The 57464-nt window shown below is 47.7% G+C and carries 50 protein-coding genes, 1 tRNA gene and 1 pseudogene; 27 read left to right on the top strand and 25 right to left on the bottom strand.

Going from position 1 to position 57464, the window contains the following annotated elements:
• The 7 genes and pseudogenes from K2G43_RS05340 to K2G43_RS05370 all read left to right on the top strand — a co-directional run.
• Positions 1 to 90 (top strand): annotated as a pseudogene (locus K2G43_RS05340) (MBL fold metallo-hydrolase); the annotation flags it as partial.
• Positions 91 to 179: 89 nt separating this feature from the next.
• Positions 180 to 252: transfer RNA gene (locus K2G43_RS05345), tRNA-Lys, on the top strand.
• A 101-nt stretch (positions 253 to 353) separates the two neighbouring features.
• On the top strand, positions 354 to 911 hold the full coding sequence (locus K2G43_RS05350) for an NAD(P)H-dependent oxidoreductase (protein WP_300153367.1): 558 nt from the start codon (positions 354 to 356) through the stop codon (positions 909 to 911).
• A 55-nt stretch (positions 912 to 966) separates the two neighbouring features.
• On the top strand, positions 967 to 2466 hold the full coding sequence (locus K2G43_RS05355; protein WP_300153369.1) for a 4Fe-4S binding protein: 1500 nt from the start codon (positions 967 to 969) through the stop codon (positions 2464 to 2466).
• 61 nt (positions 2467 to 2527) lie between these two features.
• Positions 2528 to 3928, top strand: a complete 1401-nt coding sequence (locus tag K2G43_RS05360) for an aldo/keto reductase (RefSeq protein WP_297643029.1) — start codon at positions 2528 to 2530, stop codon at positions 3926 to 3928.
• A gap of 1 nt (position 3929) precedes the next feature.
• Complete coding sequence (locus K2G43_RS05365) at positions 3930 to 4349, top strand: DUF1893 domain-containing protein (RefSeq protein ID WP_297643031.1); 420 nt, start codon at positions 3930 to 3932, stop codon at positions 4347 to 4349.
• A gap of 104 nt (positions 4350 to 4453) precedes the next feature.
• Positions 4454 to 5011 carry a DUF3332 domain-containing protein gene (locus K2G43_RS05370; RefSeq protein ID WP_297643033.1) on the top strand — a complete coding sequence of 186 codons (558 nt, stop codon included), beginning with the start codon at positions 4454 to 4456 and terminating at the stop codon, positions 5009 to 5011.
• Positions 5012 to 5094: 83 nt separating this feature from the next.
• On the opposite strand, the gene K2G43_RS05375 is transcribed toward K2G43_RS05370, so the two are convergent.
• The gene (locus K2G43_RS05375) at positions 5095 to 7410 is read right to left on the bottom strand and encodes a BamA/TamA family outer membrane protein (protein WP_297643034.1); all 2316 of its coding nucleotides are present in this window, start codon (positions 7408 to 7410) and stop codon (positions 5095 to 5097) included.
• Between the two features lie 374 nt (positions 7411 to 7784).
• Between K2G43_RS05375 and K2G43_RS05380 the strand changes: the two genes are divergently transcribed.
• Positions 7785 to 8546, top strand: a complete 762-nt coding sequence (locus K2G43_RS05380; RefSeq protein ID WP_297643035.1) for an RNA methyltransferase — start codon at positions 7785 to 7787, stop codon at positions 8544 to 8546.
• On the opposite strand, the gene K2G43_RS05385 is transcribed toward K2G43_RS05380, so the two are convergent.
• The 9 genes from K2G43_RS05385 to K2G43_RS05425 form a co-directional block, all read right to left on the bottom strand.
• Complete coding sequence (locus K2G43_RS05385; RefSeq protein ID WP_297643036.1) at positions 8497 to 8823, bottom strand: hypothetical protein; 327 nt, start codon at positions 8821 to 8823, stop codon at positions 8497 to 8499. The two genes, K2G43_RS05380 and K2G43_RS05385, sit on opposite strands and share 50 nt — an antisense overlap.
• Positions 8820 to 9797, bottom strand: coding sequence for a DUF4296 domain-containing protein (locus K2G43_RS05390; RefSeq protein WP_300153374.1), 978 nt, complete (start codon positions 9795 to 9797; stop codon positions 8820 to 8822). Before K2G43_RS05390 ends, K2G43_RS05385 begins: the two co-directional genes overlap by 4 nt.
• Positions 9794 to 10426 (bottom strand): lipoprotein signal peptidase, encoded by a 633-nt coding sequence (locus K2G43_RS05395; RefSeq protein WP_300153376.1) that lies wholly within the window; start codon positions 10424 to 10426, stop codon positions 9794 to 9796. The genes K2G43_RS05390 and K2G43_RS05395 overlap by 4 nt, the downstream gene beginning before the upstream one ends.
• A 2-nt stretch (positions 10427 to 10428) precedes the next feature.
• Positions 10429 to 10809 (bottom strand): TraR/DksA C4-type zinc finger protein, encoded by a 381-nt coding sequence (locus K2G43_RS05400; RefSeq protein ID WP_297643039.1) that lies wholly within the window; start codon positions 10807 to 10809, stop codon positions 10429 to 10431.
• 46 nt (positions 10810 to 10855) lie between these two features.
• Positions 10856 to 14344 (bottom strand): isoleucine--tRNA ligase, encoded by a 3489-nt coding sequence (ileS, locus tag K2G43_RS05405; RefSeq protein ID WP_300153378.1) that lies wholly within the window; start codon positions 14342 to 14344, stop codon positions 10856 to 10858.
• A 341-nt stretch (positions 14345 to 14685) separates the two neighbouring features.
• Positions 14686 to 16167 (bottom strand): D-xylose transporter XylE, encoded by a 1482-nt coding sequence (gene xylE / locus K2G43_RS05410; protein ID WP_297644818.1) that lies wholly within the window; start codon positions 16165 to 16167, stop codon positions 14686 to 14688.
• A gap of 99 nt (positions 16168 to 16266) precedes the next feature.
• Entirely contained in the window at positions 16267 to 17583 is a 1317-nt protein-coding gene (xylA, locus tag K2G43_RS05415; RefSeq protein WP_300153380.1) for a xylose isomerase, read from the bottom strand.
• Between the two features lie 149 nt (positions 17584 to 17732).
• Positions 17733 to 19226: an FGGY-family carbohydrate kinase gene (locus tag K2G43_RS05420; protein ID WP_300153382.1), complete on the bottom strand. Its 1494-nt coding sequence runs from the start codon at positions 19224 to 19226 to the stop codon at positions 17733 to 17735.
• Positions 19227 to 19337: 111 nt separating this feature from the next.
• Complete coding sequence (locus K2G43_RS05425) at positions 19338 to 20069, bottom strand: NUDIX domain-containing protein (RefSeq protein ID WP_300153384.1); 732 nt, start codon at positions 20067 to 20069, stop codon at positions 19338 to 19340.
• A gap of 928 nt (positions 20070 to 20997) precedes the next feature.
• On the opposite strand from K2G43_RS05425, the gene fabD reads away from it, so the two are divergent.
• From fabD to K2G43_RS05450, 5 genes are all read left to right on the top strand, one after another.
• The gene (fabD, locus tag K2G43_RS05430; protein WP_300153386.1) at positions 20998 to 21885 is read left to right on the top strand and encodes an ACP S-malonyltransferase; all 888 of its coding nucleotides are present in this window, start codon (positions 20998 to 21000) and stop codon (positions 21883 to 21885) included.
• A 269-nt stretch (positions 21886 to 22154) separates the two neighbouring features.
• Complete coding sequence (locus tag K2G43_RS05435; RefSeq protein ID WP_300153426.1) at positions 22155 to 22292, top strand: bifunctional hydroxymethylpyrimidine kinase/phosphomethylpyrimidine kinase; 138 nt, start codon at positions 22155 to 22157, stop codon at positions 22290 to 22292.
• 72 nt (positions 22293 to 22364) lie between these two features.
• Positions 22365 to 23486 carry a DUF362 domain-containing protein gene (locus K2G43_RS05440; protein ID WP_300153388.1) on the top strand — a complete coding sequence of 374 codons (1122 nt, stop codon included), beginning with the start codon at positions 22365 to 22367 and terminating at the stop codon, positions 23484 to 23486.
• A complete protein-coding gene (locus tag K2G43_RS05445) occupies positions 23483 to 24292 on the top strand; it encodes a patatin-like phospholipase family protein (RefSeq protein ID WP_300153390.1) in 810 nt (269 codons plus the stop codon). The genes K2G43_RS05440 and K2G43_RS05445 overlap by 4 nt, the downstream gene beginning before the upstream one ends.
• Before the next feature lie 33 nt (positions 24293 to 24325).
• Positions 24326 to 26023, top strand: a complete 1698-nt coding sequence (locus tag K2G43_RS05450) for an alpha-amylase family protein (RefSeq protein ID WP_300153392.1) — start codon at positions 24326 to 24328, stop codon at positions 26021 to 26023.
• Between the two features lie 232 nt (positions 26024 to 26255).
• Here the strand turns inward: K2G43_RS05450 and K2G43_RS05455 are convergent, their stop codons facing one another.
• Positions 26256 to 26480, bottom strand: a complete 225-nt coding sequence (locus K2G43_RS05455; RefSeq protein ID WP_297643438.1) for a hypothetical protein — start codon at positions 26478 to 26480, stop codon at positions 26256 to 26258.
• Between the two features lie 247 nt (positions 26481 to 26727).
• On the opposite strand from K2G43_RS05455, the gene K2G43_RS05460 reads away from it, so the two are divergent.
• From K2G43_RS05460 to K2G43_RS05505, 10 genes are all read left to right on the top strand, one after another.
• Positions 26728 to 27177, top strand: coding sequence for a nucleoside deaminase (locus K2G43_RS05460; protein ID WP_297643437.1), 450 nt, complete (start codon positions 26728 to 26730; stop codon positions 27175 to 27177).
• A gap of 198 nt (positions 27178 to 27375) precedes the next feature.
• Complete coding sequence (locus K2G43_RS05465; RefSeq protein WP_300153395.1) at positions 27376 to 28041, top strand: DUF2461 domain-containing protein; 666 nt, start codon at positions 27376 to 27378, stop codon at positions 28039 to 28041.
• A 61-nt stretch (positions 28042 to 28102) separates the two neighbouring features.
• Positions 28103 to 30112, top strand: a complete 2010-nt coding sequence (locus K2G43_RS05470) for an alpha amylase C-terminal domain-containing protein (protein WP_300153397.1) — start codon at positions 28103 to 28105, stop codon at positions 30110 to 30112.
• 152 nt (positions 30113 to 30264) lie between these two features.
• The gene (locus K2G43_RS05475; RefSeq protein WP_297643432.1) at positions 30265 to 31521 is read left to right on the top strand and encodes a nucleoside permease; all 1257 of its coding nucleotides are present in this window, start codon (positions 30265 to 30267) and stop codon (positions 31519 to 31521) included.
• 112 nt (positions 31522 to 31633) lie between these two features.
• Positions 31634 to 32218 carry a bifunctional nuclease domain-containing protein gene (locus K2G43_RS05480; protein ID WP_297643430.1) on the top strand — a complete coding sequence of 195 codons (585 nt, stop codon included), beginning with the start codon at positions 31634 to 31636 and terminating at the stop codon, positions 32216 to 32218.
• 1 nt (position 32219) lies between these two features.
• Complete coding sequence (locus K2G43_RS05485) at positions 32220 to 32918, top strand: 16S rRNA (uracil(1498)-N(3))-methyltransferase (RefSeq protein ID WP_297643428.1); 699 nt, start codon at positions 32220 to 32222, stop codon at positions 32916 to 32918.
• A 24-nt stretch (positions 32919 to 32942) separates the two neighbouring features.
• Positions 32943 to 34496 (top strand): DUF4836 family protein, encoded by a 1554-nt coding sequence (locus K2G43_RS05490; RefSeq protein WP_300153400.1) that lies wholly within the window; start codon positions 32943 to 32945, stop codon positions 34494 to 34496.
• Between the two features lie 176 nt (positions 34497 to 34672).
• Positions 34673 to 35317: an ATP-binding cassette domain-containing protein gene (locus tag K2G43_RS05495; protein WP_300153402.1), complete on the top strand. Its 645-nt coding sequence runs from the start codon at positions 34673 to 34675 to the stop codon at positions 35315 to 35317.
• Positions 35318 to 35365: 48 nt separating this feature from the next.
• Positions 35366 to 36565: an ABC transporter permease gene (locus tag K2G43_RS05500; RefSeq protein ID WP_300153404.1), complete on the top strand. Its 1200-nt coding sequence runs from the start codon at positions 35366 to 35368 to the stop codon at positions 36563 to 36565.
• Between the two features lie 301 nt (positions 36566 to 36866).
• Positions 36867 to 37679 (top strand): alpha/beta hydrolase family protein, encoded by an 813-nt coding sequence (locus K2G43_RS05505; RefSeq protein WP_300153406.1) that lies wholly within the window; start codon positions 36867 to 36869, stop codon positions 37677 to 37679.
• Positions 37680 to 37681: 2 nt separating this feature from the next.
• On the opposite strand, the gene K2G43_RS05510 is transcribed toward K2G43_RS05505, so the two are convergent.
• Together K2G43_RS05510 and K2G43_RS05515 are read right to left on the bottom strand one after the other, a co-directional pair.
• Positions 37682 to 39061, bottom strand: coding sequence for a S41 family peptidase (locus K2G43_RS05510; RefSeq protein WP_297644516.1), 1380 nt, complete (start codon positions 39059 to 39061; stop codon positions 37682 to 37684).
• Between the two features lie 67 nt (positions 39062 to 39128).
• Entirely contained in the window at positions 39129 to 40649 is a 1521-nt protein-coding gene (locus K2G43_RS05515; protein WP_300153408.1) for a Na+/H+ antiporter NhaC family protein, read from the bottom strand.
• 459 nt (positions 40650 to 41108) lie between these two features.
• Between K2G43_RS05515 and K2G43_RS05520 the strand changes: the two genes are divergently transcribed.
• The 4 genes from K2G43_RS05520 (at position 41109) to K2G43_RS05535 (ending at position 44511) form a co-directional block, all read left to right on the top strand.
• Positions 41109 to 41657, top strand: a complete 549-nt coding sequence (locus tag K2G43_RS05520) for a sigma-70 family RNA polymerase sigma factor (protein ID WP_297644513.1) — start codon at positions 41109 to 41111, stop codon at positions 41655 to 41657.
• 12 nt (positions 41658 to 41669) lie between these two features.
• A complete protein-coding gene (locus K2G43_RS05525) occupies positions 41670 to 42983 on the top strand; it encodes an outer membrane beta-barrel protein (RefSeq protein WP_300153410.1) in 1314 nt (437 codons plus the stop codon).
• 510 nt (positions 42984 to 43493) lie between these two features.
• The gene (locus tag K2G43_RS05530; RefSeq protein WP_300153412.1) at positions 43494 to 43928 is read left to right on the top strand and encodes a transcriptional repressor; all 435 of its coding nucleotides are present in this window, start codon (positions 43494 to 43496) and stop codon (positions 43926 to 43928) included.
• 25 nt (positions 43929 to 43953) lie between these two features.
• On the top strand, positions 43954 to 44511 hold the full coding sequence (locus tag K2G43_RS05535) for an NADH peroxidase (RefSeq protein WP_300153414.1): 558 nt from the start codon (positions 43954 to 43956) through the stop codon (positions 44509 to 44511).
• 71 nt (positions 44512 to 44582) lie between these two features.
• Here K2G43_RS05535 and K2G43_RS05540 read toward each other — a convergent pair whose 3' ends face one another.
• The 12 genes from K2G43_RS05540 to K2G43_RS05595 all read right to left on the bottom strand — a co-directional run bounded on the left by K2G43_RS05540 (position 44583) and on the right by K2G43_RS05595 (position 57230).
• On the bottom strand, positions 44583 to 46277 hold the full coding sequence (locus tag K2G43_RS05540) for a M56 family metallopeptidase (RefSeq protein ID WP_297645568.1): 1695 nt from the start codon (positions 46275 to 46277) through the stop codon (positions 44583 to 44585).
• Positions 46278 to 46285: 8 nt separating this feature from the next.
• Positions 46286 to 46654, bottom strand: coding sequence for a BlaI/MecI/CopY family transcriptional regulator (locus tag K2G43_RS05545; protein WP_300153416.1), 369 nt, complete (start codon positions 46652 to 46654; stop codon positions 46286 to 46288).
• A 256-nt stretch (positions 46655 to 46910) separates the two neighbouring features.
• A complete protein-coding gene (gene nhaA, locus K2G43_RS05550; RefSeq protein WP_300153428.1) occupies positions 46911 to 48227 on the bottom strand; it encodes a Na+/H+ antiporter NhaA in 1317 nt (438 codons plus the stop codon).
• A gap of 35 nt (positions 48228 to 48262) precedes the next feature.
• On the bottom strand, positions 48263 to 50044 hold the full coding sequence (lepA, locus tag K2G43_RS05555; protein ID WP_297645462.1) for a translation elongation factor 4: 1782 nt from the start codon (positions 50042 to 50044) through the stop codon (positions 48263 to 48265).
• 124 nt (positions 50045 to 50168) lie between these two features.
• Positions 50169 to 50369 carry a winged helix-turn-helix domain-containing protein gene (locus K2G43_RS05560; protein WP_297645464.1) on the bottom strand — a complete coding sequence of 67 codons (201 nt, stop codon included), beginning with the start codon at positions 50367 to 50369 and terminating at the stop codon, positions 50169 to 50171.
• A 151-nt stretch (positions 50370 to 50520) separates the two neighbouring features.
• Entirely contained in the window at positions 50521 to 50985 is a 465-nt protein-coding gene (locus K2G43_RS05565) for a C-GCAxxG-C-C family protein (protein ID WP_297645467.1), read from the bottom strand.
• A 466-nt stretch (positions 50986 to 51451) separates the two neighbouring features.
• Positions 51452 to 52711: an Nramp family divalent metal transporter gene (locus K2G43_RS05570; protein ID WP_297645620.1), complete on the bottom strand. Its 1260-nt coding sequence runs from the start codon at positions 52709 to 52711 to the stop codon at positions 51452 to 51454.
• 175 nt (positions 52712 to 52886) lie between these two features.
• Entirely contained in the window at positions 52887 to 53132 is a 246-nt protein-coding gene (locus K2G43_RS05575) for a TIGR03905 family TSCPD domain-containing protein (RefSeq protein WP_297645617.1), read from the bottom strand.
• Positions 53132 to 53869, bottom strand: coding sequence for a YebC/PmpR family DNA-binding transcriptional regulator (locus tag K2G43_RS05580; RefSeq protein ID WP_300153420.1), 738 nt, complete (start codon positions 53867 to 53869; stop codon positions 53132 to 53134). The genes K2G43_RS05575 and K2G43_RS05580 overlap by 1 nt, the downstream gene beginning before the upstream one ends.
• 129 nt (positions 53870 to 53998) lie before the next feature.
• Positions 53999 to 56461: a phenylalanine--tRNA ligase subunit beta gene (pheT, locus tag K2G43_RS05585; protein ID WP_300153422.1), complete on the bottom strand. Its 2463-nt coding sequence runs from the start codon at positions 56459 to 56461 to the stop codon at positions 53999 to 54001.
• Positions 56462 to 56593: 132 nt separating this feature from the next.
• The gene (locus K2G43_RS05590; RefSeq protein WP_300153424.1) at positions 56594 to 56695 is read right to left on the bottom strand and encodes a smalltalk protein; all 102 of its coding nucleotides are present in this window, start codon (positions 56693 to 56695) and stop codon (positions 56594 to 56596) included.
• Positions 56696 to 56729: 34 nt separating this feature from the next.
• Complete coding sequence (locus K2G43_RS05595) at positions 56730 to 57230, bottom strand: HU family DNA-binding protein (RefSeq protein ID WP_297645518.1); 501 nt, start codon at positions 57228 to 57230, stop codon at positions 56730 to 56732.
• Between the last annotated feature and the right edge of the window lie 234 nt (positions 57231 to 57464).

Consider the following 57464-nt stretch of genomic DNA (forward strand, 5'->3'; position numbering starts at 1 on the left):
TTAAAGAACAAAGGTATTATTGTAGGCAAAGATGTGCAACTGCTTGCTTTAAAGCGAAATACGCCTTCCGAGCTTTATGTGTTCGAATAAAGACGAAAAAAAGATAGTAAAAAAGCTGCATAATTGTTTGGTCAAATAAAATAAAAGACCTACTTTTGCAACCGCAAACGAGGAATTAAGCACTCTTAGCTCAGTTGGTAGAGCAACTGACTCTTAATCAGTGGGTCCAGGGTTCGAATCCCTGAGGGTGTACAAACAAAAAGGAGCAACAAATGTTGTTCCTTTTTTGTTATATACCTATATTTCACTACATTTGTGCGCAATCAATGATTTCAATTAAAAAGAATAATAATATGAACAAAAATTTAAGGCAGGTAGTAGTTCTTCTGGCGCATCCCCATATAAAAGAATCACAAGCCAACAAAGCATTGATGGAAGCCATTGACGATATGGAGGAGGTAGCCGTTTACAACCTATACGAAATGCGTGAGGAAGAAGCTTTCGACGTGGAGGCATGGAGCAACATCATTTCACACGCATCGGCACTTGTGTACCAGTTCCCCTTTTATTGGGCATCTGCCCCCTCTTTGTTGAAAAGATGGCAGGATGAAGTGTTCATTTCACTGGCTAAGACTCCTGCCGTAGCAGGCAAAACATTGCTGGTGGCCACCACCACCGGTTCTGAACACGACGCTTACCGAAGCGGCGGACGAAACGGCTTCACCATGGACGAATTGTTAAGGCCCTATCAGGCAGGTGCGATGCATGCCGGGATGAAGTGGCAAACACCCTTCATTGTCTATGGCATAGGAACCGCGGAAGCAAACAAAAACATAGCCGAAGGGACCAACGGCTATAAAAGAAGAATCGAAGCGTTGATTAAAAAAGAGGGATGCAGGAATGACTGGTGAAAACAACTCCTGCAATTCTATTTGACTATAAAAACACTAAATAAAAAGAACTATTATGTTACGTAAAATCAGATTGGCTTTTGCTACAATCTTCTTTGTGCTCATCACCCTGCTGTTCCTCGACTTCACGGGGACACTACACGGATGGTTCGGTTGGATGGCTAAAATCCAGTTCCTGCCGGCACTGTTGGCGTTGAACGTAGGGGTAATTTTGTTCCTGGTTCTCCTTACACTGGTGTTCGGACGTGTCTATTGTTCCGTAATCTGCCCGTTGGGCGTATTTCAGGATATACTGGCTTGGTTGGGACGGAGACCTAAGAAACGGCGGAAACTCCCCTACTCTTATTCTCCCGCAATCTCTTGGCTCCGCTACGGTGTATTGGGAGTGTTTGTCATTGTTCTGGTTGCCGGAGCAGGTTCTTTGGCTGCCTTGCTCGCACCTTATAGCGCCTACGGACGTATTGCCGGCAACCTGTTCCAACCGTTGTGGCAATGGGGAAACAACCTGTTGGCATCTATGGCTGAACGGGCGGACAGCTATGCTTTCTACGAAACGGAAGTATGGCTGAAAAGCCTGCCGACTTTTATAATAGCCGTCGTCACGTTCGTGATGCTTGCCATTCTTGCCGGGCGCAACGGGCGCACCTATTGCAACACGATTTGTCCGGTGGGCACAGTATTGGGATTTCTTTCGCGCTACTCGCTTTTCCGCATCGTGATAGATACGGAGAAGTGCAACAATTGTAGCGTATGCGCCAGAAATTGCAAAGCTGCCTGCATCAATTCCAAAGAGCATCAGATTGACGCGAGCCGCTGCGTAGCCTGCATGAGCTGCATCGACAAGTGCAAACATGGAGCCATTTCCTATCAATATCATCCCTTCCGGAAAAAGGCAGACGCTCCCCAAAGCAGTTCGGAACCGGTGAACGAATCCCGTCGCAGTTTCTTTACGGCAACCGCTTTGGTAGCTGCCGCTTCTGCCGCAAAGGCACAGAAGAAGAAAGTGGACGGTGGGCTTGCCGCCATCGAAGACAAACAAATACCGAAACGTAGCACTCCGCTCACCCCTCCGGGCTCGTTGAGCGCACGCAACATGGCGCAACATTGCACGGCTTGCCAACTCTGTGTATCGGTGTGTCCCAATCAGGTGCTTCGCCCTTCCACCGATTTGATGAAACTGATGCAGCCGGAAATGTCTTACGAACGCGGTTATTGCCGTCCGGAATGTACCAAATGTTCGGAAGTATGCCCCGCAGGAGCCATCAAGCCGATAACCAAAGAGGACAAATCGTCCATTCAGATAGGACACGCCGTATGGGTGAAAAAGAACTGCATCCCATTGACGGACGGTGTGGAGTGTGGCAACTGCGCACGTCATTGTCCCGCAGGAGCCATACAGATGGTATTGAGCAATCCCGAAGATGAGAATGCCGTCAAGATTCCGGTAGTCAACGTGGAACGTTGCATCGGATGCGGCGCATGCGAGAATCTTTGTCCGGCCCGTCCGTTCAGCGCTATCTACGTGGAAGGGCACGAAAGACATCGGATAATTTAATGTTAATGATTTATTGGGAAGTAATTCTCAATCTTCAATTCTCAATTTTCAATTAAAAAAAATGGAAGAGCAACATCAGAACAATATGAACCGCCGCGATTTCCTGAAGATTGCAGGTATTGCGGCAGCCACCTCTACCGCCGCCCTTTATGGCTGCGGTTCGAAAGAAAGCGGCAGCGCAGAAAACAAGACAGCAGGTCCTGTTCTTACAGACAAGATGACCTATCGCAGTTTCCCGGAATTGGGAGATGACAAAGTCTCCATCTTAGGATATGGATGCATGCGCTGGCCCACAATTCCCGCCAAAGACGGCGAAGGAGAAATGATAGACCAGGATGCTGTCAACGAACTGGTGGACTATGCCATTGCCCACGGCGTGAACTACTTCGACACCTCCCCGGTGTATGTGCAAGGCTGGAGCGAGAAATCCACCGGAATAGCCTTGAAGCGTCATCCGCGCCAATCGTTCTACATAGCGACCAAACTTTCCAATTTTCATCCTGATACGTGGAGCCGGGAAAACTCCATTGCGATGTACCGCAAGTCGCTTGAAGACCTGCAGGTGGACTATATCGACTACTACCTGCTGCACATGATTGGTGGCGGCGGAATGAGCCAATTCCGCAAGCGCTATATAGACAACGGCATGATTGATTTTCTGGTCAAGGAACGTGAAGCAGGCCGCATCCGCCATTTGGGATGGTCGTTCCACGGAGACATCGAAGTATATGATTATGCGTTGCAGATGCACGACCGGAACGAAGTGCATTGGGATTTCGTACAGATTCAGTTGAACTATGTGGACTGGAAGCACGCTTCCGGCGGCAACTTCAAGGCAGAATACCTCTATCATGAACTGGCGAAACGGAACATTCCCGCTGTCATCATGGAACCGCTGCTTGGCGGCCGTCTTTCCAAAGTCCCCGACCACGTGGTGGCACGTCTGAAACAACGCGAACCGGAGAACAGTGTGGCGTCTTGGGCATTCCGCTATGCAGGTTCGCCGCAAGGGGTGCTTACCGTATTGAGCGGCATGACGTATATGGAACACCTGCAAGACAACGTGCGCACCTACTCACCGCTCGTCCCGCTGACAGAGGAGGAAACGCAATTTTTGTATGGCACGGCGGATTTGATGCAAGAGTACCCCACAATTCCCTGCACACAATGCAAGTATTGTATGCCGTGCCCGTATGGCATTGACATCCCTGCCATTCTGACGCACTATAACAAATGTGTCAACGAAGGCAATGTATCCGAAAGCAGCCAGGATGAGAATTACCGGAAAGCACGCCGGGCATTTTTGGTAGGTTATGACAGAAGTGTGCCCAAACTGAGGCAGGCCGATCACTGCATCGGATGCAACCAATGCACTTCCCATTGCCCGCAAAAGATTAAAATTCCCAAAGAGTTGCAGCGCATCGACCGGTTTGTGGAACAACTGAAACAGGGAACTCTTTAATATGGAAACCATCATCGACCTGCTTCACAAGGGAGGGTTCTCCTGCGTGATGAAGAACCGGGAGGAAATTCGCACCTTCAGCCAACGCGGAATTGCCGACTTATACGACTTGTATCAGACAGACCCCGGCTTCATGAAAGGAGCTTCCATTGCCGACAAGGTGATAGGAAAAGGGGCGGCAGCCATGATGGTGCTGGGAGGATTCAAGGCTGTTTATGCCGATGTCATCAGCGTTCCGGCAGCGAATCTGCTGCATGAAGCCGGTGTGGAAGTTACCTTCTCTCAAGAAGTGCCCCACATCATCAACCGTGACAAAAGCGGCCGGTGTCCGCTGGAAACGGCATGCCACGATTTGAAGTCTGCGGAAGAGATGTATCCGGTTATCCAAGATTTCGTAATTAAAATGCGATTGAGGAAATAGATTTTTAAGCATAAAATAGAGACCTTTTGATAAAAAGGTTTATATTTGCCATTGTTTAACAAGCGTGTCTTGTGTAAACCATTGAACACATAAAAAAAGTAATTATGAGAAGATTTAATTTGCAGATGGCTGCAACCGTTATGATTTGCGGCGCATTTCTTTTCAGCTCTTGCATCGGCTCCTTCGGATTGCATGGCAAATTGGTAAGCTGGAATCAAAATGTTGGAAATAAATTTGTCAACGAACTCGTCTATTTAGCACTCAACATTATTCCTGTATATGGAGTTTGCTATTTGGCAGACGCATTGGTTATCAACTCTATTGAATTTTGGAGCGGTTCCAATCCGCTGGCAAGCATCGGCGATGTGAAGACAGTGAAAGGCGAAAACGGCAATTATCTGGTGAAAACACTCGAAAACGGCTATTCCATTACCAAAGAAGGCGAAACCGCTTCTATGGAGCTGATTTACGACCGGGAACTGAACACTTGGAATGTAGTGGCAGACGGAACCAGCGCCGAATTGTTGCAACTGAACAACAACGGCACCGCTCAACTGACGCTTCCCAACGGCGAAGACATGACCGTTGCACTAGACGCACAAGGTGTAGCTGCCGCACGTCAGGCAACAGGGGTTGATTGCTACTACGCCTTCATCAATTGAAAATTGAAAATTGAAAATTGAGAATTGAGAATTGGGAGTTGAGATTTTTTTTATTTCTCAATTTTTAATTCTCAATTCTCATTTTAGAACGGATATCCCACTGCAAAGTGGAAAGCAAAGTCACGGCCGAAATCCGGATGAATAATCGGATATCGGCCTTTTCCTTTTTCATAGACGGGATTGACGGCCTTCATACCTCCATCAAAACGAAGCACAAAGAAGTCCAAATCCAGACGAAGTCCCAAACCGTATGCCACCGCAATCTGCTTGTAGAATTTGCCGAACTCGAACTTGCCTCCCGGTTGGTCCTTGTAGTTCCGTATGGTCCAAATGTTTCCCGCATCTACAAACAGAGCGCCTCTGAACTTCCAGAACAGACGAGTGCGGTACTCAAGGTTGGCGTCCAGTTTGATATCTCCGGTCTTGTTCAGAAAAATCTTTCCGTCTCCATCGTAAGAGCCCGGTCCCAAATTGCGGACAGACCAGCCGCGGACACTGTTGGCCCCACCGGAAAAGTAACGCTTCTCAAAAGGGATGATGGAAGCATTGCCGTATGGCACAGCAACGCCTGCACCGAAATGGAAGACAATCGCATTGCGATTGTCAATCATCCAGTTCTTGGCAAAGTCGAAATCCCCTTTGAGGTACTGCGCAAAAGGGATATTAAGCAGAGTGTATTCTCCGTTATCGTTCTTTTTGCCTATCCCGCCCATCCTGGCCAACGCATATAGCAGATTGCCTGCCGACTCAAAGTTCAGGCGGACGGTATAAGAATTTCCCATCAATGAGTTGTTCATAAGCGCCCTTCCGGCACTGTTGTAAACGTAGCTATATCCCGTGCGGACAATGAAACGGTCTTCGTAGTTATAGCGGAGGATATAGTTCTCGTCCTTATTCAAGTAATCTTCCTTAAAGCCGGAATCTATCCAAGGCATATATAGATAGTTGACATCTATTAAATCGATGCGATGTTGCGAGCGCTGCTGATGCACTCCCCACTTATAGCTCCACCCGGCAGATGCCACAATGCGTGTGAACTCCGGACGCATCTGGTAGTTGTACTGCAATCCGAATTCCGTGGTCGCTCTGATCTTTTGTTTGAAATCGTTGGAGAGGAAAGGGAACAGGAAACGCGGGAAGTTAATGGTAGCTTCCGCTCCCAACTCCGTATAGTTCTGATTCAGGTTGTTGCTTAGTCCCGATACGGACTCATACGCCCCACGCAACTTGAACATGAATGCCTCTGAGCCTCTGAACAGATTGCGGTTGTGGAACGAAACGGCCGCCGCCGCACCTAAGTCACCGGCTGAGTTCGTCCCTTCCACTTCAAAAGAGACGGCTTGATGCTTGCCTTTTGTCAGCATAACGTAGGCATTCAGCTTGGCACTGTCGTTCTGCTGCACTTCAAAGAAACGGATATTGGTATATTTCAGTACCTGCAGACGGCCAAAACCGGAGTAGGTGCGCTGCACGGCCTGCTCGTTGTACAGGCTACCGGGAGTGATGCGCAGGTTGCTCGTCAGAACTTTGGGGCGCAGGTACAGCTTGTCTTTGTAGTAGATAGGGAAACCTTTGTAATGCAGGGAATCATTCACCTCGATACTATTTAAGGCAGATGATTGCAGCATGTTATAGTCGGTAATGAAGTTCACCTTGTTGATGGTGTACTGACGATGTCGTTGCAACTCGTCTCCGTTGTGCAGCCTGTATGGCGACAAATGCAACGTCAAGTCAACCCAATAAGTATTCCGCACGGTGTCTGCCGTATAGGAAATGTACTCCTTGTTGAACTTGTAATACCCGTTCTGCAAAAGATGGTTCGTAATCCGTTGGCGTTCCGCATCCAGCACATTGACATCAAAGGGCATACCTTCTGTCAGCAGGGTAGCTGCGGAATCTTGTCGCATATACTCCTTTATCTTGTCGTCAGGAATGTCGTATTTCAAGGTACGCACCTTGTAGGCTTTTCCGGTAGTGACCTCATAAGTCAGCTTCAGTTTCTTCTTCCTGACTTTCCGTACGGGGGTCACCCTTGCTCCCATATACCCCATATTCTGCACAGCCTTGGCTATTTCCTCACCGGTACGTTCGGTATCCTCCTCATTGTAAATGACAGGAGCATCTCCCATTCTGCGCAGCGTGCGGTTTATCCAACGCGTAGAGTCGCGTCCCGACCAGTTATATACATAGAGTTGCGTCTTTATCAGACTGAACCATTTGGAATTGGGATTTTGACGGACGTAGATGGAAAGGTTGGAAGGTTTCACCTCTTTGTTGTCCGTATGTATGCGCACCTCATCCAGCAAATACGAACCGTCCGGCACGTATTTGGTAGAAGAGCAGGAAGTCAATAGAAGCACGATGACGGCAAGTGCCGCACAGCTGAAACCTTTATTCATACCGAATTATTGATTGCGCATAAACTTGCCACAAATATAGTCCTATTTTTTCGTTTGCGAAACGGTTTACGTACATTTCCGCAGGAAAAGAGAGGGCATTATCCTCCTACCTGACAGACACAAGCGTCTGTCATCTCAAACACTTGTGTTTGTCACGTTGAACACAAGTGTCTGTCATGTTGGACACAAGTGTCTGTCAACAGGCTTATTTGCGTCTTGACAAATACTCCTACAACTGCATGTTGTAGTGCATTGGCTTTAGCTCCTTCCTGCGAAAGAAGCCATTCTTGAAACAAACAAACTCCCGCCGAACTTGCGTAATCCGGAAATAAAAGAGTACTTTTGTCAGAGAATAACATTTACTCTATCACATTATGGCATTAAGCAAGAACCGCATCAAATACATTCGTTCGCTGGAACTGAAAAAGAACCGGAAATCCGATAAAGTGTTTTTGGCCGAAGGCCCTAAACTGGTCGGCGATTTGTTGGGGCATTTCCCTTGTAACTTTCTGTTGGCAACCTCCGAATGGCTTTCCCGAAACAACCACCTTCCCGTGGAGGATGTGACCGAAGTTTCGGAAGAGGAGTTGTCACGTGCCAGCCTGCAGAAAACCCCTCAACAAGTATTGGCGGTGTTCAGACAGCCGGACGATGAATGGGACGCCTCCGTCATCAGCCGTTCTCTTTGCCTGGCTTTAGATGATGTGCAGGATCCCGGCAACTTGGGAACCATTATCCGTCTGGCCGATTGGTTCGGGATAGAGCACATCTTCTGTTCTCCCAACACCGTGGATGTCTATAATCCGAAAACGATTCAAGCCACTATGGGTGGAATAGCACGGGTGAAGTTGCACTACACCCCCCTGCCCGCCTTGATTCAGTCGTTAGGAGATGTTCCCGTTTATGGCACTTTCCTGGATGGAGAAAATATGTATGGGCAACCTTTGTCCGCACACGGACTGATTGTGATGGGCAACGAAGGAAATGGCATCGGAAAAGAGGTGGAACAACTGATAAACCGCAAACTCTATATTCCGAACTATCCCGCCGACCGCGAGACCTCCGAATCCTTGAACGTAGCCATCGCTACCGCAGTGGTCTGCGCTGAGTTCCGGCGACAGGCCGCATTGTTGTAAAATCAAATGGGAAAAGAATGACCGGAGTGAAAGAGGAAAGTTTTTCTTCTACCTCCGGCGGCATCGCCTCCAGCAAGCTTTGCTGTCTGCCGAACTCCGGCATATCGGCATCTGCTGCGGGAAGCAGGAGTATGACACCCGGCAGCCATTCGGTATTTTCCACCTCTTCCGTAAGTGGGAAAATGCGGACAATCGTCCCCTCTTCCGTCTCTACGACCTGCCGTCGCAGATAACCATATTCCGGAAGAAAAAGGAAATGGGAGGCATAACGTTTCATCTCTTCTGAAGGGGTTGGGAAGAGATTTTGTCAAGCTTCTCCAGTCGCGGACGAGGCCGTGCACCTTCACGTCCGGGAGCAACAGGAGTTACGACTTCCTTTATTTCCATCGGTTTCTGTTCTATCGGCTGCTTCGCCTTTTCCTGTTTGGGAAGAGAATCATCGGCTCGCCCAAGTGTATCTTTCGGAGCAACCGCCAGACTATCCGTGGCATGGTAGCGCATCAGAGAGATGGAGTCCACCACCAACGAGCGTAAAGAGGGCTGCATCGGATAATAGATGAATCCACGCACTTCTTTGATTTTGCCCAACGTATCGGCATTCAGACCGATTGTCTCAATACCTGCACTTGACACCCTTTTGCAGGCACCGATTACAGTATCATTTTTCTCATACTGAATCTGCATCGCCATCAACGGAGCGTGGATGCTATCCGGCGTTCCGCTATTGAAACGGAAGCGCACACTCCAATGCAAGATGTCACGGTCGTGGAAGTTCGTGTCGGAAGGTAGTTTGAAAGTGATTCTATTGTTCAAAGGCATACCCGTCAAACGATAGATGTGTTGCCATATCCATACGTCAATGCTGTCGCCGGGAAGCGATTCGTCGGGCTTGTTGTCACGCAAGGCAATCAGGTGGTTGATGCCGTCCCGTTCCACTTTCAACCTCTGGTTTACCTTTTCATACACTTTGGCGAGCACCTCCGGGTTGCGGGCGTACCAAGCCATCGTGGTGTCAAAGTCGGCTTGCGTGATGCCATGTTTCTTGAAAACCGATTCAACGTACAGCACCCGCTTATAGCTTTCGTTATACGGCACTTCCTCTCCCATCGCTTTTGCAATGTGGTAATCATAGAGCACATTTTCCATTTTGGCATCCGGCAAGACGACCTTCGGTCTTTTCACCTGACAGGCAGTCAAGCAGAATGCCAAAAGGAAAGTGCCATATCGTTGAATAAGTCTTCTTCCTTTCATGATTTCTTTATAGCGGCATAATAGGCTTCGTTGAAGTCTTTGCTGTAGAACAGAAACAAAGCGATGATGCCACAACTGATTGCCGCATCGGCAAAGTTGAATATCGGGCTGAAAAAGATGAAATGCTCTCCGCCGACAAACGGCATCCATGTAGGCCAGTTCGTGTCAATGATGGGAAAATAAAACATATCCACCACCTTGCCGTAGAACCACGGGGCATATCCTCCCCCTTCGGGCATGAATGTCGCTATCTGCGAATAAGTGCTTTCGTTGAACACAACCCCGTAGAACACACAATCGATGATGTTTCCCAAAGCACCGGTCAGCACCAATGAGACACATGCGATGAATCCAGTCCGCATATTCTGCTTCACAAACTTATGCAGGAACCATCCTATCACCACCACCGCTATGATGCGGAACAGGGTCAGAAACAACTTGGAGAATATCTCCATGCCGAAAGCCATACCGCTATTCTCGGTAAAGAAAATGTAGAACCAATCCGTAATGTGAATGCGGTCGTGGTAATACATATTTGTCTTAATCCAAATCTTGATGACCTGGTCTATAATCAACACCGAAAAGATAATCAGCAAGGCTATCCGGCCTTTCGTGAAATATTTCTTCATGCTTACCTTTTGCCATTATTTTTGGCTTCGATGCTCAACGTGGCGTGAGGCACCGCACGCAGACGTTCGGCAGGAATCAGCTTACCGGTTTCGCGGCAGATGCCATACGTTTTGTTCTCAATACGAACCAAAGCGGCCTGCAATCCCTGGATAAACTTCAACTGACGTTGCGCCAAACGAGTCGTTTCCTCTTTCGACAGCGTATTCGCCCCCTCTTCCAAAACTTTATAAGTGGGCGATGTATCGTCCGTATCGTTACCGTCCGCACCTGTCAGACTGGCTTTTAACAAATCATAATCGCGTTGCGCCAATTCTAACTTTTCCATAATAATAGCACGAAACTCTTCCAGTTCAGCATCTGAATATCTTGTTTTCTCTGCCATAATTCTACGTGTTTTTAACCAACTGGTATTATATAATAAAAATAATTTATTCTCTCACGACACTTACGTTCAGCGTGAAATCGTCAAACTCCAATGGAGTACCGTCTTCCACATTGTCGGCAAGCGTCAGGGATGTTCCCAAAACTTGGTTACAAATATACTCTTTATATTCATTCACCGCATCATCTGTTTGAGGATTTTTCGATAACGTAATGTTTATTTTGTCTGTTATCTCAAAACCGCTTGATTTGCGGATGTTTTGAATACGGTTCACCAGTTCACGGGCGATGCCTTCACGACGCAACTCTTCCGTTACCGTAACTTCCAACGCTACCGTCAGTTTGCCTTCATTAGCAACCAGCCATCCCGGAATGTCCTCGCTGAAGATTTCCACATCGGCGGTCTCAATCACGGCTTCCGCACTTTCCAACTGCAAAGCGTAGGAACCGTTCTTTTCCAATTCGGCGATAGCCTCCTGCGACATACCCGCTACGGCAGCGGCCACAGCCTTCATCTGTTTGCCAAACTTCGGGCCCAGTTTCTTGAAGTCACACTTCACCTTCTTCACCAGTACGCCGGCAGCACCATCCACAAATTTGATTTCTTTGACGTTCACCTCGTTCATGATGAGTGCCTTCACCGCCTCGATGTGGGCACGTTGTTCTTCATCCACTACCGGAATCATGATGCACTGAAGCGGTTGACGCACTTTGATATTCACCTTGCGACGCAATGCCAACACCATGGAAGTGACATCTTGTGCCATCTGCATACGGGCTTCCAGCTTCTTGTCTATCACCTCTTCCTTATATTCGGGGAACTTGGCAAGATGTACAGACACCACGTTGTCGCGTCCGGTTGCCGCAATCAAATCGGAATAGAGCATATCGGCATAGAACGGAGCAATGGGTGCCATCAGTTTGGCTACGGTTTCCAGACAGGTATAAAGCGTTTGGAATGCAGACAGTTTGTCTTGCGTCATGCCGCCACCCCAGAAACGTTTGCGGTTCAGGCGAACATACCAATTGGAAAGATTATCGTTCACAAAACCGGAAATCAGACGGCCGGCTTTGGTCGGTTCATATTCGTTATAGCAAGTATCCACGTCTTTTACCAATGTGTTCAGCACAGAGAGAATCCAACGGTCTATCTCCGGACGTTCCGCCATCGGCACATCGACTTCCTTGTATTCAAAGCCATCCACATTGGCATAAAGGGCAAAGAATGAATAGGTGTTATAGAGCGTTCCGAAGAACTTGCGGCGCACCTCTTCCACCCCGTCCACATCGAACTTCAGATTGTCCCACGGAGAGGAGTTGGTTATCATATACCAACGCAGGGGGTCGGAACCATACTTCTCGATGGTAGAGAAGGGATCCACCGCATTGCCCAATCGCTTGGACATTTTGTTGCCGTTCTTGTCAAGCACCAATCCATTGGAGATGACAGCCTTGTACGATACACTGTCGAACACCATCGTAGCGATGGCATGCAACGTAAAGAACCAACCGCGGGTCTGGTCCACACCTTCGGCAATGAAGTCGGCAGGATATACCTGATGGCTGTCCAGCAACTCCTTGTTCTCAAACGGATAGTGAATCTGGGCGTAAGGCATAGAACCCGAATCGAACCAAACGTCAATCAGGTCGCTTTCACGCTTCATCGGCTGGCCGTCCTTGGCAACAAGGATGATATCGTCCACATACGGACGGTGCAAATCTATTTTATCGTAATTCTCTTGCGTATAGACTCCCGGTTGGAAACCTTTCTCCTTATAAGGATTGGACTGCATCAGTCCGGCGACAACCGACTTCTCCACTTCATTGTAAAGCTCTTCCACCGATTCGATGCACTTCTCTTCGCTACCGTCTTCGGTACGCCAGATGGGAAGCGGAGTACCCCAATAGCGCGAACGGCTCAGGTTCCAGTCGTTCAGGTTCTCCAGCCATTTGCCGAAACGTCCCGTACCGGTACTTTCCGGTTTCCAGTTGATGGTCTTGTTCAGTTCCATCATGCGCTCCTTGCAGGCGGTACTGCGGATAAACCAGCTGTCGAGCGGATAGTACAACACCGGTTTGTCCGTACGCCAGCAGTGCGGATAGTTGTGTACATGCTTCTCTATCTTGAACGCCTGATTGCCGGCCTTCATCATCATGCAGATTTCAATATCCAGCGATTCGGCGGTCTGTGCGGCTTTTTCATCATATTTGCCATCAACGGTAAATTGCGGATCGTAGGCATTCTTCACCCACTTGCCTTGATATTCCTTGTACAAATCGACATCAACACATGCCTTCACAAACTCTTCATTCAGTTCGTCCAGCAGATAGAACTTACCGGTGAGGTCCACCATCGGACGTGTTTCGCCCCTTTTGTTTATCATGAACAGAGACGGGATGCCGGCAGCACGGGCCACCTGCGCATCGTCCGCACCGAACGTAGGAGCGATATGTACGATACCCGTACCGTCTTCGGTCGTTACATAATCGCCGGGAATGACGCGGAACCCTTTGGTGCTGACGCTCCAATTGCCATCGTTGTCCACATCGACCGGTTTCACCCACGGGATGAGCTGTTCATACTCCATGCCCACCAAATCGGGACCTTTGTACTCACCCACCACCTTAAATGGAATCAGTTTATCTCCGGGTTTGTAGTCCTCTAACGCAATATCTTCCGCTTTCTTATTGAAATGGGTATAAAGCAATGCCTTAGCCAAGACAACGGTCATTTTTTCTCCGGTATATCCGTTGTAGGTCTGTACGGCCACATAATCAATCTTCGGGCCTACACAGAGTGCGGTGTTACTGGGCAGCGTCCACGGAGTAGTGGTCCAGGCAAGGAAGTACGGTGTACCCCACTCTGCCATTTCAGGCTTCGGGTTCTTCATCTTGAATTGCCCTACCACGGTGGTGTCTTTGACATCACGGTAGCAACCCGGCTGGTTCAGCTCGTGCGAGCTAAGTCCCGTACCGGCTGCGGGAGAATAGGGTTGAATGGTATATCCTTTGTAGAGGAGTCCTTTCTTATGAAGTTGCTTCAACAGCCACCACAAAGTTTCGATGTAACGATTGTCGTAAGTGATATAGGGGTCTTTCATATCTACCCAATATCCCATCTTGTGCGTCAGATCTTCCCACTCTTTGGTGAACTTCATGACATCCTTGCGGCAGGCGGCATTGTAATCAGCCACAGAGATAGTCTTGCCTATGTCTTCCTTGGTGATGCCGAGCGCTTTTTCCACACCCAGTTCCACCGGAAGTCCATGTGTATCCCATCCGGCTTTGCGATTCACCCGGAAGCCTTTCATCGTTTTGTAGCGGCAAAATATATCCTTGATGGAACGAGCCAGTACGTGATGAATACCCGGCATACCATTGGCCGAGGGAGGTCCTTCAAAAAACACGAAAGAAGGACAACCTTCACGTTCTGTCATACTCTTGGCGAAAACTTGGTTTTCGTCCCACTTCTCCAACACTTTCTTGTTTACTTCCGAAAGGTCAAATTTTGAATATTCGGCAAACTTCTTACCCATCTTGCTATTTAGATTTTAACTACTTACATTATTTATAAAAGAGAGGTTCCGAAAAAGGTTTCAACATCTTTTGGAGACACTCCTTCCATTTTAAGGGTGCAAATTTACAAAAAACTTATAAGTTGCTTGTTTTTATCACAGATTTTTTTTATATAAAGCCACACGGATTCATTCATTTAAGGGAGTTGTAAGAGTTAATAGGAGTTATTCTACTATCTGCAAACGATTTGTTTGTACAATTTAAGAGATGCAGAAAAAGAAATGCCACACTTCGCAAAGCCGGAAGTGTGGCATTTCGGGCAGTGAAGCGCAGCTATTCAACCTGCCTTCAACTCCCCCAATTACTTATTGCCCCTCTCTTTCCAAAGTTTCGTCATATCTTCCAACGTCTTTCCTTTGGTTTCGGGAACGAGTTTCCAAACGAAAAGAGCCGCAATCACACAGATAACACCGTAGAGGGCGTATGCGAACATGTGACCGAACTTATCCCCCATTTCGCCCAGACGCATATTATACATCGGCACGAAAGTGGACGACACAATGAAATTGAAAATCCACTGGAAGGCCACTGCAATGGCCACAGCCGCACCACGGATGGTGTTCGGAAAGATTTCAGCAATCAGCACCCAGCATATCGGTCCCCAGCTGAACATGAACGAAGCACTATATACCATGATGCTGACAACCGCCATGATAGGTGGAAGCCCGGGCACCAGGTTGCAAAGGGCCACTCCGAACGCTCCTATCGCCATGCCGACGGAACCGGATATAAGCAGAGGCTTACGTCCCCATTTCTCCACCGTAAATACCGCCAACAGCGTAAAGAGGATGTTGATGACACCCATAATGACAGTCTGCACCATCGGATTGCCCATACCCATCGTATGGAAGATGCGCGGAGCGAAATAGAGCACCGCATTGATGCCCACCGCCTGCTGGAACACACTCAGCATGATGCCGATGAAGATGACCATCCAGCCGTAAGTGAAGAGCTTCTCCTTCTTCTCCTCGGAGGTCGCCTTGATTTCGGACAAGATAACCCTGGCCTTGGCAAATCCGTTGATACGGCTCAACACTTCCAACGCTTTCTCGTCCTTACCACACATGGCAAGGTAGCGCGGTGTCTCGGGAACGCACAACACCAGCAGGGCGAACAATCCCGCAGGAACCGCCTCGCTGACGAACATCAAACGCCAACCGGTCTCAATGGTCCATGAAGCGGCGTCGGGATTCATAATCTGATTGACCCCATTCACCAAATCGATAACAGGGTTGACATGGCTACCCAAAATAAGGAAGTTGACAAAATAAACCACCAATTGGCCGAAGATAATGGCAAACTGGTTCCACGATACCAGTGTTCCGCGAATGTTGCTTGGTGCTATTTCCGCAATATACATCGGACAGATGGCCGATGCCAGCCCGACACCAATACCGCCCAATATGCGATAAAGATTGAACACAACCAACAACGAATAGGAAGGTACCCCATGCTCAAAAAACAAGAACTCGGGATTGTATGAGCCAAGAGCCGACAAGAAGAACAACAACCCGGCCACAAAAAGAGACTTTTTACGACCGAGGTTGGAGGCGAAGAAACCGGAAAGCGCACTACCCAATATGCACCCAATCAAGGCACTGGACGAGGTGATTCCGTGCATTGTATCCGTATAGTCAAAACCGGCTCCCATAAAAAACGCCTGGAGTCCCTTCTCGGCACCGGAAATGACCGCAGTGTCATAACCGAACAACAAACCGCCAATGACGGCAATCAGTACAATGGAGAAAAGATAGGCTTTGCTGCCTTTTTCTGTATAATTCATGATATGAATGGAAATTTGAAAATGAGAAATGGGAAGTTGAGAAATGGAAAGGGCGTGTGTCTGAAAAATCAGCTCCGCCACGCCCTCATTCCACAACAATTAACAATACATGTTTACGATTGCCTCATACAGCTCCTGCTTGCCACTGGTCTGTTTGGGCTCACCGTTGGCCTTGGCGTATGCAACCACCTCTTCCAACGTCAGCTTGCCTTCTTCAAATTCCTTGCCTTTACCGGAATCGAAAGAGGCATAGCGGTCGGCAAGCATCTTCTTGTATGGAGACTCTTCGAGCAGTCTGGCAGCACTTTCAAGGGCACGTGCCATGGCATCCATACCGGCGATGTGGGCAATGAAGATATCCTCCAGATCGGTGGAATTACGACGGGTCTTGGCATCGAAATTCGTGCCGCCGTTGCCGAAACCGCCGTTACGGATGATTTGCATCATGGCTTGTGTCAGCTCGTAGTTGTCGATAGGAAACTGGTCGGTATCCCAGCCGTTCTGGTAGTCACCACGATTGGCATCGATAGAACCCAGCATGCCGTTGTCAACGGCTACAGCCAGTTCGTGTTCAAACGTATGGCCTGCCAAAGTGGCGTGGTTCACCTCGATGTTCACCTTGAAATCCTTCTCCAATCCATGCGCTTTCAGGAAGCCGATGACGGTTTCGGTATCCACGTCATATTGGTGTTTGGTAGGCTCCATCGGCTTCGGTTCAATCAGGAAGGTACCCGTAAAACCTTTGGCGCGGGCATAGTCGCGTGCCATCGTCAGCATCTGCGCCAGGTGTTCCTTCTCACGCTTCTGGTCGGTGTTCAGCAAAGACATATAGCCTTCACGCCCGCCCCAGAACACATAGTTCTGACCTCCCAATTCGATGGTCGCGTCAATGGCGTTCTTAATTTGTACGGCGGCACGGGCTACGACATCAAAGTCGGGATTGGTAGCGGCACCGTTCATATAGCGTGCATGGCTGAATACATTGGCAGTGCCCCACAACAATTTGATACCGGTCTCCGCCTGTTTCTGCTTGGCGTAGGCAACGATTTCCTTCAGGTTGGCTTCATATTCTTCGATTGCATCCGCCTCGGTGCAAAGGTCCACGTCGTGGAAACAGTAGTATTCAATGCCCATCTTCTGCATGAACTCAAAGCCGGCATCCATCTTGTTCTTGGCCGCCTGAACCTTGTCGGCATCACCGTTCCACGGGAAGTTCTTAGTGCCTCCACCGAATTGGTCGCCACCTTCCGCACAGAGTGTATGCCACCATGCCATAGCGAATTTCAACCAATCTTTCATCTTCTTACCCATAATCACCTTCTCCGCATCGTAATAACGGAATGCCATCGGGTTCTTGCTTTCTTTTCCTTCAAATGCAATTTTTCCTATTCCGGGAAAATACTCTTTTGTTGCCATAATTTTTTTTAATGTATTAATGTGAGAGATGCGTCAACTGGCTAATGTGCCAATATGCAAATTAGACGGACACATTTCTCACAGGGGTTAATTAATTATCTTATTATTACATTCAATTATCATATCTCATGCCGCAGGCAATTAGCACATTAGATATTGGCGCATTGGCACATCAACCTCTCCTTCCAACGTGCATACGCGTCGATATACGCCTGACGGTCTGATGCTTTCGGCTCTATCACCTCCAGTTTCTCGAGCGTGGCGAAAGCTTCGTTGTTGTCTTTGTATATACCCGCGCCGATTCCGGCACCCTTGGCGGCTCCGACAGAGCCATCGGTATCGTATAACTCGATGACAGCTCCCGTCACACCTGCCAGTGTCTCGCGGAACAGCGGACTAAGGAACATATTAGCCCTGCCCGCATGGATTTTCTGCACGGGAATGCCCATCTGCTCCATAATATCGATGCCATATTTGAAGGAAAAGACAATGCCTTCCTGTGCGGCACGAATGATATGCTGCTTGCCGTGCTGGTTGAAGTTAACGCCGTGGATGGAACAGCCTATCTCACGGTTCTCCAACATACGCTCGGCACCGTTGCCGAAAGGCAGGATGCTGATACCCGCACTGCCAATGGGGGCCTGTGCGGCCAGCAGGTTCATATCGTTGTACGAAATGCCTTCGGGAGCCACCGTACGTTTCACCCACGAATTAAGGATGCCTGTGCCGTTGATGCACAGCAGAACGCCCAAACGGGTCTGTTCCGCCGTATAATTGACGTGCGCAAAGGTGTTGACGCGCGACTTCAAGTCGTAGTTTTCCTCTCCATTCACGCCATACACCACACCCGATGTACCCGCCGTGGAAGCTATCTCACCGGGATTGAACACATTCAAGGAAAGGGCATTGTTGGGCTGATCGCCAGCACGGTAGGTAATGGGAGTCCCTTCTTTCAGTCCCAATTCCCGGGCAGCGGCGGCATTGACGCACCCCTGTTCGGAGAAGGTGGGCTTGATATCGGCTATCAGCGTAGAGTCAAACCCGTAGTGTTGCATCAGGAAGTCGGCAACACATTTGTTCTTGAAGTCCCAGAACATGCCTTCCGACAAACCGGAAACAGTGGTGCAGATAGTTCCGCTGAGCTTCATCGCAATGTAGTCGCCCGGCAGCATAATCTTGTCTATCTTCTCGTAAACATCCGGTTCATTTTCCTTTATCCAAGCCAGCTTGGAAGCCGTGAAGTTACCCGGTGAGTTCAACAAATGGGAAAGGCACCTTTCCTCTCCCAGCGTTTCAAACGCTTTTTGACCGTAAGGAACGGCACGCGAGTCACACCAAATAATGGCAGGACGCAATACTTGCTGCCGCTTGTCCACACACACCAACCCGTGCATCTGGTAAGAGATGCCGATAGCCTTGATATCTTCCGGGGTTACCCTCGACTCACCCAGCACAGCCTGCGTGGCAAGTTTCAGGTTCTCCCACCACATTTCGGGCTTCTGTTCCGCCCATCCGGCTTTCACAGCAATGATTTCCGCCTCCGTTTTGGGGAAGAATGCGGAAGACACGCACTTGCCGCTTTCCGCGTTTACCAGACTCGCTTTTACAGACGAGCTACCAATGTCATAGCCTAATAGATACATGTTTATGATTTATGATTTTAGATTTATAGTTTTAGATTTTAGATTTCAGATTTCAGCACGATTCCTCTTACACGGAATTCATAAATCATAAATCTGAAATCATAAATCTTCTCACCGTCTTATCTTATTGTATATTTTCTTGTCGAAGCGGTAGTAGCGTGCTGCCCGGTGGGCCACACCCTGCTGCTTCTCCTCCATCGGAACCACATATTCCATCAAGGCGATTTTCTTATGGAAATTGCGGACATCGTATTGTTTATCATACACCAGCTCATAAAGGGTACGAAGTTGGGAGGCAGTGAACTTGCGTGGCAACAGATCGAACAAAGCAGAAGGATTGAACTCTACATATTGACGCACATAGGCAATGGCCTCCTTGATAATCAGGTTGTGGTCGAAAGCCAAATCCTTTATATCCGGCATAGCCACCCATTCTGCCTGATAGTCTTCCAAGCCACGGTTCAACGCACGGTCTATTTTTACCAGAGAAAGATAGGCGATAGTTACGATACGCTCCACTTTGGACTGCATGGCACGTTCCAACCAATGTACATCTTTGGGGTTCTTCGTGCGGTCTTTCGAGCCGAATGCCTTGAATTGCATCAGCCTGACGTTCTTCAACCCCGTCAATTCATTCAACACACGCTTGGCCGCTTCATCCAGGTCCTCGTCCATGTAAATCAGACTTCCCGGAAGTTTCATGTCGTGGAAGACCTCTCCCTCCTCCTCGCCGACACGTTTGATAAGCAACACCCTCAATTGCTCTCCGTCAAATCCGATTACAACGCAATCCACGGAGATATGATTGTTCGCCAACGGCATTTTCGATTTTATGTTTTGCATGGTACACTTGTATTGAATCGCTGCAAATATAAAGAGTATTTTTCAAACTACCATACACAAAATAAGATTTTTACTATTTTATAAAACATTATTTTTCAAACAAATACATATCTTACTTTTTACAATATCATTTAATATGTTATCGTATCTAATACAATATGTATTTTCAAAAAAGAAGAAAGAGGCTGACAACAGCTTCCATCATTCGCAAAAACCACTTCATTCACAAGTATTTCTGTATTTGGGCAGAGCGTACAGAGGCAAGGCACATATTGTATCACAAGACTTTCGACAGAACACCTCATAAAAAATCGTTTTCTCTGCGTAGTGCCCTCTACCACTCCGCCCGTTGGCCTCCACCCTCTCCAGAGCACTCGAGAACTTCCGTTATGTTTTCTTTCAGGCACGGATTTCACCGTTTTCTCTTTGTCCTATTCGTGAAATTCGTGCGATCCACCGCCTGAATGTCAAATATTTTCCCATCCTCTTTTCGCAGTCGGCTTGTTCCGATGAAAAAGGCGTCCTTTTCCCTCCTCTCCGCAGTTCTTCCTATCTACATCCTATCCTACCCCTACCAGGGCCTATTCGGCTTCGGACGTTCTTCGGACAAACTCCACTCCCTAGGACCGAAGAATGTCCGAAGAACGTCCGAAGAAACACCGAAGAAACTACGAAGCAGAAAAGAGCCGGATAAGACGCGGACGGAAAGCGCCGAAGGTGACGGAATTTCCGGAAGAGGAATTTCGAGTGTAAACATTTATGATTTTCGATCTCTTTTAGAGGAACCGAAGAAATGAAATAAAAGCTCCTTTAACCATGAAGAACCATGAAGAGATTGCACAAAAAACGCACTTTTGTGCGGTGATTATCAGAAAAATCCCTACCTTTGCAGCACTTTTTTATTATAAATTTCAAAAACAAGCAAGAAATGAAAGCATTTGTATTTCCGGGTCAAGGCGCCCAATTCGTGGGTATGGGAAAAGACCTGTACGAAAACTCGGCTTTAGCCAAAGAACTTTTTGAAAAAGCGAATGATATCCTTGGATATCGCATCACCGATATTATGTTCAACGGCACGGACGAAGACCTCCGCCAGACGAAGGTCACCCAACCTGCCGTATTCCTTCATTCCGTCATTTCCGCTCTCTGCATGGGCGATGAGTTCAAGCCCGAAATGACTGCCGGACACTCGCTGGGAGAGTTCTCCGCATTGGTTGCCGCCGGTGCATTGAGCTTTGAAGACGGCCTGAAGCTGGTATATGCCCGTGCCATGGCCATGCAGAAAGCTTGCGAAGCGCAGCCTTCCACCATGGCAGCCATCATCGCCCTGCCGGACGAAAAGGTAGAAGAAATCTGCGCACAGGTGAGCATCGAAGGCGAAGTCTGCGTAGCAGCCAACTACAACTGCCCGGGACAAATCGTCATCTCCGGTTCCATCGAAGGCATCAATAAGGCTTGCGAGCAGATGAAAGCCGCAGGCGCGAAGCGTGCATTGCCCTTGAAGGTAGGCGGCGCTTTCCACTCTCCGCTGATGGATCCTGCCAAAGTAGAACTGGAAGCCGCCATCAACGCTACGGAATTCCACACTCCGAAGTGCCCAGTATATCAAAACGTGGACGCACTGCCCCACACCGACCCGGCGGAAATCAAACAAAATCTGGTGGCACAGCTGACCGCTTCGGTATGTTGGACACAAACCGTAAAGAACATGGTGGCCGACGGCGCTACCGACTTCACGGAATGCGGTCCGGGTGCAGTGTTGCAAGGATTGATTAAGAAAATAGACAGCAGTGTCGTTGCTCACGGCATAGCATAAGCATACAAGGGCGTTAAAATGCGCCTCTTGTTTTCTTTTAGGCACAGATCACACAAAATACATGGGTCTTTTTTGATGAATCCGTGTAGTCTATGAAATCTGTGCCTAAATTATATCATTATGCTAATCCCTTTTCATTTTGATACATTCCTCTTTTTATACAAAAAACCACGTTTACCCCTACTTTTCTCATCCATAATTCTTATCCTTGTCCACGTAAAGACAATGACATTGTAGTAGATGGCACGGAATGTACGCGCTCTTCCGCCATAACCACCTTCTTAGCTGATGAAGACTGGCTCGACGAAGCGGTCGGCAAGGCAAAAGAATATATTGTCGCAGCGATACGTCAAGGGAAACAGATACACATCGGACATGGCAACGGATCTTTGTGGCATTTCCCTTAGCCATAACTTTTTTATATAGAAATAATCTGCTATTTTTGCAGAGATTATATATGTAGAAAAGAATAAGAACACATGGAAAAGGCAAAAGTATATTACGCAGACTTGCGTACTTCCCCCACATCCAATCTACTGGATAAAATGGAGCGCCTGCTGAAACGGGCAGGTATCGGGCAACTTCCCTTAAAGGACAGCTTTGCCGCCATCAAGATTCATTTTGGCGAACCGGGAAACCTTGCCTACCTGCGTCCTAACTATGCGGCACGTATGGCAAACCTGCTCCGCAGCTTAGGAGCCAAACCGTTTCTGACCGATTGTAACACCCTTTATTCCGGTCGGCGCTCCAATGCAGTGGACCATTTGCAGAGTGCCATGGAAAATGGGTTCAACCCCATATCGGCGCAATGCCAGGTGATTATCGGCGACGGGCTGAAAGGAACTGATTACAAAGAGATTCCCTTGAACGGTGAGTATTGTTCCGCTCCCAAAATCGGTACGGCCATTGCCGATGCCGATGTCATCATCAGCATGAACCACTTCAAAGGGCACGAACAGGCAGGATTCGGCGGTGCGTTGAAGAACCTCGGCATGGGTTGTGCCAGTGTAGGCGGAAAACTGGAACTACATGCGGCCTCACAGCCCAAGATTGCCACTGAAAATTGTATCGGATGCAATATCTGCGTGAAACATTGTGCCCACGATGCCATACACCTGAACGCCGGACGCAAAGCGGAAATAGACTATGCGAAATGTGTAGGATGCGGGCAGTGCGTGGCTTTGTGCCAGCATGATGCCGCCGTAGTGAGCGATTGGGATACATCCGAACGGCTGAATTATAAAATTGCGGAATATACAGCCGCCGTACTGAAAGACAAACCGCACTTCCACATCAGTTTTATCATGAACGTATCACCCGAATGCGACTGCTGGAACCACAATGATGCCGCCATCATTCCCGACCTCGGCATGCTGGCCTCAGCAGACCCTGTGGCCTTGGACAAGGCTTGCGCAGACATGGTGATTCAGGCTCCCGTATTACACGGTAACAATGTGCTTGCCCAAAAGCACGAACATGAGGATCTTTGCGGTTGTGACAAGTTCCACCTGATACATCCCGATACGGATTGGCTTGCCGGATTGCGACATGCCGAAAAAATAGGAGTGGGAACGATGGAGTATGAATTGATAAAGGTATGAAAGTTATAACGGACAATTGGTTCGCCCAAAAATATCCGATAGGCTTTGCCCTAAGCGGCGGATTCATCAAAGGCTTCGCCCACTTGGGTGTCCTACAATCCTTGCTGGAGCACGATATCCAACCGGACATCCTTTCCGGAGTCAGTGCCGGTGCCTTGGCGGGCGTGTTCTATGCAGACGGCAACGAACCGTACAAAGTACTCGATTTCTTTGCCGGACACAAGTTTCAGGATTTAACCAAATTAGTAATCCCCAAAGTCGGCTTGTTTGAACTGAGCGAATTTATCGAGTTCCTGAAAAGCAATCTGAAAGCCAAAAGACTGGAAGAGTTGCAAATTCCCCTAATCGTCACGGCCACGGATCTGGACCACGGACTTTCTGTGCACTTTCATAAAGGGGAGATTGCCGAACGGGTGGCGGCCTCCTGCTGTATGCCGGTGATGTTCGCTCCGGTCAACATCAACGGAACCAATTACGTGGACGGTGGATTGTTTATGAACCTGCCGGTCACCACCCTGCGCTGCATCTGCGAGAAGGTGGTAGCCGTAAACGTCAGCCCCCTGATGGCTACCCAATATAAAAAGAACATTTTCAGCATCGCGTTGCGTTCCTACAATTTCATGTTCCGCTCCAACTCCGTTCCGGAACGTGAAAAGGCGGATTTGCTGATAGAGCCATACAACCTGGAAGGCTACAGCAATACGGAACTGGAAAAGGCGGAAGAGATATTCATGCAAGGATACCAGACGGCCAATGACATTTTGGAACGGTTGATTATCAGCAGAGGGAACGTCTGGAAAGAATAATAATTATTTGATAACATTGAAAAACAGAATAGTATGAACAACGAAAACAAACTGATTGTCTATCAAGTGTTCACCCGTTTATTCGGAAACAACAACAATCACTGTATCAACAACGGCAGCATCACGGAAAACGGATGCGGCAAAATGGCCGACTTCACCGCCAAAGCTTTGGCAGAAATCAAGAAACTCGGTACCACCCACATCTGGTACACCGGCATCATCGAGCATGCCACACAAACCGACTACCGCCGCCACAATATCCGTCCCGACCATCCTGCCATGGTGAAGGGAAAGGCCGGTTCGCCATACGCCATCAAAGATTACTATGACGTGGACCCCGACCTTGCCAAAGACGTACCCGAACGTATCAAGGAATTCGAGCATCTGGTGCAACGCACCCATCGCAGCGGATTGAAAGTCATCATCGATTTTGTGCCCAACCATGTGGCACGCCAATACCATTCGGACGCACAGCCGGACGGAACAATCCAACTGGGTGCCAACGATGACACTGCTTGCTCCTTCAGCCCGTACAATAACTTCTATTATATTCCGCAAGCAGAACTGCACGGTCAGTTCGACATGAAAGGCGCAGCGACCGAACCCTATAAGGAGTTTCCGGCAAAAGCGACCGGAAACAACCGCTTTGACGCCCATCCCAATATCATGGACTGGTATGAAACTATCAAGCTGAATTACGGAGTGGACTACCAGAACGGCGGAAGTTGCCACTTTGACCCTATTCCCGATACTTGGAACAAGATGCTGGACATCCTGATGTTCTGGGCCGGAAAAGATATCGACGGTTTCCGCTGCGACATGGCGGAAATGGTTCCTGTGGAATTTTGGGAATGGGCCATCCCGCAAGTCAAAGCCGCCTACCCTTCCATCATTTTCATCGCCGAAGTCTATAATCCGGGAGAATACAAGAACTACCTGTTCCGTGGCAAATTCGATTACCTGTATGACAAAGTAGGACTTTACGACACCCTGCGCGCCGTGACTTGCGGATATGAGTCGGCAACGGCCATCACCCGCTGTTGGCAAAACCTGGGAGGCATCGAAAAACGGATGTTGAACTTCCTTGAAAACCACGACGAACAGCGCATCGCTTCTGATTTCTTTGCCGGCAATCCGCGCAAGGCGATTCCCGCACTGATTGTATCGGCATGTATGAACACCAACCCGATGATGATTTATTTCGGACAAGAATTCGGCGAGCTGGGTATGGACAGCGAAGGGTTCAGCGGACGCGACGGACGCACCACCATCTTCGACTATTGGAGCGTGGACACCATCCGCCGTTGGCGCAACGGTGGCAAGTTCGACGGAAAGATGCTGACAGATGCCCAAAAACACTTATACAGCATCTACCAACGCATTCTAACTCTCTGCAACGAAGAAAAGGCCATTTCGCAAGGTGCCTTCTTCGACCTGATGTATGCCAACACCAACGGCTGGCGTTTCAACGAGCATAAACAATATACATTCTTGCGTAAGCATGAGAATGAACTGTTATTGTTCGTCGTAAACTTCGACCATTTAGCAGTGAACCTGGCCATCAACATTCCTTCCCACGCTTTCGACTGCCTCCATATACCACAAATAGAGCAGTATCTGGCAACTGATTTGCTCAGTGGAAAGAAAGAAACAATCAGTTTCCTTCCTTATAAGGCAACCGATGTAGCCATCGAAGGATATAGCGGCAAAATACTGAAGATAAAGTTGTAAGTATCGGAAAGGGCTCTCGGAAGTCAGAAGGAGTAAAAGAAGGGGGAGGTTGTCCGAAGACCTTGTTGTTGCTTACATGCTGTTATGATTTTAGGCACGGATTTCACGGATAGGACAAAGAAAAAGCTGTGAAATCCGTGAATTCCGTGCCTAAAAGAAAGCATAACGGAAGTTCTCAGACAGCCTGGGAGGCCAAAACACATCAGGCCCCCTCCTTCCTTTCCTAATCTCCCTATCCTTCCAAAAGTTCCTTCAGTCTATACAACCGTGTGATGGCAGGATGATAGAATTCATCGGGATAATGAATCTTGATGTCACTGAGGTTTGCCTGCACAAAACGCTTCACATCGGCAATGTTCTCCGCATCGGACAATCTGGCTTCTTGGGGGAAAGAGGTACTCTTCGCCCACTCTATCAGCGCCTGAACGCTCTCTTCATCGTATTTATATTCGCTCATATCTTATATAGTTTTATCTTATCTACTGCCATTTCAAGCGCACAAAAATAGCCAATTCTTTTTGCCTTACCAAAGAAATGTCATGGCGGATGTACGACTTCTCAGGCTTATCCGAAACTTTTTCAAACACAATTTTGTTAACGTCAAGAAAAAACGTACATTTGTAAATAGGGGCATGATAAGATGCCGTCTATGAATTAAACGCTTATATAAAAACATGTGCCATCACAAATCGAATTTAGAATTGATGAGGAAAGCCATTGAGCTTTCCCAAGAAAACGTCGCCAACGGTGGCGGTCCGTTTGGTGCGGTGATTGCCCGAGAAGGCCAAATCATAGCAACCGGCGTGAACCGCGTCACCGCTGACCATGACCCCACGGCACATGCCGAAGTTAATGCCATCCGCAATGCCTGTAGCCGTTTGAAGACCTTCAACCTGAGCGGATGCGAAATATATACCTCCTGCGAGCCGTGCCCCATGTGCCTGGCAGCCATCTATTGGGCACACATCGACAAAGTGTATTACGGCAACGACAAGAACGATGCCAAAGAGATTGGTTTCGATGACTCGTTCATCTACGACGAGTTGGCATTGCCACATGAGAAAAGGAAACTCCTGGCCGAAAGACTGCTCGGCGAGGAAGCCATACGGACTTTCAGGATGTGGAGCGAAAAAGAGGACAAAATAGAGTATTAACAAATAATCCGCTTATCGGCATGAACAAAATATATACATTCCGCGTTATATTAATGTGTTTTTCATGGTATTAGATATAAGGTTAATTAAAAAAGGTACAGGAAGCATCGGTTTGTGACAAATCGGTGCTTTTTTTGTGCTTCTTTGTAGCATGTTAGAAATATTATCCGTATTTTTGGCAAACTAATGGAAAGTGATATGAATATTCCTATTATATTTCAATTTCTAAAAGAACTATCTGCCAATAACAACCGCGAATGGTTCCACGCACACCGGGCACAATATGAAGCCGCCCGCAAGGAGTTTGAAGACCTGCTTACAGTCATCATCGCCCGCATCTCGATGTTCGACGAAAGCATCCACGGCATCGAAGCCAAGGAGTGTACCTACCGCATCTATCGCGATACACGATTCTCGGAAGACAAAACCCCTTACAAAATACATCTGGGAGGCTACATCAACGCCAAAGGGAAGAAATCGAACCATTGCGGCTACTACGTCCATCTGGAACCGGGCAACTGCATGTTGGCGGGAGGAAGCCTCTGCCCGCCTTCGCCCCTGCTGAGAGCATTGCGGCAAGCCGTATATGACAACATAGACGAGTATCGCAGCATTGTGGAAGACCCCGCTTTCAGACAATACTTCCCCGTTGTGGGAGAAAACTTTCTGAAAACAGCACCCAAAGGGTTCCCCAAGGACTATCCTTATCTGAAATACCTGCAATGCAAGGAATATATAGTCACTTGCTATCAACCGGACAGTTTCTTTCTGGCACCGGACTTTCTGGAACGGACGGACGAGATATTCAAGCAGATGAAACGCTTCGCGGATTTCGTGAACTACACGATAGACGATTTTGAATAATCACTCATGAACCCATAAAAATATCGAAAGAAAAATCATTAAATACCTAAAACAGACCCTTATGGAAACATTGAATTTAATTAAGAATGATCCATGGCTGGAGCCTTTTTCCGACGCCATCAACGGACGTCATCAGCATGCTGCACAAAAAGAAGCAGAGTTGACCAACAAGGGAAAGCAAACCCTTTCTGATTTTGCGTCGGGATACCTCTATTTTGGTTTACACCGTACCAATGACGGATGGGTGTTCCGCGAATGGGCACCCAATGCAACCCAGATTTTCTTGATTGGAACCTTCAACAACTGGAAAGAAGAAAAGAAATATAGCCTGAAACGCAAAGCGAACGGCAATTGGGAAATAAAGCTTCCCGCCGATGCCATCAAGCATGAAGACTTGTACAAGTTGATGATACACTGGGACGGCGGCTGCGGCGAACGCATTCCGGCGTGGGCTACCCGTGTTGTGCAGGACAAACAAACCCGGATCTTCAGTGCGCAAGTATGGACACCGGAAAAGCCATACAAAATGAAGAAAAAGACTTTCAAACCGAATACTGATCCCCTGTTGATTTATGAATGCCATATCGGGATGGCCCAGCAGGAAGAGAGAGTAGGCAGCTACCGGGAGTTTCAGGAGACGGTACTTCCCCGCATCGCCCAAGAAGGCTACAACTGCATACAGATTATGGCCATTCAGGAGCATCCGTATTACGGCAGTTTCGGATACCATGTATCAAGTTTCTTCGCAGCTTCCTCCCGTTTCGGCACTCCCGATGAACTGAAAGAACTGATTGACACAGCCCATAAGATGGGAATTGCCGTCATCATGGACATTGTTCACTCACACGCCGTAAAAAATGAAGTGGAAGGTTTGGGCAACTTTGCCGGCGACCCTTGCCAGTATTTCTATCCCGGCGAACGCCGCGAGCATCCGGCATGGGATTCACTCTGCTTCGACTATGGCAAAAACGAGGTTATCCACTTCCTGCTGTCCAACTGCAAGTTCTGGATGGAAGAGTTTCATTTTGACGGTTTCCGCTTTGACGGCGTGACCTCCATGCTTTATTACAGCCATGGCCTGGGCGAAGCGTTCTGCAACTACAATGACTACTTCAACGGACATCAGGACGACAATGCCATCTGCTACCTGACTCTTGCCAACAAACTTATCCATCAAGTCAACCCCAAAGCCATCACCATTGCCGAAGAAGTATCGGGCATGCCCGGACTGGCGGCTAAATACGAAGACGGCGGATATGGCTTCGACTATCGCATGGCGATGAATATCCCCGACTATTGGATTAAAACCATCAAGGAAAAAATCGATGAGGATTGGAAACCGTCAAGCCTGTTCTGGGAAGTGACCAACCGCCGGAAGGACGAAAAGACAATCTCATACGCCGAAAGCCACGACCAGGCCCTGGTAGGCGACAAGACCATTATCTTCCGCCTGATTGACGCCGACATGTACTGGCACATGCAGAAAGGGGATGAAAATTACACCGTACACCGCGGTATAGCCCTCCACAAAATGATACGTCTGCTGACTTCCAGCACCATCAACGGTGGTTACCTGAACTTCATGGGTAATGAATTCGGCCATCCGGAATGGATAGACTTTCCACGCGAAGGAAATGGCTGGTCTTGCAAATACGCCCGTCGTCAATGGAACCTGGTGGACAACAAAAACCTGGCATACCATTATTTGGGCGACTTCGACACAGCAATGCTGGAAGTGATGAAAAGCGTAAAGAAATTCCAGGCTACTCCGGTTCAAGAGATATGGCACAACGATGGTGACCAGATTTTGGCCTACATGCGTAAGGACTTGATATTTGTATTCAACTTCAATCCCAAACAATCTTTCGCAGGTTATGGATTCCTGGTACCTGCCGGTGCATACGAAGTCATCTTGAATACGGACAATCCTGCTTACGGAGGCAACGGATTGACCGATGACACCATCAAACATTTCACCATGCCCGATCCGTTGTACAAAAAAGAAAAGAAAGAATGGCTGAAACTCTACATTCCGGCACGCACAGCCGTTGTGTTACGAAAAGCCAAATAAATAATTGAGAACGATCAAAATAGGAGTAAAGAGGGTGTGTCTAAAAGAAAGCAAGCGACTTGTTTTTGATACCCCCTCTTTCTTGTAGCAACAAGATTTTACTGCATATTTACATGACAGGCAGTAGAATTGAAACTAAATAGAATCAGATTATGAGCATCAAATTCAGACTTACCGCCATGCTGTTCCTGCAATTCTTTGTCTGGGGAGCGTGGCTGATTTCATTAGGAGGCTATATGGGCGGCACATTGCATTTTGAGGGCGGCCAGATAGGCGCCATCTTCGCAACCATGGGCATCGCGTCGCTGATAATGCCCGGACTGACCGGCATCATTGCCGACAAATGGATAAACGCCGAACGCCTGTACGGCATATTGCACCTGATTGGCGCAGGTGCCCTGCTATACGCCTCAACCGCCACGACCTACCACCAGATGTATTGGGCGATGTTGCTCAACATGCTTGCCTATATGCCAACCCTCTCCCTTGCCAACACCGTTTCCTACAACGCACTGGAGAAGCACGGCATGGATTTGGTGAAAGACTTCCCGCCTATCCGCGTATGGGGTACGGTAGGTTTCATCTGCGCCATGTGGGCAGTGGACCTGACAGGCTTCAAATCAAACGCCGCACAACTCTACGTAGCAGCCTTTTCAGCTGCGATATTGGGCATATACGCTTTCAGCCTGCCCGCCTGCCCGCCCGCACGCAGCGAAGGGAAAACGATGCTGTCGGCTTTCGGACTGGACGCATTGGTATTGCTCAAGCGCAAACAAATGGCCATCTTTTTCCTATTCTCCATGCTGTTGGGAGCAGCCCTGCAAATCACAAATACATACGGCGACCTTTTCCTGAGTTCGTTTGCCACGATACCGGAATATGCAGATTCGTTCGGAGTGAGGCACTCCGTCATTCTGCTCTCCATCTCGCAGATGAGTGAAACGCTGTTCATCCTCGCCATTCCGTTCTTCCTGAAACATTTCGGCATCAAGCGTGTGATGTTAATCAGTATGTTCGCATGGGTGTTCCGCTTCGGCCTCTTTGCCATCGGCAATCCGGGTAGCGGACTCTGGATGCTCATCCTTTCAATGATTGTTTACGGCATGGCGTTCGACTTCTTCAATGTGTCCGGCTCGCTGTACACCGAAATGGAAGCGAACTCCCACATCCGCGCCAGCGCACAAGGCCTGTTCTTCATGATGACCAACGGACTGGGCGCCATCATTGGCGGGTATGCAAGCGGTGCCGTGGTAGATGCTTTCTCTGTATATGCCGAAGGGGGAGGATTGATAAGCCGCGAATGGGTACCGATATGGTTCCTCTTTGCCGGATATGCGCTGGTGATAGGCATATTGTTCGGAATTGTGTTCCGCTACAAGCACCAACCGGAGAAGAAGTTAAAGAATTAAAGAGTTCGTATTAGGAGATAAAGCCGATTGCTCAGGCATTTTCAAAAGGAGTATCGGCTTTCTCCCCCTAACGAAACGGAGTGACTCTCCTTTAACTCCTAAATGCAAACTTATGAACAAGAAAAAGATAGAGCTTCAAGTTCTGAACATCTCCAATAGTCAGGCACAAGCGGGCACTTACGCCTTGGTATTAGGAGAAACAGGAGGCGAACGACAACTCCCGATCATCATAGGTGCAACCGAAGCGCAGGCGATTATCATCGAAATAAGAGGTATCGTCCCGCCCCGTCCGCTGATCCACAACCTGTTTGCATCCGTTCTCGAAATACTGGGCGTGAAACTGATGCGCGTCCTTATTTATAAAGCAGACAACGGGATATTCTACTCCTATCTATATATGAAAGTGGAAGAAACCATCTTGCGCATCGATGCCCGCACCAGTGATGCCATCACATTGGCTTTGCGTATGCACGCCCCCATCTTTGCCTATGAAGACATTCTCAATGCCGAATGCCTGAAAAACGAGGCGAACTTCACCGATCCGATGGGGAGCCGCGACCCGAACAAGGACGAGCTGTGGCAGGAAGATACAATAGAGATACTGAAAACGGCGTTACAAAAAGCAATAGATGAAGAAAACTACGAACGCGCCGCACAACTAAGAGATCAAATCAACCAAATAAAGAACAATCTGTAATATGCACGTATTCTACACCCCCGACATACAAACCCTTGCCGAACTGCCCGAAGAGGAAGCGGCACACGCCGTACGCGTACTGCGGTTGCAAAGCGGCGACGAAGTGACACTGACGGACGGAAAAGGAAACTTTTACCGTGCCGAGATAAGCACCGCCACCCCCAAACGCTGCCTGGTCAACATACTGGAGACACTGCCGCAAGCACCTTTGTGGAAAGGACATCTGCACATTGCCATGGCCCCCACCAAGAACATGGACCGGACAGAATGGTTTGCCGAAAAAGCTACCGAAATAGGCTTTGACGAACTGACCTTCCTGAACTGCCGTTTTTCGGAACGAAAAGTCATCAAGACGGAACGCATCGCCAAAATACTAGTGTCCGCCATCAAGCAGTCGCTCAAAGCACGTCTGCCCAGACTGAATGAAATGACGGACTTCAACAAGTTTATCGCACAACCTTTTCAGGGACAAAAGTTCATAGCCCACTGCTACGAGGGCGAGAAGCCACAGCTGAAGGACATCGTACAGCCCGGAGAGGATGCCCTGATACTCATCGGACCCGAAGGAGACTTTAGCGAAGAAGAGGTCAAAAAGGCCACCGAACAAGGGTTTGTGCCCATCAGCTTAGGTCCATCGCGCCTGCGGACAGAAACAGCGGCACTGGTAGCGTGCCACATTCTTAATTTACAAAATCAATGATATTCATTAAAAAACAAAAGTTATATGAAAAAGAGTCTATTCCTTCACCTTTCAGTATGGGCAATGCTGGTTGCATTTGCATGCTCCTGCTCCCACGAAACGGCAGATTATACCAATGCCATTCCTGCCGATGCTACCGAGTTGGTCTCCATCCACTTGAAGCCTATCGCCGAAAAAGCGGGCATCAATGATAAAGAGAATAAAGAAGCGCTGGCAAAGCTGACCGACGCGATGAAAAGCGGCATGAATGCAGCCACCTACCAACAAGTGGAAGCCGTCATGAAAAATCCCGCCAAATCGGGCATAGACATAAACGCACCCATCTACCTCTTCAGCGCACCCACCTTCGACTATCAGACCGTAGTGGCAAAAGTGAACAACGAAGAGGACTTGAGGAGCTTTCTGGAAATAGCTCAGAAAGAGATTTCAGATACTCCCATCACAGAAAGCGACGGCTACAGCTTTATTCAAATCAACAAGCAGACGTTACTTGCCTTCAACGCCTCCACCCTGCTGATTGTGGACTATAAACGGGCCGCACAGCTTGAAAAAGCAAAAGAAGGCATCACCGCCATCCTGAAACAGACGGCAGAAAACAGCATCAATCAAAGTGGCGCCTTCCAGAAGTTGCAGAAGCTAAGCGGAGAAATCAAGATGTTCGTCTCACCCTCCAGCACCTTGGGGCTGTATGCCAAGCAGTTCGACTTCGCCCTGCCGAAAAACAGCGACACCAAAGACTTTATGGGATTGGGAAGCATCTCTTTCGAAAAGGGAAAGATAGAAATGCAGATAGAAAACTACACGGAAAATCCGGAAGTGAAAGCATGGCTGGACAGACTTGACAAAAACACCTGTCCTGTGGAGAACAATTTCTTGAAGTATTTCCCCAAATCCACCATCGCCCTGTTCAGCGTGGGTGTGAAGGGAGAGGAGTTCTACAACATGCTGCAAGAGAACGAACAGTTCCGCAACGAGTTTTCCATCACCCGGGCCGCCGAAGTAAAGAATCTGTTCAGCAACTTCCAAAAGGACATTACCATAGGCCTTATCAATGTAACGATGTTCAACACCCCCTCCATACTTGCGTATGCCAACGTGAAGAACGGTGATTCTCTGAAAGCCCTCTATGAAAAGAAAAGCGAACTGGGACTGAAACGCGGAGAAGACATCGTGAAGCTCAACGAAGACGAGTATGTTTACAAGTCGCGTAGCCTGCACGTGTTCTTCGGCGTGCGCGACAAGCAGATGTACGCCACCAACGACGAGCTGCTGTACAAGAACATCGGCAAAACCGTTTCCCCGTCTGCCAAAGAGACCGATTACGTCTCTACCCTGAAAGGGAAACGTGCGGTTTTCGTCATCAATGCGGAAGAGGTCATGGAGTTGCCCGTCACAAAGATGATGATGGAATACACCCGAAATGAATACACTCCTTACATAGCCTTGGCCAAAAGCGTCTCTTACCTGGAGGTGAGCAACGATGGAGACAAGACAGCCCTCGTCCTGCACCTGAAAGAAAAGAACGTGAATGCACTGAAGCTGCTGACAAATCTCGTCAAAGAATTTGCCGGAATGTAATAGTAGGTAGGTGTATCAAGCGACATAATGATAGATTTTAGGCACGGATTACACGGATTTACACGGTTTTCTTCTTGATTAATCTGTGAAATCCGTGTAATTCCGTGCCTAAAAGAAAGTGAGACACATGTTTTGACACACCTACCTTACCACCTACCACCCATCACTTACCACCAATGAACCATATCCATTTACAACAAACGCTTCCTCAGGTATTTGCCGACCGTGACACCATCATTTCTGACATCTGGCATCAGGACATCACCCTGCACAAAGGGAAGCGTTATCTCCTGAACGCCGTTTCCGGCACCGGCAAGTCATCGCTTTGCAGCTATATCTATGGCTACCGTCACGACTATCAGGGCATCATCAACTTCGATGAACGCAACATCCGCTCGCTATCCGTCCACGAATGGGTAGAGACACGTAAGCACTCACTCAGCATCCTTTTTCAGGAGTTGCGCCTCTTCACCGGACTGACCGCCTTGGAGAACGTGGAGCTAAAGAACCGCCTGACCGGATTCAAGAAGAAGAAAGAGATTCTCACCCTTTTCGAAGCCCTCGGCATTCTCGATAAAGTAAACATAAAAGTAGGGAAACTCTCGTTCGGACAACAGCAACGGGTGGCCTTCATCCGCAGCCTCTGCCAGCCCTTCGACTTCATCTTTCTGGACGAACCTGTCAGCCATCTGGACGACCGGAACGGCCTCCTCATGAGTCGCCTGCTTACAGAGGAGGCGGAACGTCAAGGTGCCGGCATCATCGTGACCTCCATCGGCAAACATCTGGAGCTGGCGTACGATGAGACCTACAACCTATAACCTTTTAACTCTTAATTCCTCATTTCTAATTCTTAATTCCTCATTCAAATGCGTCTTCTTTGGAAACTTCTCCGCCAGCATATCAGCATCGGCCAATTGACCGGTTTCTTTCTTGCCAATCTTTTCGGCATGATGATTGTATTGTTGAGCATACAATTCTACCGCGATGTACTCCCCATCTTCACTCAAGGCGACAGCTTCATGAAGAGAGAGTATATCATCGCCACCAAAAAGATAAGCACTCTTGGCAGCTTTGCCGGGAAAAGCAACACCTTTTCCAAAGACGAGATACAAACACTGAAACAGCAACCGTTCGTCAAAAGCGTGGGTGCCTTTACCCCTACCCTTTTCAAAGTCTCAGCAGGATTGGGCATGGAGAAGGCGGGTATCCACCTCTCCACGGAAATGTTCTTTGAATCTGTTCCCGACAAGTATGTGGACGTCAACCTGGACAAATGGCATTTCGACAACGAGACAGGGAGCATCCCCATCATCATCCCACGCAACTACCTGAACCTCTACAACTTCGGATTCGCGCAAAGCCGAAGCCTGCCCAAACTATCCGAAGGAGTGATGAGCCTGATACAAATGGAAGTCAGCATGCGCGGCAACGGACGTGTGGAGCAATACAAAGGCAACATCGTAGGTTTCTCCAACCGCCTGAACACCATCCTTGTCCCTCAATCGTTCATGGATTGGGCAAACCGCAACTTCGCCCCCGACGATGAAGCACAACCTTCGCGTCTCATTGTCGAAGTGAAGAACCCGACAGACACCGCCATTGCCGACTACTTCCGGCAGAATAATTATGAAACGGAAGGCGATGACCTGGATGCCGGAAAAACGACCTACTTCCTGCGCCTCATCACCGGCATCGTCATCGGCGTAGGAATGTTCATCAGCCTACTTTCGTTCTACATCCTGATGCTAAGCGTATTCCTGCTGCTGCAAAAGAACACCACGAAACTGGAAAACCTGCTATTGATAGGCTACAGCCCCACCCGGGTGGCCCTCCCCTACTACCTCTTGACTACAGGATTGAACCTGCTCGTCCTGCTTCTTGCCATCGGCGGTGTAGGCATTGCACGCAGCTACTACACGGCACTCCTCCAAAATTTGTTTCCGTCCTCAGGAGGCGGTTCATTCTTGCCTTGCATACTGACCGGCTGCCTGCTGTTTATTGCCGCATCGCTACTGAATATGCAGGCAATACGCAAGAAAATAATGCAGATTTGGAGAAAGGAATGAAAAGATATCCCCCGGTTTGACAGACACTTGCGTCTGTCCTCTCAAACACTTGTGTCTGTCGTCTCAAACACAAGTGTTTGTCGCGTTGGACACAAGTATCTGTCAAGCAGTCTTTCCACACCTGACTATCAGCGCATTAGTACATATCCAAAAGTGAATCTGCGAATTGAATTCCACCAACGGGTCTCTTCAAACAGAAAAGATGAGAACTTAAAATCAAATTATTGCCCCCCAAAAAGAAACTCTTCCGATATTTATTGGTAATATTGTCCGCAATTAAAAACTTAAATGATACACAAATATGAAAAGAAAGAAATTCTTATCGGTAATGTTGCTGTGCCTGCTCGCCACGACGATGCAGGCAGCACGTGTGGATACGGTATGGGTAAAAAGTCCGTCCATGAACAAGGATGTGAAAGTAGTCTATGTGTTGCCTGACAAGGCACTGGACAAGAAAGCGTGCCCGGTGGTCTATCTGTTGCATGGTCATGGCGGCAATGCCCGCAGCTGGATATTGCTGAAACCGGAACTGCCGCAAATAGCGGACGAGAAGGGAATTATCTTTGTCTGTCCGGACGGCAAGAACAGTTGGTATTGGGACAGCCCGAAGAATCCCGCCTACCGTTACGAGACGTTTGTCGCTTCGGAGCTGGTGAAATATACGGATGAACATTACGCCACGATTCCCGAAAAAAAAGGGCGTGCCATCAGCGGCCTGAGCATGGGCGGACACGGTGCGTTGTGGCTTGCCATCCGCCATAAAGAGCTATTCGGCGCGGCAGGCAGCATGAGCGGAGGTGTGGACATCCGCCCGTTCCCGCAAAATTGGCACATGAAGGAGCAGTTGGGCGAGTTCGCCTCCAACAAGAAGGTGTGGGACGAACATACGGTCATCAACCAGTTGGACAAGATTGAAAACGGTGACCTGGCACTGACCATCGACTGCGGCGAGGGCGACTTCTTCCTGGAAGTGAACAAGGAGTTACACAAACGCCTGCTGGAACGGAAGATAGACCACGACTTTACGACCCGTCCCGGCGCACATACCGGAACGTATTGGAACAATTCGATAGATTATCACATCCTCTTCTTCGACAAATTCTTCAAGAAATGATTTCAACGGATGCGCACGGCACGGCCGGCACGCGCATCGATGGAGCTGGCAATGGAAGTAGCCTTCAGCAGACGGCTGCTTTCAGTTCCGGCCGGTTGCATACTTCCGCTAATGATGCCGAGGGCGGTGGAAAGCAAAGCTTCGTTCGGATCCCCGAAAGGCAGGAAGCGTGCCATGTCGCCCGTTTCGCTGATGTTATATTCCGGACATGTGGGCGCAAATCCCGCTTCGTAGTCCGATTCCCCTTCCGAATTGTATATCTTGCAGACAATGGGGCTCATGGTAATCATCAGTTCGGGATTGGAGAAAGTGATGGAACCCACGTTCTTGCCTACGGTGGTGGAACCGATAACGACCACATTCATATAGGGTTTGAGGCAGTTGATGACCATTTCGGAAGCGGATGCGGTCCGGTTGCTTGTAAGCACATAGAGGGTCTTCAGGTTCAGGTTCGCACCGTTCCCGATGAGGTCGGAGTTCAAGGTAAGTGTTCTTGTCTGCGGATGGAAGCGGCTGTTGAATTCCAGATAGCCCAGCTCCTGGCCCAGAGCGGCGGAAGGCGCAAGCATCGTACACATCAACTCGGCACAACTCACCAGCCCGCCGTTGTTGTAACGCAGGTCGAGAACAAACTCGTTGACCTGTTGTGAAGCGAAATCCCGGAATGCACTGCGTAAGTCATCGTCATATTCATGACCATCATCCGTGAGACCGGAACTGAAATGGTTGTAAACTAAATAACCTATCCGCTTGTCATTGAATGTATATACCTGCTTGTAGTGCACCGGATTGTCGTTTATGGGGCATGCCGATGCGATTCGCCGCTTGTCAGAAGCGATGATGGAGTTGCTGCCCGCATCGTAACGGCCGATTGTCAGCTCCATGGCACCGCCGCCATACAGTCTCTGGTAGTTCTGTTCGGTAATGAACTCCCCGTCCATCTGCAAAAGCCAGTCTCCACGTTCCAGTCCGATTTCCGAAGCGGGACTTCCATCGGCCACATAAAGAATTTGCGCGAAGACAGCACTCTCCGCCTCTTCCACTTCCACCCGGTTGACGGAAAACTGAAAACCGTAACTATACTCTGTTTGCGGAATGCTGCGGACGGCGGCTGTTCCGGTGAGGCTGTCGATGACAGAAAACCTGTCCTCTTTAGATTTCAGCGAGGCAAAGAACGTGAACGGAGGCTGAAAATAGTTCAATCTATCGGTATGAGGTATCTCATCAGCCCAAAGATACCACACGCGCATCGTATCGTCAATCCAACGGTCGGTTTTGGTCTGTTCTGAATACGCCTTCCAACGGTCCTCTCCACAGGAAGTGAAACAGGCGGGAAGTATCAACGCCCCCACAATGAGTATTAGTATGTTTCTTGCTTTCATGGGGGCAAAGATAGGAAATAGCTTGTTTATCTGCTACAAATTATGATATAAAATTCCTCACCGCATCTCACCGTTTCCGCACTATTTTATATCCGATGGCGGCAATGAAGATACTCATCAACGGACTAATCAGATTGAAAAAACAATAGGGAAGGTAGGTCATCGTGGGTACACCGAGAATGGTGGCCTGTGTCATGCCACAGGTGTTCCACGGAATCAACGGAGACGTCACGGTGACAGCATCTTCGGTGGTACGGCTCAACAAACGGCTTTCGTAGCCTTTCGCCCGATATGTTTCGCTGAACATTTTCCCGGTAAGGATGATACTGATATACTGGTCGGCCGTTGCCAGATTCAGAAACAGCCCCGACCCCACCGTCGAAGCCACCATACTGGCGGTGCTTTTCATAAAACGCACAAAGAATGAAGTGATGCTGCCCAACATGCCGCCGGCGGTCATCGCTCCTCCGAAACACATGGCGCAGAGTATAAGCCAGATGGTATTCATCATGCCCGTCATGCCTCGTGTGGCAATCAATTCTGTCAGCATGCCGTTATCGGTCTGCAAGTTCGTATTGGCATAGAAAGTGGTCATGATGCCTTTGAATATCTTTTCTTCGCCGGAAATCTCCAGCAACAAATCGGGCTGAAAAACAAGCGCGAATACACCCGCCAGCAAGGTGGAAAGAAACAGGGTGATGATGGCCGGCACCTTACGCGCTATGAGTATGCCTGTGGCAACGGGTACTGCCAGCAGCCAGAGAGTGATATTGAACTTCGCGCTCAAAGCGGTGGTAAATTCCGCAATCTGTTCCGTGCTGCTTGTCTCGCAAGTGAGCCCCATCACAGTGAAGATGACAAGGGTAATGAGCAACGAAGGAACGGTGGTTATCATCATATACCGGATGTGACTGAAAAGAGGGGTGTCGGTAACGGACGATGCCAATATGGTGGTGTCCGATAAGGGGGAAATCTTGTCTCCGAAATAAGCGCCCGAGATGATGGCACCCGCTATCCACCCCTCCTCAAACCCTTGCGCTTTGCCTATACCCAACAAGGCGATGCCAATGGTGGCTATGGTGGTCCAGGAACTGCCGGTCATGACCGATACCAATGCGCAGATAACACAAGTGGATGTCAGGAAGAAATCGGGATGGATAATCTGTATGCCATAGTAGATGAGCGTGGGAACCACTCCGCTTATCATCCACGCGCCACTCAGCGCACCTATAATCAGCAAGACAATGATGGCTGTGGCAACACCTGCGATATTGTTGGTAATGGCCTGCTCGTAATCCTTCCACGGAATATGATAAAAGGCCATGCCGATAAAGATACAGAGGGAAGTGGTGGTGAGCAGCGATACCTGGCTGCCACCGCTGAGGGCATCGCTTCCAAACGTATGAATCGTGGCAAACAACATTCCCACCAAAAAGAATATGGGAAGAAGAGAAACAAAAGGCGAAGGTATTTTCTTTTCCGGCTTCATGCTATTCTGTTTTTTTATTTCAGATTGTCTTTTAATATTTCCAAAGTACACCCGCTTCGTATATATAATGTATAAAGCGAAGGCCAAATAGTAACGCAAAGATATAACAAATATCGCATAAAAATACCGCTAAAGTTTTCCTATATGCAACATACACCCTTGAAAAATAAAAAAGAAGCCCTTTAATGCATATATATTGCATATATAATCCATACAATCTGTCATTGAAGTGGAAAACACCGCTACAAAACCGGTGAAACAAATGCGAAAAGCCAGCCTTTTCTCACTCTCTTTTTTATTTATAGAAGTTAAAGGAGTTAGCCCCGATGTTCTTGCGTATGATACCGTTGTTGAAGTATCGGCTTTAACTCCTAAGCCGATTTATCGGTTGATAGCTCCTTGTAACTCCTCTAACTCCATTTTATGAAAAAAACGTTCTTGAAGCCGAATGATGCGAAATATATTGTTAAAGAAATAAAAGTATGATTTTCGTCTCTGTCCGATGCAGTATTTTTGTGACCGTTGCATTTGATAGATAAGCACGTGTCAAAAGAACGAATGGAAGAACAGGAACTGGCAGAACGTTGTGGAACAGGAGATAATCTTGCTCGCAAAGAGCTATACGAACGCTATGCGGGTCGTATGCTCTGCGTATGCCTTCGTTATGTAGGCGACAGGGAAACGGCTCAAGACCTGACGCACGATGGTTTCCTGAAACTATTCGATTCTTTCGACAAGTTCACGTGGCGGGGAGAAGGCTCCCTGCGTGCATGGATGGAACGCATAATGGTGAATACGGCGCTACAATATTTAAGGAAAAATGATGTGATGAGTCAGGCCTCGGTTTTGGAGAATGTCCCTGAAGCATACGAAGAACCGGATGCTTCCTCCATCGACGTTATTCCGGAGAAGGTACTGATGCGGTTCATCAGCGAGCTTCCTGCCGGCTACCGCACCGTATTCAACTTATATGTATTTGAAGAAAAATCCCATAAAGAAATTGCCGGATTATTGGGAATCAATGAAAAATCCTCTGCTTCGCAATTGACGCGCGCCAAGGCTTCTTTGGCGACGAAAGTACGTGAGTGGATAAAAGAAAATGCTTGAAAGAAGGAATGTATGGAAGATGAATTGTGGTTGAAAAAAATAAAGAACCGGTTAGAAGACTATTCCGAACCGGTACCCGCTGCCGGATGGGAGCAGTTGGAAAAGAAAATGTCTGCAACCGGAAAACCGATGCCAGTACAGCATCGGATGATACCTTTCCGTCATTGGATAGTAGCTGCCTCAGCTGTATTGCTGGTGGCCGTGTCATCTGTCAGCCTGTGGTTGCTGCAAAGTCATATAGGCGATGAAGTGCGGAATACGTCTGCATCGGCTTTGGCGGTGCTTCCTGACAGGCTACCGGAACAAGTGATGCCCGCCATGCAGACCAACCCGGCGGAACCGGTCATCCGAACGAACGGAAAAGTGCCGGCAACACCCCATGCACCAAGGCACTCCCTGGTGTCGCAACATATCAACATCCTGACAGAAGGCGAAGGGAACAAATCGGAAACAGAGACGTTGCCAATTGAAACAAGAGATGAGACCAAAAACAAGGAGAGGAACGAAAGCCGACACGCAACCGAAGAACAGTGGCAAACGGAAAGACCGACAACGGAAAACAGCGATCGAAAGGAACGTTATCGCCCGTCGGGACGTGAAAAGCTGCATCTTCCCGCCAAAAGCAAGCCTGCTTCCAAATCCGGTTCCCAAGGAGTAGGGGTAGGATTGTTTATAGGGAATATGGGAGGACTTTCGTTGACCAACGGAGGAGATTTTCAGGATGCCCCGTTCAACAGCTCAATTAGCAACAACATAAATCTCCCATCCAACGCCAATGGCATTGTCGTGATCCCCGAAGGACAAGAATTGGTCTTCAAAAACGGCTTGCCATATATACAAAACCGTGAGAGCCGAATTGCCGACATCGACCATAAACAACCGCTTAGCTTTGGTATCTCTGTCCGCAAAAACTTACCGAAAGGTTTTTCGGTAGAAAGCGGACTGACATATACATACCTTGCTTCAGACATAAGATATGAGGGAAGCGCCGTAAAGACAAGCCAAAAGCTACATTATATCGGCATACCGATACGTGGAAACTGGAACTTTGTAGATACAAAGAACTTCACGGTGTATGTTTCGACAGGAGGTGCTATCGAAAAATGCGTCTATGGCAAGATAGGTACCGAGAAAGAAACGGTGAAGCCGGTGCAACTCTCTGTAATGGGAGCTGTCGGTGCCCAATACAACATAAGCGACAGAACCGGATTGTATATAGAACCCGGCGTATCTCGTTTCTTCGATGACGGCTCGTCTGTACAAACAATACGCAAAGAGAATCCCTGCAGCTTCACGTTGCAGGCAGGCATACGACTGACTTATTGATTTATATCAAAAGGCGACGATTCACCTATCGTGACATTTATAACATTCCTCGCCGATGTAGGGCTGCACTCCGGTGCAGCCCTACATCGGCCGTTGACATGCAATTGAGCAACTTCTCCAAGGTACATCCATACAAGCTATTGAATTTCAAACAAGTAAAGCAATTAAACTGCTACATTCCAAGCAAAAGGCTTTATAGGGAATTAAAAGAAGTCATCGCTCCGTCGGAAATCCAAGATCGACAGTTTTGTTCAGACAAGGTAAAGTATCGGCTGACAACTCCTTTCCCCCCCCTCCCACTTCTTCAAATGAAAGTCGTGTATTTTTCGATAGTCAAACAGAATTGAATTGTGAAAAAAGGAATTATTCGGGAGTTAACAGGAGTATTCGCAGGATATTTCTGTTTGACTATAAAAATATCCTTAAAATCCTTTGGAAAATAACAGGAAGTTTTTATCTTTGCAAGAGAATTAAATATGTAATAATTACAAGTTTGGAAACAGGGATAATATGGATGCAGTAAAACGATTGCAAGACTACCACATCAAGCCTTCCGTGCAGCGAATAGCCATCATGAATTATCTGATGGAGCATCGCACGCATCCCACTGTGGATGAAATCTATACAGCGTTGTCTCCGGCCATGCCTACCTTGTCAAAAACGACGGTATATAATACCTTGAAATTACTAAGTGAACAAGGAGCCGCCAAAACGCTGACAATAGACGAGCACAATACGTGTTACGATGCAGATACCCTACCGCATAGCCATTTCCTGTGCAAACGTTGCGGAAAAATATTCGATGTGGAGGAAGACTGCAACATCAGGAAAAAAATAGATATGGAAATAAACGGTCACAATATCCAAGAAGTTCACTACTATTACAAAGGTATCTGCAAACATTGTACAGAAGAAGAACGTTTAAATGAGATAAAAAACAACTAATTCTATTAATTAAAATCTGAAAAAAATGAAAAAGTTTAGATGCACAGTCTGCGGTTATGTACATGAAGGAGACGCAGCTCCTGAAAAGTGTCCGTTGTGTAAAGCTCCGGCAAGCAAATTCGTTGAAGTGGAAGAAACTGCCGAAGGCGGTCCGCTGGTATTCGCTGATGAGCACGTTATCGGCGTAGCCAAAGGTTGCGACGATGAAATGATTAAAGACCTGAACAACCACTTCATGGGCGAATGTACCGAAGTCGGCATGTATTTGGCAATGAGTCGTCAGGCTGACCGTGAAGGCTATCCTGAAGTAGCCGAAGCCTTCAAGCGCTATGCGTGGGAAGAGGCAGAACACGCTTCCAAGTTCGCCGAACTGCTGGGCGACTGCGTATGGGACACCAAGACCAACCTCGAAAAGAGAATGAACGCCGAATCAGGCGCATGCGAAGACAAGAAACGCATCGCTACACGTGCCAAAGCACTGAATCTGGATGCCATCCACGATACAGTTCACGAAATGGCTAAGGACGAGGCCCGTCACGGAAAAGGTTTTGAAGGTTTGTACAACCGCTACTTCAAGAAGTAATCGGATAGTTCCATAAAATCAAAGAGAGGGTGCTTCAAGAGAATTTTGAAGCACCCTCTTTGTCATTTTGACTACTCTGAATAAATCTCCCGAATGATTTCCTTCGCACCATTCATCACCGCCATCTTGACATTGTCATCTGCCTTTATAGAAATAGTCATATTCTGCGACTTGCCTTTATAGCGTATGACCGCCTGAGTCAATTCATCCAGCGTCAGATTCTTCAACGTTTCAGAAAGCTGCTTGCCATCGGAACGGAGAAAAGTGACTTCTATGGGCAAAGGCACATCCGATGGAGTACGGTATTTTGCCTGATTCTTATAAATACGAGGTACTTTTTTATAAACCGCTATCGGCAACAAACTATCTGGAGCCGCATCACCATACTGCGCACGGATTTCAGCATGCACCTGCTCGTATGCCTCCTTGATTACCCGAAGAGACGAACGAACCGCAAACACTGTGGAACCATTGTCATAACGGACACACAGCTTAGGTAACTTTGACCTGTCATTCTTCTCCAACGCCTCCCGATATCTCTTTCTCAAAATATCCGCCCAGCGCAAGCGTAACTGCCTCGTGTCCTGCACTCTATCATTCCCCAACATCAGTTGGTCTTTATAATTAATGAAAAACTGCCACAAAGATTCCCACTCCCACGAATCGGCCGTCTTGCCTGGATAAGCCTCCTCCGTCTTCCGTTGGAAATACTGTTCCAGCAGTTCCCATTCGTCATAGCCGATAGAGTCTTGCACTCCCATCCCGATTGTTGTACACTCCGATTTCACCATCTGTGCTACCGTTTCCCTCACTTCCGGCTGCGCAAACGCCATCAGCGTCCCGGCAGCCACAGGCACGAACAACATTACCTTCAACCGTGCCCAACTGTTTGTTCTTCTTTTTAACATCATATTGATACGATTTTTAAGTTTACTGTGATTGAATCCGTTCGCCATAGAGTAGAGCCTTGTGCCAACAGATTTCTTCACAAGTAAAAGTTGATATTGAGTTGCATCGATGCCGTATGTAAGTACGCCGTTGTCCGCCTCAAATTCGTGCAGTTCGCGCAAATCGCGCATCAGCAGCCAGACAGCCGGATTAAACCACTGCACCACCAGCAGCACTTCCATCCACAGCAAATCCAGTGTATGCCGATAACATAAGTGCATCTGCTCGTGCAGCAAGATTTCATCGGCATAGTTATCGTAATCTTCCTGAGACAATACGATGAATTTTCCCCAACTGAAAGAAGAGATCTTCTCCGGGCAAATAATCAGCTGATATTTGCCACAATCATGCCGGGGATAGCGCCAAATCAGTTCGAACATCCGCCAAGTAGAGAATAAGAAGAAAAGAAGCAGGCAAGCCACCCCCACCATATAGAGAATTCCAAGCACTGCAATCCAAGGGAAACGTCCTGTCATCCGAACAGGATAAGCCTCCTTTTCAGCCATCTGCCGTGAGTCGGAAACCTCCATACAGAAAGCCGTTTCTCCCCTTTCGCGACTGCTCTTGCCAACCAAAGCATCATCACGCTCCTCCTCTACCAATAGATGTCTCACTGCAGAAACAGGCTGCTGCCACAACCCGCTCCCCACTCCATCCAACTCTATGAAAGGCAACACCACGCAAACCCATGTCCCCACCAACAATAAGACCCGGTTGGCACGAAACAAAGTGTCTCTTCTGAAGAATATCCGGAACAAAAAATGGAAAATCGTCAGACAGCATGCCGATTTAAGCAAATAAAACAACAAAGGTCCCATAACCACCTCTATTTATCAGTTTTCTTACTCTCTATTTTTGCAATCAATGCCTTCAATTCATCCAAAGGCATACCTTCTTCCTCAATAAATGAAGACACGACATTTACAAACGAATTATCGTAGTATTGTGCCACCACATCGTTCAGGGCAGACCGTTTGTAGGCTTTCTCTGTTACCAAAGCATAATACTGATAGGTATTCCCGTATGCTTTATAGCCTACAAAGCCTTTCTCCTCCAACCCACGAACCAATGTAGAGACAGTGTTGTAGTGAGGTTTAGGCTCTTTGTAAAAGGTCAACAATTCACGGACAAACATGGGCCCGTATTGCCAAAACACCCGCATGATTTCTTCCTCTTTCGCAGTCAATCTTTTCATAAATATATTGCATTTCATTTGTAAAACATCGCAAATATAGTAACTAATTCCAGACAAACAACTAACACAAATAGTTATTCAACTAAAAATATAAGTAGCTTAACTATTTTTATTAGTAGTTCTACCTTTCGCAACAATTCAGTTGCTTTACCTGATTGAAAGCCAATTGCATTTACCCCAAACCATATTAAACAAGAAAAGGAGAGACATCTGCCTCTCCTTCATCCATGAATTTTCTATATAAACTAAAATCATATTATTCTTTCGCCTTCGGCAAAACGGCATTCAGCACGATGTAACCTAACACTCCCGCAACAATAGTGCCTACCAACACACCGAATTTAGCCTGATTCAGCAACTCCGGATATACTCCCGCAAACGAAAGATTGGTGATGAACAAGGAAACCGTAAACCCGATGCCGCCCAAAAGGGAAATACCCGTAAGGTTTTTCCATGTCATTCCCATAGGCATCGGGATAAAACCGCTCTTGATGGAAAGCCACGTAAAAGAATAAATGCCCAAGAACTTACCCACGAGCAAACCACCAGCCACCGCAATGCTGACATCGCCAATGATGTTTCCACCACCGCTGAAGACAACTCCCGCATTGGCAAACGCAAACAAGGGAAGAATGACGAAGTTTACCGTACCATGCAGATTATCTTCCAATGACTGCAAGGGACTGATCACATAATCGGACGCGCGTTCCACCTTCTTCAAGGTCGCAATCTGATCGTTGGACAATACGATTTTGTCTGAATCGCTGACTGGGAAAGTACCGATAATCTCACGGATGCGATTGATATATTTACCCGCATCCAAACGCGGACGAGCCGGTATGACAAACGCCAGTATCACTCCTGAAATAGTGCTATGAATGCCCGACTGAAGGAACAAATACCAAATTATCAATCCGAAGAAAAGGAAGAATATCTTTTGCGTCATACCGCACTTGCCTGCATAATAGAGGAAAACATAAAGAGCCGCAGCCGCAATCAGATAACCGTAAGCCACTTCCGAACTGTAGCAAATGGCAATCACCAAGATGCCACCGATGTCATCGACCACCGCGAATGCTGTCAAGAAAACCTTTAGACTCAACGGCACCCGCTTACCCAACAGACTGAGTACTCCCAACGAGAAAGCGATATCCGTTGCCATCGGAATGGCCATACCCCTCGCTTCCGGAGAATCGAAAGGCACAATCAATGAATAAATGACAACCGGCAGCACCATACCACCACACGCTGCGATGAAAGGCAAAGCCGCCTTGCGGAACGAAGAAAGCTCACCCACCAGCAATTCACGCTTTATTTCCAATCCCACCGTCAAGAAGAAAATGGTCATCAGGCAGTCGTTAATGAATTCAATCACCGTCAGCGGATGCCCGCCATGAGAGAGCAAATTGAAATCTCCGATGCGCAGATACAATTCTTGAGCAAGAAAATCCTGATACATAGGAGCTAACGGAGAGTTGGCCAACACGGCAGCCACAATAGCCGTCAGAAACAACAGGACACTTGCCATGATATTCACTGACGCAAAACTTTTCACGGAACGCAATCTAACCATAATCATATTTTTTTAAAGATATACTTATACTACTGTCAATCCAGTTTCAGCACCGCCAAGAAAGCCTTCTGCGGCACTTCCACATTACCAATCTGCTTCATCCGCTTCTTGCCTCGCTTCTGCTTCTCGAGCAACTTGCGCTTACGGCTCACGTCACCACCATAACACTTCGCCGTCACATCCTTACGGACCGCCTTAATCGTCTCGCGAGCAATAATCTTCGCACCGATGGCCGCCTGAATAGCGATTTCAAACTGCTGACGGGGAATCAGGTCCTTCAACTTCTCACACATCCGGCGTCCCAAGTCATAAGCGTTGTCGAAATGCGTCAATGTAGAGAGGGCATCTACCGGCTCACCGTTCAACAGAATATCCAGCTTCACCAGTTTGGAAGGACGGAAACCATTGGGATGATAGTCGAAAGAAGCGTATCCTTTGGAGATACTCTTCAATTTGTCATAGAAGTCGATAACGATTTCTCCCAACGGCATATCATAATATATCTCCACACGGTTACCGGAGATATACTCCTGTTTCACCAACTCACCGCGCTTGCCTAAGCAGAGGGTCATGATAGGACCGATGTAATCGGTGGCGGTAATCACCGAAGCACGGATATAAGGCTCTTCAATGCGATCTATCAACGTAGGATCAGGCATGCTTCCCGGATTATGCACCTCTATCATTTTCCCCTGTTTATCATAAATATTATAAGAAACATTGGGTACCGTTGTAATTACATTCATATCGAACTCACGGTCCAGACGCTCTTGCACAATCTCCATGTGAAGCAATCCCAAGAATCCGCAACGGAAACCGAAGCCCAGAGCCAACGATGATTCTGGTTGGAAGGTCAGTGAAGCATCGTTCAACTGAAGTTTCTCCAACGAAGCACGCAAATCTTCAAAGTCCTCCGCCTCAATGGGGTAAACGCCGGCAAACACCATCGGCTTCACCTCTTCAAAGCCCGCGATAGCCTCCTTACAAGGACGTGCGATGTGCGTAATCGTGTCGCCCACCTTCACTTCCCTGGAAGTCTTGATGCCTGAAATAATATACCCTACATCACCGGTCCGCAACTCCTGACGAGGTATCATATCCATCTTAAGTACACCTATCTCGTCCGCATCATACTCCTTACCCGTATTGAAAAATTTCACCTTATCCCCCTTGCGGATGACTCCGTTCACAATCTTGAAATAAGCGATAATCCCCCGAAAGGAGTTGAATACAGAGTCAAAAATCAATGCTTGTAGCGGCGCTTCTTCATCTCCCACCGGATGGGGAATACGTTCGATGACCGCCGCCAATATTTCTTCCACTCCCATACCCGTCTTACCGGAAGCACGGATAATTTCCTCACGCTTGCATCCTAGCAGTTCCACAATCTCATCCTCCACTTCATCAGGGTTGGCACTCGCCATGTCACACTTGTTGATAACCGGAATAATCTCCAAGTCATGCTCGATAGCCATATAAAGATTGGAAATGGTCTGTGCCTGCACACCCTGCGACGCATCCACAATGAGCAAGGCTCCTTCACAAGCCGCAATGGAACGCGACACTTCGTACGAGAAGTCCACGTGTCCCGGTGTATCAATCAGGTTCAGGATATATTTCTCACCTTTATAGGTGTATTCCATTTGTATGGCGTGGCTTTTGATGGTAATGCCCCTCTCCTTCTCAAGCTCCATATCGTCCAACATCTGTCCTTCTGTCACTTGTATGGTATGGGTAAATTCCAATAAGCGGTCTGCCAAAGTCGATTTACCATGGTCGATATGGGCTATGATGCAAAAATTACGTATCTTATTCATTGTTAATCAGAATCTTTTATTTAGGTTCGCAAAGATAGTGAAAATAGGACAAATAAAAAAGATGCGTTGATAACATATTCATGTACCAACGCATCTTTTTATGACATACTAAGTTATCTCTCGCTTAATTCAGCTTTACGAACAATTCGCCTTCTACCTCAGAAGTGGAAATTTTGTCCTCTCTCAGCAACCAGCCCATTCCAAGGAAAAAATCCTTGTCAATCAATTTAGTCGCTTTCTTAATTTGCTTGTGAGTCAAGCCATCTGTGCCATTCAGTGCATTCCAAATCTGTCCTGCAACTTTTCCAGCCTTTTCTTTTAACATTTCTATTTGCTTTTAGTTCAACGTCACCGCCACCGCCAAGCAAAGGAGGTGTCAGCGTTTTTATTTCGTTGCAAAGATAAGCAATTTTATGTTATACAACATATTATTAAATATCTTTTTCTATCCAAGAGACCGAATAAGTTCTATTTTCTTACTCTTGCCGTGCCTTTTTCAAATAATCGGCCCATATTCGCGCAGCCTCCTCTACCATTCGGACACACGGACGTTTGGCATAATACTGCTCCGTCCGTGCTTCGGGAACGGAAGAGCCTTCCGCTTTTTTCAATCCCAATAATTCAGCACACACCATCGAGCCGTTTCTTTTCTCAAACTCAGCCGCCAACTCCTGTACCAACGCATAGTTTGCAGCCTTTCCTGCACGGTCGCTTCCCTCCACGGCACATTTTTCCAATCCCGCCAGCAAAAACATGCCGCATGCGGCACCACACGTCTGGCGCATCCGTCCGATGCCTCCGCCAAAAGACGCCGATATACGGAACGCTTGTTCTTCCGTAAATCCATACATATCGGCAAAAGCCCCCACAACCGATTGGGAACAATTATAACCGCTCTTGAAAAGCGCTACCGCCTTCTCTACTCTATCTTCCAATTCCATACTCTGTTTTTCTTATCGGTTCAAGTTTCATATATCTTTGACATACTGTCAGTAAACCAATGGACGGACATACATTTCTTATCTCATGCTTCTTCGACATCCTGTATGATTTACAATAACGTTCATCGGCGAATTTACATATTAATACTTACATGACCAAACATATAAAAGACATATACGGAGCACGGCACTTTATTTAAAGAAGACCCGTTGGCGGAATTAATTTGCCAAACAACTTCCCCGACTTTTCTTAACACACTGATTATCAGATATTGAAAAATGAGTTGACAAACACTTGTGTTCAACATGACAAACACTTGTGTTCAAGCTGACAGACACAAGTGTTTGAGACGACAGATGCAGGTGTCTGTCAAGCAGGGGAATAAGAGGAATTGCAGAAGTTATTTCCTTGTTGATTTAATTCTGCCAACAGGTAAGAAATTATTCAGGAATTATCAGCCCACCACTAAACTGCCGACACCAGCAACATCACATTCAGCACCGTGACAACAATTGCGATGGCATAAAGCACAAATGTGCTCCATTTGCTGTTCACATACTGCCCCATCACCTTGCGCGAGGAGGTAAGCCCCACTTGCAGGAACACCGTAAAGGGCAACTGGATGCTCAGCATCGTCTGCGAAATGAGCAGTCCCTTGAAGGGGTCGCCAATAAAGAATATCAGTAGCAGCGCAATTCCCAACGAAAGTATCACCCCCGCCTGCGAATGACTATCCTTGATATGATAGGACTCCCCGAAAATACCGGCAAAAATAGAACCTGCCGCCATACCGCTGGTAATGGTGGAAGAGATGCCCGCCATCAGCAACGCCAATGCAAAGACAGCCGCCGCTCCCCCTCCAAGCAAAGGTTCCAGCAAGGATTTCGCCTGTTGCAATTCCTCCACCGGAATCCCCTCCTTAAAGAAGGTGGCCGCAGCCAACAATATCATGGCACTGTTAATAGCCCATCCCACAACCATGGAAAACAGCGTATCAAACAGCTCATACTTCAGCACCTTACGGATGGAGGCATCGTCTTTTTTATTATACTCATGACTCTGTATCACTTCCGAATGGAGAAAAAGGTTGTGCGGCATCACAACTGCCCCAAGCACACTCATTATTATCAGCATGCTTCCCTGCTGGAACGAAGGTGTCACCCATCCCCGTGCCGCCAACGGCCAATCTATCTTCACCAGAAACAGCTCATAGATAAACGAAAGACCGATGACCGACACAAACGCAATGATGGCACGCTCAATCTTCTTATAAGAATTGGTGAACAGCAGGATAAGAACAAACACCGTAGTCAGCACGGAACCCCATGCAACAGACAGTCCGAACAGCATCTGCAAAGCAATGGCACCACCCAATATCTCCGCTAACGACGTAGAGATGGAAGCAAGCACCGCCGTACCCAATATAGGCCTCGACACCCAAGAGGGCGTATATTTAGTAGCCGCTTCAGACAAACATAAACCGGTCACAATGCCCAAATGCGCCACATTATGCTGCAACACAATCAGCATCATAGTGGATAGCGTCACCACCCACAGCAACGAATAGCCAAATTCAGAGCCCGCAGCAAAATTGGAAGCCCAGTTCCCCGGATCGATAAAACCCACCGTCACCAACAGACCGGGGCCAATGTACCTGAAAACATCCAGCCCGTCCAAATAACGCTTGTGGTCTCGCCGCCTCAAGTCTTTCAGAAGATTTTTCATGATGATTCTTTGTTTTCTGCTTGCACTGACAACAAATCAAACCGGCCTTATGTTCAAGATAAGACATAAAGATATAAATCAGGCACGGATAGCAGGACTACACCGATTTTTCTTTTCTTGAATCCGTGTATTCCATGCAATCCGTGCCTCTAAAAGAAAACCCTGCAAGAGGTCCTTAATACCCCATCTCGTGCAAAGCCTTGCACAATTGGTCGGGACAGGAAGTGGGACGCCCGCCGCAACGGATTCCCTCCAGACGGGCAAGCACCGTTTCCACCGGCATGTCCTTCACCAGGTGAGAGATTCCCTGCAGGTTTCCATTACATCCTCCCCAAAACGCCACTTTCTTCACAATTCCATCTTCCACATCAAGTTCGATGTTAGTGCTGCATGTCCCTTGAGTCTTATATGTATATGTCATTATTCTGCGCTTTCTTCCGGTTTCATGTTGGTATAAACCGTCTGCACATCATCAAACTCTTCCAGACGTTCTACCATCTTGTCGATCGTTTCGCGTTGTTCGGGGGTTACGTCCTTCAAATCGTTAGGGATGTAAGTGAACTCACCGCCGACATCTTCAAAACCACACTCTTCCAAATGTTTCTGAATGGCGGCATAGCTCTTCGGGTCACCATAGATAGTGATGGTGCCCTCTTCTTCATCCTCTTCAAAGTCTTCCTCTACGTCATAATCAATCAAGTCAAGAATGAGTTCTTCCATATCGGTGTCTTCTTTCTTCTTGAAAGTGAACACACATTTGTGGTCGAACAGGAATGCCAACGAACCCATGGTTCCCAGATTTCCACCGAACTTATTGAAAACAGAACGCACATCCGCTACCGTACGGGTAGAGTTGTCAGTCAACGTATCTACAAACACAGCCACACCGTGAGGACCGTAACCCTCGTATGTCATGCTCTTATAGTCGCTCTGATCCTTACCCATCGCATTCTTGATGGCACGTTCAATATTATCCTTCGGCATGTTTTCACGCTTACAAGTAGCGATAACCGAACGCAACGTCGGATTGTTCTCCGGTTCCGGACCACCAGCCTTTACTGCGATAGCAATCTGTTTACCCAGTCTCGTAAAGGTCTTAGCCATGTGACCCCATCTTTTCAATTTGGCAGCTTTTCTATATTCAAACGCTCTTCCCATTGGAACTAAAATATTTATGATTTATGATTTTAGATTTATGATTTCAAATTTCAGATTTATGATTTCAACTATTTGAAGTATGCCTTCACACCGCACAGCAAATCATAAATCTGAAATCTAAAAATCTTCTCATCTCAGTTTCGCACCCAGCTTGTTCTCCAGGTTAGCGACCAACTTCGACATGATTTTGTCAATTTGCTTATCATTCAGTGTCGCAGTCTCATCCTGCAACAGGAAGCTGACTGCATAGCTCTTCTTTCCAGCTTCCAGGTTCTTCCCTTCGTAAACGTCAAACAGCTCTACGTTCTTCAGCAGTTTCTTTTCTGTTTCGTAGGCTATTTTCTCTATCTCGGCAAACTGCACTTTCTTGTCGAGCAACAATGCCAAATCACGTTTTACGGCAGGGAATTTAGAGATTTCCTTATAGCTGATCTTCACATTCTTGATAGCCTTCAGCAGTTCTTTCCAACTCAAATCGGCATAATACACTTCGTTGTCGATATCAAAAGCCTTCAACAATTTCTTCGTTATTACACCGAAAGTGGCCAAGCGCTTTCCGCCCCTTGTCTGCACGGAAAGTCCGGCAGCATAAATATCATCGGTCAGATTGCCGACAACCAAATCGTGCATCTTCAAGCCCAGACGGGTAAAGATATTCTCCACGTATGCCTTCAACTCATATACCGTGCTGTTTTCATCAGGATGTGCCCACGAATTCGCTACTTTTTTACCGGTCACCCACAAGCCTAGATGGAGTTCTTCGGAATAGGCAGCCAGCGGTTTTTCGGGATTCTTCCTCTCCTCGTCATATCGGTAGCAGTTGCCATATTCAAAGAACTTCAAGTCGGCATTCTTGCGGTTGGCATTGTGCGAAATGCTTTCCAATCCACCGAACAGCAACGACTGACGCATCGCGTTCAAGTCCGCACTCAACGGATTCATCAACATCACCAGATTCTTTGAAGGATAGGATTCCAAGTTGTCGTAATAGGCGGCACGTGTCAACGAATTGTTCAAAATCTCATTGAAACCGCAACCCACCAATTGTTCGGCAACCAAATTCTGCAACTTGTTCGATTTATCGTATTCGCCCTTTGTGGTCAGACAAGACTTCAGTGCAGTGGGAATCTCCACATTATTATATCCATAGATGCGCAAGATATCTTCTATCACGTCGCAATCGCGCTGCACGTCCACCCGATAAGGAGGAACATCCAATGTCAGTCCTTCGGCTGTTTCGTTCACAATCTTCATTTCCAGACTGGTCACGATACGCTTGATGGCATCCACAGGAATCACTTTACCAATCAGCGCATGCACCTTCTCGTATGAAAGTTCCACCCTGAAGTCTTTAGCAGGTGCTGCGCACACATCTTTTATTTCGGAAGAAATAGTACCTCCGGCAAGTTCCTTCACCATCAAAGCGGCAAGCTTTAGGCAATAGATTGCGCCATTCGGATCAATTCCTCTTTCAAAACGGAAAGAAGCATCGGTGTTCAGTCCGTGGCGACGGGCGGTCTTACGCACCCACGTCGGATGGAAATAGGCACTCTCCAGGAACACATCCTTCGTGTTTTCCGTTGAGCCGGAATCCAATCCGCCGAACACACCGGCAATGCACATAGCCTCTTCTTTGTTGCAAATCATCAGGTCACGTTCGTTCAACTTGCGTTCCACACCGTCAAGGGTCACGAACGGTGTTCCTTCCGGCAGGGTCTTCACCACCACTTCACCACCTTTAATTTTATCGGCATCGAAGCAGTGCAGCGGTTGACCAAAAGCATGTACGATGTAGTTGGTAATATCCACTACATTATTAATAGGACGCAGGCCGATAAGACGCAACTTGTTCTGCAGCCACTCCGGACTCTCCTTCACCGTCACACCTCTCACCGTGACACCGGCATACCGGGGACACGCCTCGCCGTTCTCCACGGTCACATTGATATCCAACTCATGGTTTTCTACCGCAAAAGCATCCACTGACGGTTTCTTCAAAGCGGTCTGCTTGCCGTTTTGTACCAAGTAGGCATACAAATCACGTGCCACCCCATAGTGCGAGCAAGCATCGGCACGGTTGGGGGTGATATCCACCTCCAGCACATAGTCGCTCTTGATGTTATAATAATCTTTGGCAAGCGTACCCGGAACAGCAGTGTCAGGCAACACAATGATACCCGCATGGTCTGTACCGATACCAATCTCGTCTTCGGCACAAATCATACCGACAGATTCCACACCGCGAAGTTTCGATTTCTTGATGGTAAAACATTCGTCACCGTCATACAATTTCGTACCCAACGTAGCAACCACCACTTTCTGTCCGGCAGCCACGTTCGGAGCGCCGCATACTATCTGCACGGGGTCGCCCTGTCCCAGATTAACGGTCGTCACGTGCATGTGGTCAGAATTCGGATGAGGTTCGCAAGTCAGCACCTCGCCGATGACCAGTCCTTCCAGTCCGCCTTTGATGCTCTGCACTTCCTCCACACTGCCTGTTTCCAATCCGATGGAGGTCAATGCCGCAGCGACTTCATCCGGTGTCAGGTCGAAATCAACATACTCTTTCAACCAATTATAAGAGATATTCATATCGTTATTTTTTTATTGTTTTCAAAAGTGACCCGCAAAGTTAATAAGATTTTCTAGTAGAAAAGGGAAAAGATCCAAGAAATCTTTGATTTGATGGATTCTTTTCCCTTTTCCAACTATTCCTGCCTGAATTTACTTTAATACATTCATTGCATTCGCCCCCAACGCTCCCAATATGGCAGAAGCGACGGCTATCACTACTTTCAAAATTTTATCCAAAACGTTTTTTTTCATAGATTTTCTCTTTTCCATTAAATAAAGTGCAGTTTTATCCCAAAGGATTATCTCCGGCATCCCCATTGTCGCCGTCGCCCGTGTTTCCATCGTTATCGGCATCATCCGCCTCTTCCGTTACTATTCCCGTCCACTTTTCGAACTCCGCTCCCTGAGTCAGGGCACGCGTGGTGCCGATAGCGGCCGGGCGCGTATATTCAGGCGTAAACTGACAGCGCAAGGCCGTCACTTGATTGGGATTCACCTCTTCAGGAGTCGCCACCCCTTTGCCTCGCGTACGGGCCTTCATGGTGAATGTCCCCAACCCGTCCAGTCTCACCGACCGGCTGTTCAACAACTGGCTGCGCATCACCGTCATCAAGTTGCGAATCACGTTGTGCACATCACCCGGTGTCAGCGAAGACTTTTCGGCAATCATCTCGCCCAACTGTTGTACATCCACTGCTCTTCCCACCTTTTTCAGGCTCAGGTGCCAAAGTTTCTCCCCTTTCTTCGTCGCCAAAGACGACTGTCTTGCATAATAAAATAAAGGCATACTCTCTTTCTCCTTTTACATTTTTGGTTCAACATTAATTTTATTCGTTTCGTTGATCAACACTGCAAAGGTGCGGATAGATATGCACATAAACAAAGAAAACAACCCCGCTGGAGCTGTTTTCTCAGAAAATTATATAAACAACTAATTTACAATTAGATTAAAAAAAATGCGCAAGTCTGCCATATCACCGCATTTATATATCATTATAATGATAGTTATATCGTTATTCAC

The sequence above is a fragment of the Bacteroides sp. genome (assembly GCF_029057325.1).
Classification (GTDB): domain Bacteria; phylum Bacteroidota; class Bacteroidia; order Bacteroidales; family Bacteroidaceae; genus Bacteroides.

What these genes read in the sequence shown, in the direction of transcription:
- K2G43_RS05350 (WP_300153367.1), top strand. Translation starts at nt 354, where the DNA reads ATGAACAAAAATTTAAGGCAGGTAGTAGTTCTTCTGGCGCATCCCCAT.
- K2G43_RS05355 (WP_300153369.1), top strand. Translation starts at nt 967, where the DNA reads ATGTTACGTAAAATCAGATTGGCTTTTGCTACAATCTTCTTTGTGCTC.
- K2G43_RS05360 (WP_297643029.1), top strand. Translation starts at nt 2,528, where the DNA reads ATGGAAGAGCAACATCAGAACAATATGAACCGCCGCGATTTCCTGAAG.
- K2G43_RS05365 (WP_297643031.1), top strand. Translation starts at nt 3,930, where the DNA reads ATGGAAACCATCATCGACCTGCTTCACAAGGGAGGGTTCTCCTGCGTG.
- K2G43_RS05370 (WP_297643033.1), top strand. Translation starts at nt 4,454, where the DNA reads ATGAGAAGATTTAATTTGCAGATGGCTGCAACCGTTATGATTTGCGGC.
- K2G43_RS05375 (WP_297643034.1), bottom strand. Translation starts at nt 7,410, where the DNA reads ATGAATAAAGGTTTCAGCTGTGCGGCACTTGCCGTCATCGTGCTTCTA.
- K2G43_RS05380 (WP_297643035.1), top strand. Translation starts at nt 7,785, where the DNA reads ATGGCATTAAGCAAGAACCGCATCAAATACATTCGTTCGCTGGAACTG.
- K2G43_RS05385 (WP_297643036.1), bottom strand. Translation starts at nt 8,823, where the DNA reads ATGAAACGTTATGCCTCCCATTTCCTTTTTCTTCCGGAATATGGTTAT.
- K2G43_RS05390 (WP_300153374.1), bottom strand. Translation starts at nt 9,797, where the DNA reads ATGAAAGGAAGAAGACTTATTCAACGATATGGCACTTTCCTTTTGGCA.
- K2G43_RS05395 (WP_300153376.1), bottom strand. Translation starts at nt 10,426, where the DNA reads ATGAAGAAATATTTCACGAAAGGCCGGATAGCCTTGCTGATTATCTTT.
- K2G43_RS05400 (WP_297643039.1), bottom strand. Translation starts at nt 10,809, where the DNA reads ATGGCAGAGAAAACAAGATATTCAGATGCTGAACTGGAAGAGTTTCGT.
- ileS (WP_300153378.1), bottom strand. Translation starts at nt 14,344, where the DNA reads ATGGGTAAGAAGTTTGCCGAATATTCAAAATTTGACCTTTCGGAAGTA.
- xylE (WP_297644818.1), bottom strand. Translation starts at nt 16,167, where the DNA reads ATGAATTATACAGAAAAAGGCAGCAAAGCCTATCTTTTCTCCATTGTA.
- xylA (WP_300153380.1), bottom strand. Translation starts at nt 17,583, where the DNA reads ATGGCAACAAAAGAGTATTTTCCCGGAATAGGAAAAATTGCATTTGAA.
- K2G43_RS05420 (WP_300153382.1), bottom strand. Translation starts at nt 19,226, where the DNA reads ATGTATCTATTAGGCTATGACATTGGTAGCTCGTCTGTAAAAGCGAGT.
- K2G43_RS05425 (WP_300153384.1), bottom strand. Translation starts at nt 20,069, where the DNA reads ATGCAAAACATAAAATCGAAAATGCCGTTGGCGAACAATCATATCTCC.
- fabD (WP_300153386.1), top strand. Translation starts at nt 20,998, where the DNA reads ATGAAAGCATTTGTATTTCCGGGTCAAGGCGCCCAATTCGTGGGTATG.
- K2G43_RS05440 (WP_300153388.1), top strand. Translation starts at nt 22,365, where the DNA reads ATGGAAAAGGCAAAAGTATATTACGCAGACTTGCGTACTTCCCCCACA.
- K2G43_RS05445 (WP_300153390.1), top strand. Translation starts at nt 23,483, where the DNA reads ATGAAAGTTATAACGGACAATTGGTTCGCCCAAAAATATCCGATAGGC.
- K2G43_RS05450 (WP_300153392.1), top strand. Translation starts at nt 24,326, where the DNA reads ATGAACAACGAAAACAAACTGATTGTCTATCAAGTGTTCACCCGTTTA.
- K2G43_RS05455 (WP_297643438.1), bottom strand. Translation starts at nt 26,480, where the DNA reads ATGAGCGAATATAAATACGATGAAGAGAGCGTTCAGGCGCTGATAGAG.
- K2G43_RS05460 (WP_297643437.1), top strand. Translation starts at nt 26,728, where the DNA reads ATGAGGAAAGCCATTGAGCTTTCCCAAGAAAACGTCGCCAACGGTGGC.
- K2G43_RS05465 (WP_300153395.1), top strand. Translation starts at nt 27,376, where the DNA reads ATGAATATTCCTATTATATTTCAATTTCTAAAAGAACTATCTGCCAAT.
- K2G43_RS05470 (WP_300153397.1), top strand. Translation starts at nt 28,103, where the DNA reads ATGGAAACATTGAATTTAATTAAGAATGATCCATGGCTGGAGCCTTTT.
- K2G43_RS05475 (WP_297643432.1), top strand. Translation starts at nt 30,265, where the DNA reads ATGAGCATCAAATTCAGACTTACCGCCATGCTGTTCCTGCAATTCTTT.
- K2G43_RS05480 (WP_297643430.1), top strand. Translation starts at nt 31,634, where the DNA reads ATGAACAAGAAAAAGATAGAGCTTCAAGTTCTGAACATCTCCAATAGT.
- K2G43_RS05485 (WP_297643428.1), top strand. Translation starts at nt 32,220, where the DNA reads ATGCACGTATTCTACACCCCCGACATACAAACCCTTGCCGAACTGCCC.
- K2G43_RS05490 (WP_300153400.1), top strand. Translation starts at nt 32,943, where the DNA reads ATGAAAAAGAGTCTATTCCTTCACCTTTCAGTATGGGCAATGCTGGTT.
- K2G43_RS05495 (WP_300153402.1), top strand. Translation starts at nt 34,673, where the DNA reads ATGAACCATATCCATTTACAACAAACGCTTCCTCAGGTATTTGCCGAC.
- K2G43_RS05500 (WP_300153404.1), top strand. Translation starts at nt 35,366, where the DNA reads ATGCGTCTTCTTTGGAAACTTCTCCGCCAGCATATCAGCATCGGCCAA.
- K2G43_RS05505 (WP_300153406.1), top strand. Translation starts at nt 36,867, where the DNA reads ATGAAAAGAAAGAAATTCTTATCGGTAATGTTGCTGTGCCTGCTCGCC.
- K2G43_RS05510 (WP_297644516.1), bottom strand. Translation starts at nt 39,061, where the DNA reads ATGAAAGCAAGAAACATACTAATACTCATTGTGGGGGCGTTGATACTT.
- K2G43_RS05520 (WP_297644513.1), top strand. Translation starts at nt 41,109, where the DNA reads ATGGAAGAACAGGAACTGGCAGAACGTTGTGGAACAGGAGATAATCTT.
- K2G43_RS05525 (WP_300153410.1), top strand. Translation starts at nt 41,670, where the DNA reads ATGGAAGATGAATTGTGGTTGAAAAAAATAAAGAACCGGTTAGAAGAC.
- K2G43_RS05530 (WP_300153412.1), top strand. Translation starts at nt 43,494, where the DNA reads ATGGATGCAGTAAAACGATTGCAAGACTACCACATCAAGCCTTCCGTG.
- K2G43_RS05535 (WP_300153414.1), top strand. Translation starts at nt 43,954, where the DNA reads ATGAAAAAGTTTAGATGCACAGTCTGCGGTTATGTACATGAAGGAGAC.
- K2G43_RS05540 (WP_297645568.1), bottom strand. Translation starts at nt 46,277, where the DNA reads ATGGGACCTTTGTTGTTTTATTTGCTTAAATCGGCATGCTGTCTGACG.
- K2G43_RS05545 (WP_300153416.1), bottom strand. Translation starts at nt 46,654, where the DNA reads ATGAAAAGATTGACTGCGAAAGAGGAAGAAATCATGCGGGTGTTTTGG.
- nhaA (WP_300153428.1), bottom strand. Translation starts at nt 48,227, where the DNA reads ATGGTTAGATTGCGTTCCGTGAAAAGTTTTGCGTCAGTGAATATCATG.
- lepA (WP_297645462.1), bottom strand. Translation starts at nt 50,044, where the DNA reads ATGAATAAGATACGTAATTTTTGCATCATAGCCCATATCGACCATGGT.
- K2G43_RS05560 (WP_297645464.1), bottom strand. Translation starts at nt 50,369, where the DNA reads ATGTTAAAAGAAAAGGCTGGAAAAGTTGCAGGACAGATTTGGAATGCA.
- K2G43_RS05565 (WP_297645467.1), bottom strand. Translation starts at nt 50,985, where the DNA reads ATGGAATTGGAAGATAGAGTAGAGAAGGCGGTAGCGCTTTTCAAGAGC.
- K2G43_RS05570 (WP_297645620.1), bottom strand. Translation starts at nt 52,711, where the DNA reads ATGAAAAATCTTCTGAAAGACTTGAGGCGGCGAGACCACAAGCGTTAT.
- K2G43_RS05575 (WP_297645617.1), bottom strand. Translation starts at nt 53,132, where the DNA reads ATGACATATACATATAAGACTCAAGGGACATGCAGCACTAACATCGAA.
- K2G43_RS05580 (WP_300153420.1), bottom strand. Translation starts at nt 53,869, where the DNA reads ATGGGAAGAGCGTTTGAATATAGAAAAGCTGCCAAATTGAAAAGATGG.
- pheT (WP_300153422.1), bottom strand. Translation starts at nt 56,461, where the DNA reads ATGAATATCTCTTATAATTGGTTGAAAGAGTATGTTGATTTCGACCTG.
- K2G43_RS05590 (WP_300153424.1), bottom strand. Translation starts at nt 56,695, where the DNA reads ATGAAAAAAAACGTTTTGGATAAAATTTTGAAAGTAGTGATAGCCGTC.
- K2G43_RS05595 (WP_297645518.1), bottom strand. Translation starts at nt 57,230, where the DNA reads ATGCCTTTATTTTATTATGCAAGACAGTCGTCTTTGGCGACGAAGAAA.